Origin of the sequence: Brachyspira pilosicoli (assembly GCF_036997485.1) — a bacterium.
In the GTDB taxonomy this organism is placed as follows: domain Bacteria; phylum Spirochaetota; class Brachyspiria; order Brachyspirales; family Brachyspiraceae; genus Brachyspira; species Brachyspira pilosicoli_C.
This window is the reverse complement of the sequence record NZ_JAWLPU010000003.1, coordinates 57,672-115,342: the sequence shown is the minus strand read 5'-3', so window position 1 is coordinate 115,342 and position 57,671 is coordinate 57,672. Positions and strand designations below refer to the sequence as shown.

56 protein-coding genes and 1 tRNA gene (2 of these 57 cut by a window edge) are annotated in these 57,671 nt (G+C 26.9%); 34 read left to right on the top strand and 23 right to left on the bottom strand.

From position 1 onward, the window contains the following. The 4 genes in view from R4I97_RS08505 to R4I97_RS08490 are tightly spaced (at most 17 nt apart) and all read left to right on the top strand, a layout consistent with a single transcriptional unit that may run on beyond the window. A protein-coding gene (locus tag R4I97_RS08505) for a nucleotide sugar dehydrogenase (protein WP_335784631.1) crosses the window boundary here: on the top strand, positions 1 to 1,178 show its 3' portion. The gene continues 4 nt to the left of window position 1, outside the view; the window shows 1,178 of its 1,182 coding nt (coding positions 5-1,182); its start codon lies off the left edge, out of view; its stop codon occupies positions 1,176 to 1,178. A gap of 3 nt (positions 1,179 to 1,181) precedes the next feature. After that, positions 1,182 to 1,844, top strand: coding sequence for a class I SAM-dependent methyltransferase (locus R4I97_RS08500; RefSeq protein WP_335784630.1), 663 nt, complete (start codon positions 1,182 to 1,184; stop codon positions 1,842 to 1,844). Between the two features lie 17 nt (positions 1,845 to 1,861). Next, positions 1,862 to 2,881 carry an NAD(P)-dependent oxidoreductase gene (locus R4I97_RS08495; RefSeq protein ID WP_335784629.1) on the top strand — a complete coding sequence of 340 codons (1,020 nt, stop codon included), beginning with the start codon at positions 1,862 to 1,864 and terminating at the stop codon, positions 2,879 to 2,881. Between the two features lie 5 nt (positions 2,882 to 2,886). Beyond that, entirely contained in the window at positions 2,887 to 3,588 is a 702-nt protein-coding gene (locus R4I97_RS08490; RefSeq protein WP_335784628.1) for a glycosyltransferase, read from the top strand. Positions 3,589 to 3,666: 78 nt separating this feature from the next. On the opposite strand, the gene gatB is transcribed toward R4I97_RS08490, so the two are convergent. Both gatB and R4I97_RS08480 read right to left on the bottom strand, forming a co-directional pair. Continuing rightward, positions 3,667 to 5,118 (bottom strand): Asp-tRNA(Asn)/Glu-tRNA(Gln) amidotransferase subunit GatB, encoded by a 1,452-nt coding sequence (gene gatB, locus R4I97_RS08485; protein WP_295295504.1) that lies wholly within the window; start codon positions 5,116 to 5,118, stop codon positions 3,667 to 3,669. An 85-nt stretch (positions 5,119 to 5,203) separates the two neighbouring features. After that, a complete protein-coding gene (locus R4I97_RS08480; RefSeq protein ID WP_335784627.1) occupies positions 5,204 to 7,180 on the bottom strand; it encodes a hypothetical protein in 1,977 nt (658 codons plus the stop codon). Positions 7,181 to 7,823: 643 nt separating this feature from the next. On the opposite strand from R4I97_RS08480, the gene R4I97_RS08475 reads away from it, so the two are divergent. The 6 genes from R4I97_RS08475 to R4I97_RS08450 all read left to right on the top strand — a co-directional run bounded on the left by R4I97_RS08475 (position 7,824) and on the right by R4I97_RS08450 (position 12,890). After that, the gene (locus R4I97_RS08475; protein ID WP_335784626.1) at positions 7,824 to 8,723 is read left to right on the top strand and encodes a M23 family metallopeptidase; all 900 of its coding nucleotides are present in this window, start codon (positions 7,824 to 7,826) and stop codon (positions 8,721 to 8,723) included. Next, positions 8,707 to 8,925 carry an AtpZ/AtpI family protein gene (locus tag R4I97_RS08470; protein ID WP_219710033.1) on the top strand — a complete coding sequence of 73 codons (219 nt, stop codon included), beginning with the start codon at positions 8,707 to 8,709 and terminating at the stop codon, positions 8,923 to 8,925. Before R4I97_RS08475 ends, R4I97_RS08470 begins: the two co-directional genes overlap by 17 nt. Positions 8,926 to 8,948: 23 nt before the next feature. Beyond that, on the top strand, positions 8,949 to 10,148 hold the full coding sequence (pncB, locus tag R4I97_RS08465; RefSeq protein WP_335784625.1) for a nicotinate phosphoribosyltransferase: 1,200 nt from the start codon (positions 8,949 to 8,951) through the stop codon (positions 10,146 to 10,148). Between the two features lie 11 nt (positions 10,149 to 10,159). Further along, positions 10,160 to 10,990, top strand: coding sequence for a DNA-binding protein (locus R4I97_RS08460; RefSeq protein ID WP_335784624.1), 831 nt, complete (start codon positions 10,160 to 10,162; stop codon positions 10,988 to 10,990). 68 nt (positions 10,991 to 11,058) lie between these two features. Next, entirely contained in the window at positions 11,059 to 12,060 is a 1,002-nt protein-coding gene (locus R4I97_RS08455) for a hypothetical protein (protein ID WP_335784623.1), read from the top strand. A 5-nt stretch (positions 12,061 to 12,065) separates the two neighbouring features. Beyond that, positions 12,066 to 12,890, top strand: a complete 825-nt coding sequence (locus R4I97_RS08450) for a hypothetical protein (RefSeq protein ID WP_335784622.1) — start codon at positions 12,066 to 12,068, stop codon at positions 12,888 to 12,890. A 16-nt stretch (positions 12,891 to 12,906) separates the two neighbouring features. Here the strand turns inward: R4I97_RS08450 and R4I97_RS08445 are convergent, their stop codons facing one another. Both R4I97_RS08445 and R4I97_RS08440 read right to left on the bottom strand, forming a co-directional pair. After that, positions 12,907 to 13,977 carry a mannose-1-phosphate guanylyltransferase gene (locus tag R4I97_RS08445; RefSeq protein ID WP_335784621.1) on the bottom strand — a complete coding sequence of 357 codons (1,071 nt, stop codon included), beginning with the start codon at positions 13,975 to 13,977 and terminating at the stop codon, positions 12,907 to 12,909. Positions 13,978 to 14,097: 120 nt separating this feature from the next. After that, the gene (locus R4I97_RS08440; RefSeq protein WP_335784620.1) at positions 14,098 to 14,826 is read right to left on the bottom strand and encodes a hypothetical protein; all 729 of its coding nucleotides are present in this window, start codon (positions 14,824 to 14,826) and stop codon (positions 14,098 to 14,100) included. 389 nt (positions 14,827 to 15,215) lie between these two features. On the opposite strand from R4I97_RS08440, the gene hydA reads away from it, so the two are divergent. After that, entirely contained in the window at positions 15,216 to 16,652 is a 1,437-nt protein-coding gene (hydA, locus tag R4I97_RS08435; RefSeq protein ID WP_335784619.1) for a dihydropyrimidinase, read from the top strand. Positions 16,653 to 17,190: 538 nt separating this feature from the next. Here the strand turns inward: hydA and R4I97_RS08430 are convergent. From R4I97_RS08430 to R4I97_RS08410, 5 genes are all read right to left on the bottom strand, one after another. Next, a complete protein-coding gene (locus R4I97_RS08430; protein WP_335784618.1) occupies positions 17,191 to 18,261 on the bottom strand; it encodes an acyl-CoA dehydratase activase in 1,071 nt (356 codons plus the stop codon). Positions 18,262 to 18,326: 65 nt separating this feature from the next. Continuing rightward, positions 18,327 to 19,466, bottom strand: a complete 1,140-nt coding sequence (locus R4I97_RS08425) for an aminotransferase class V-fold PLP-dependent enzyme (protein WP_335784617.1) — start codon at positions 19,464 to 19,466, stop codon at positions 18,327 to 18,329. A gap of 46 nt (positions 19,467 to 19,512) precedes the next feature. After that, positions 19,513 to 20,661 (bottom strand): double-cubane-cluster-containing anaerobic reductase, encoded by a 1,149-nt coding sequence (locus R4I97_RS08420; RefSeq protein WP_335784616.1) that lies wholly within the window; start codon positions 20,659 to 20,661, stop codon positions 19,513 to 19,515. A 446-nt stretch (positions 20,662 to 21,107) separates the two neighbouring features. Next, on the bottom strand, positions 21,108 to 21,719 hold the full coding sequence (locus R4I97_RS08415; RefSeq protein WP_335784615.1) for a rubrerythrin family protein: 612 nt from the start codon (positions 21,717 to 21,719) through the stop codon (positions 21,108 to 21,110). Between the two features lie 96 nt (positions 21,720 to 21,815). Then, positions 21,816 to 22,919, bottom strand: a complete 1,104-nt coding sequence (locus R4I97_RS08410; protein ID WP_335784614.1) for a hypothetical protein — start codon at positions 22,917 to 22,919, stop codon at positions 21,816 to 21,818. 134 nt (positions 22,920 to 23,053) lie between these two features. Here R4I97_RS08410 and galT point away from each other — a divergent pair, with 134 nt between their 5' ends. The 6 genes from galT (at position 23,054) to R4I97_RS08380 (ending at position 29,033) form a co-directional block, all read left to right on the top strand. After that, positions 23,054 to 24,028 carry a galactose-1-phosphate uridylyltransferase gene (gene galT, locus R4I97_RS08405; RefSeq protein ID WP_335784613.1) on the top strand — a complete coding sequence of 325 codons (975 nt, stop codon included), beginning with the start codon at positions 23,054 to 23,056 and terminating at the stop codon, positions 24,026 to 24,028. A 6-nt stretch (positions 24,029 to 24,034) separates the two neighbouring features. Then, positions 24,035 to 25,030, top strand: a complete 996-nt coding sequence (locus R4I97_RS08400; protein ID WP_335784612.1) for a glycosyltransferase — start codon at positions 24,035 to 24,037, stop codon at positions 25,028 to 25,030. 29 nt (positions 25,031 to 25,059) lie between these two features. Further along, positions 25,060 to 25,704 (top strand): TM2 domain-containing protein, encoded by a 645-nt coding sequence (locus tag R4I97_RS08395; RefSeq protein ID WP_335784611.1) that lies wholly within the window; start codon positions 25,060 to 25,062, stop codon positions 25,702 to 25,704. 81 nt (positions 25,705 to 25,785) lie between these two features. After that, a complete protein-coding gene (locus R4I97_RS08390) occupies positions 25,786 to 26,394 on the top strand; it encodes a LemA family protein (protein WP_335784610.1) in 609 nt (202 codons plus the stop codon). A 358-nt stretch (positions 26,395 to 26,752) separates the two neighbouring features. After that, entirely contained in the window at positions 26,753 to 28,291 is a 1,539-nt protein-coding gene (locus R4I97_RS08385) for a flagellar hook-length control protein FliK (protein ID WP_335784609.1), read from the top strand. A gap of 40 nt (positions 28,292 to 28,331) precedes the next feature. Continuing rightward, on the top strand, positions 28,332 to 29,033 hold the full coding sequence (locus R4I97_RS08380) for a flagellar hook assembly protein FlgD (RefSeq protein WP_335784608.1): 702 nt from the start codon (positions 28,332 to 28,334) through the stop codon (positions 29,031 to 29,033). Between the two features lie 165 nt (positions 29,034 to 29,198). Here R4I97_RS08380 and R4I97_RS08375 read toward each other — a convergent pair whose 3' ends face one another. From R4I97_RS08375 to R4I97_RS08360, 4 genes are all read right to left on the bottom strand, one after another. Further along, entirely contained in the window at positions 29,199 to 29,471 is a 273-nt protein-coding gene (locus R4I97_RS08375; RefSeq protein ID WP_335784607.1) for a hypothetical protein, read from the bottom strand. 5 nt (positions 29,472 to 29,476) lie between these two features. Beyond that, on the bottom strand, positions 29,477 to 30,589 hold the full coding sequence (locus tag R4I97_RS08370; protein WP_335784606.1) for a HEAT repeat domain-containing protein: 1,113 nt from the start codon (positions 30,587 to 30,589) through the stop codon (positions 29,477 to 29,479). 91 nt (positions 30,590 to 30,680) lie between these two features. Continuing rightward, on the bottom strand, positions 30,681 to 31,277 hold the full coding sequence (locus R4I97_RS08365; protein WP_335784605.1) for an OmpA family protein: 597 nt from the start codon (positions 31,275 to 31,277) through the stop codon (positions 30,681 to 30,683). Positions 31,278 to 31,300: 23 nt separating this feature from the next. Further along, on the bottom strand, positions 31,301 to 31,885 hold the full coding sequence (locus R4I97_RS08360) for an OmpA family protein (protein WP_335784604.1): 585 nt from the start codon (positions 31,883 to 31,885) through the stop codon (positions 31,301 to 31,303). Positions 31,886 to 32,028: 143 nt separating this feature from the next. On the opposite strand from R4I97_RS08360, the gene R4I97_RS08355 reads away from it, so the two are divergent. Continuing rightward, positions 32,029 to 32,103: transfer RNA gene (locus R4I97_RS08355), tRNA-Gly, on the top strand. Positions 32,104 to 32,112: 9 nt separating this feature from the next. On the opposite strand, the gene R4I97_RS08350 is transcribed toward R4I97_RS08355, so the two are convergent. Next, on the bottom strand, positions 32,113 to 33,099 hold the full coding sequence (locus tag R4I97_RS08350; protein WP_335784603.1) for a radical SAM protein: 987 nt from the start codon (positions 33,097 to 33,099) through the stop codon (positions 32,113 to 32,115). Further along, the gene (gene murB, locus R4I97_RS08345) at positions 33,086 to 33,988 is read right to left on the bottom strand and encodes a UDP-N-acetylmuramate dehydrogenase (protein ID WP_335784602.1); all 903 of its coding nucleotides are present in this window, start codon (positions 33,986 to 33,988) and stop codon (positions 33,086 to 33,088) included. The genes R4I97_RS08350 and murB overlap by 14 nt, the downstream gene beginning before the upstream one ends. 501 nt (positions 33,989 to 34,489) lie before the next feature. Here murB and R4I97_RS08340 point away from each other — a divergent pair. The 8 genes from R4I97_RS08340 to R4I97_RS08305 all read left to right on the top strand — a co-directional run bounded on the left by R4I97_RS08340 (position 34,490) and on the right by R4I97_RS08305 (position 42,166). Beyond that, on the top strand, positions 34,490 to 35,578 hold the full coding sequence (locus R4I97_RS08340) for an NAD(P)-dependent alcohol dehydrogenase (protein WP_335784601.1): 1,089 nt from the start codon (positions 34,490 to 34,492) through the stop codon (positions 35,576 to 35,578). 241 nt (positions 35,579 to 35,819) lie between these two features. Further along, on the top strand, positions 35,820 to 36,350 hold the full coding sequence (locus R4I97_RS08335) for a 5-bromo-4-chloroindolyl phosphate hydrolysis family protein (RefSeq protein ID WP_335784600.1): 531 nt from the start codon (positions 35,820 to 35,822) through the stop codon (positions 36,348 to 36,350). A gap of 21 nt (positions 36,351 to 36,371) precedes the next feature. Further along, positions 36,372 to 37,442, top strand: coding sequence for a toxic anion resistance protein (locus R4I97_RS08330; RefSeq protein ID WP_335784599.1), 1,071 nt, complete (start codon positions 36,372 to 36,374; stop codon positions 37,440 to 37,442). Positions 37,443 to 37,444: 2 nt separating this feature from the next. Next, positions 37,445 to 38,041, top strand: coding sequence for a 4'-phosphopantetheinyl transferase family protein (locus R4I97_RS08325; protein ID WP_335784598.1), 597 nt, complete (start codon positions 37,445 to 37,447; stop codon positions 38,039 to 38,041). A 190-nt stretch (positions 38,042 to 38,231) separates the two neighbouring features. After that, on the top strand, positions 38,232 to 38,984 hold the full coding sequence (locus R4I97_RS08320) for a pyridoxine kinase (protein WP_335784597.1): 753 nt from the start codon (positions 38,232 to 38,234) through the stop codon (positions 38,982 to 38,984). Next, positions 38,972 to 40,009, top strand: coding sequence for a hypothetical protein (locus tag R4I97_RS08315; protein WP_335784596.1), 1,038 nt, complete (start codon positions 38,972 to 38,974; stop codon positions 40,007 to 40,009). The genes R4I97_RS08320 and R4I97_RS08315 overlap by 13 nt, the downstream gene beginning before the upstream one ends. Before the next feature lie 554 nt (positions 40,010 to 40,563). After that, positions 40,564 to 40,974: a hypothetical protein gene (locus tag R4I97_RS08310; protein WP_335784595.1), complete on the top strand. Its 411-nt coding sequence runs from the start codon at positions 40,564 to 40,566 to the stop codon at positions 40,972 to 40,974. A gap of 583 nt (positions 40,975 to 41,557) precedes the next feature. Next, positions 41,558 to 42,166 carry a response regulator gene (locus R4I97_RS08305; protein WP_335784594.1) on the top strand — a complete coding sequence of 203 codons (609 nt, stop codon included), beginning with the start codon at positions 41,558 to 41,560 and terminating at the stop codon, positions 42,164 to 42,166. Here R4I97_RS08305 and priA read toward each other — a convergent pair. The 5 genes from priA to aroF all read right to left on the bottom strand — a co-directional run bounded on the left by priA (position 42,163) and on the right by aroF (position 46,659). Further along, on the bottom strand, positions 42,163 to 44,154 hold the full coding sequence (gene priA / locus R4I97_RS08300; protein ID WP_335784593.1) for a replication restart helicase PriA: 1,992 nt from the start codon (positions 44,152 to 44,154) through the stop codon (positions 42,163 to 42,165). The genes R4I97_RS08305 and priA overlap by 4 nt on opposite strands. After that, on the bottom strand, positions 44,154 to 44,519 hold the full coding sequence (locus R4I97_RS08295; protein WP_335784592.1) for a TraR/DksA family transcriptional regulator: 366 nt from the start codon (positions 44,517 to 44,519) through the stop codon (positions 44,154 to 44,156). Before R4I97_RS08295 ends, priA begins: the two co-directional genes overlap by 1 nt. Before the next feature lie 43 nt (positions 44,520 to 44,562). Further along, positions 44,563 to 44,961 carry a 30S ribosomal protein S9 gene (rpsI, locus tag R4I97_RS08290; protein ID WP_013243774.1) on the bottom strand — a complete coding sequence of 133 codons (399 nt, stop codon included), beginning with the start codon at positions 44,959 to 44,961 and terminating at the stop codon, positions 44,563 to 44,565. 14 nt (positions 44,962 to 44,975) lie between these two features. After that, on the bottom strand, positions 44,976 to 45,431 hold the full coding sequence (gene rplM / locus R4I97_RS08285) for a 50S ribosomal protein L13 (RefSeq protein WP_013243775.1): 456 nt from the start codon (positions 45,429 to 45,431) through the stop codon (positions 44,976 to 44,978). Positions 45,432 to 45,615: 184 nt separating this feature from the next. After that, complete coding sequence (gene aroF, locus R4I97_RS08280; RefSeq protein WP_147732399.1) at positions 45,616 to 46,659, bottom strand: 3-deoxy-7-phosphoheptulonate synthase; 1,044 nt, start codon at positions 46,657 to 46,659, stop codon at positions 45,616 to 45,618. A gap of 209 nt (positions 46,660 to 46,868) precedes the next feature. Between aroF and coaD the strand changes: the two genes are divergently transcribed. From coaD to R4I97_RS08260, 4 genes are all read left to right on the top strand, one after another. Then, the gene (gene coaD / locus R4I97_RS08275) at positions 46,869 to 47,357 is read left to right on the top strand and encodes a pantetheine-phosphate adenylyltransferase (RefSeq protein WP_335784591.1); all 489 of its coding nucleotides are present in this window, start codon (positions 46,869 to 46,871) and stop codon (positions 47,355 to 47,357) included. A 43-nt stretch (positions 47,358 to 47,400) separates the two neighbouring features. Next, positions 47,401 to 48,711: a tRNA (N6-isopentenyl adenosine(37)-C2)-methylthiotransferase MiaB gene (miaB, locus tag R4I97_RS08270; RefSeq protein WP_335784590.1), complete on the top strand. Its 1,311-nt coding sequence runs from the start codon at positions 47,401 to 47,403 to the stop codon at positions 48,709 to 48,711. 110 nt (positions 48,712 to 48,821) lie between these two features. Then, entirely contained in the window at positions 48,822 to 49,379 is a 558-nt protein-coding gene (locus R4I97_RS08265; RefSeq protein ID WP_335784589.1) for an excinuclease ABC subunit B, read from the top strand. Further along, complete coding sequence (locus R4I97_RS08260; RefSeq protein WP_420535692.1) at positions 49,354 to 50,397, top strand: guanido phosphotransferase; 1,044 nt, start codon at positions 49,354 to 49,356, stop codon at positions 50,395 to 50,397. The genes R4I97_RS08265 and R4I97_RS08260 overlap by 26 nt, the downstream gene beginning before the upstream one ends. A gap of 2 nt (positions 50,398 to 50,399) precedes the next feature. Here R4I97_RS08260 and R4I97_RS08255 read toward each other — a convergent pair whose 3' ends face one another. From R4I97_RS08255 to rplS, 3 genes are all read right to left on the bottom strand, one after another. Then, positions 50,400 to 50,810 carry a hypothetical protein gene (locus R4I97_RS08255; RefSeq protein ID WP_335784588.1) on the bottom strand — a complete coding sequence of 137 codons (411 nt, stop codon included), beginning with the start codon at positions 50,808 to 50,810 and terminating at the stop codon, positions 50,400 to 50,402. A gap of 80 nt (positions 50,811 to 50,890) precedes the next feature. Continuing rightward, positions 50,891 to 51,718, bottom strand: coding sequence for a sulfide/dihydroorotate dehydrogenase-like FAD/NAD-binding protein (locus R4I97_RS08250; RefSeq protein WP_335784587.1), 828 nt, complete (start codon positions 51,716 to 51,718; stop codon positions 50,891 to 50,893). 40 nt (positions 51,719 to 51,758) lie between these two features. Next, complete coding sequence (gene rplS / locus R4I97_RS08245) at positions 51,759 to 52,196, bottom strand: 50S ribosomal protein L19 (RefSeq protein WP_335784586.1); 438 nt, start codon at positions 52,194 to 52,196, stop codon at positions 51,759 to 51,761. A 300-nt stretch (positions 52,197 to 52,496) separates the two neighbouring features. Between rplS and R4I97_RS08240 the strand changes: the two genes are divergently transcribed. The 4 genes in view from R4I97_RS08240 to map are tightly spaced (at most 33 nt apart) and all read left to right on the top strand, a layout consistent with a single transcriptional unit that may run on beyond the window. After that, positions 52,497 to 54,503: a hypothetical protein gene (locus tag R4I97_RS08240; RefSeq protein ID WP_335784585.1), complete on the top strand. Its 2,007-nt coding sequence runs from the start codon at positions 52,497 to 52,499 to the stop codon at positions 54,501 to 54,503. A gap of 15 nt (positions 54,504 to 54,518) precedes the next feature. After that, the gene (locus R4I97_RS08235) at positions 54,519 to 57,023 is read left to right on the top strand and encodes an AAA family ATPase (protein ID WP_335784584.1); all 2,505 of its coding nucleotides are present in this window, start codon (positions 54,519 to 54,521) and stop codon (positions 57,021 to 57,023) included. A 33-nt stretch (positions 57,024 to 57,056) separates the two neighbouring features. After that, on the top strand, positions 57,057 to 57,323 hold the full coding sequence (locus R4I97_RS08230) for a hypothetical protein (protein WP_335784583.1): 267 nt from the start codon (positions 57,057 to 57,059) through the stop codon (positions 57,321 to 57,323). A gap of 14 nt (positions 57,324 to 57,337) precedes the next feature. Then, positions 57,338 to 57,671 carry the 5' portion of a type I methionyl aminopeptidase gene (gene map / locus R4I97_RS08225; protein WP_335784582.1) on the top strand. The gene runs 464 nt beyond the window's last position, so the window shows 334 of its 798 coding nt (coding positions 1-334); the start codon lies at positions 57,338 to 57,340; the stop codon falls past the right edge of the window.

Here is a 57,671-nt window from a genome sequence, read left to right as displayed (position 1 = left end):
ATGATGTATCAGTAATAGGAGGTCTTGGACATGTTGGACTTCCATTATCTATAGCATTAGCTAATGCAGGTAAAAAAGTTTGTATTTATGATATTAATGAAAAAGTATATAGAGATGTTTCTAATGGTATTATCCCATTTTATGAAGAAAATATGGAGGATATGCTAAAAAAAGTACTTAAAGATAAAACTTTGAGTTTAAGTTTAAAACCGGATGTTATTAAAAATTCAAAAATAGTAATAATTATAGTTGGTACTCCAGTTGATGAGCATTTGAATCCTACTTTTTCAAATATTAAAAAAATGATAGATCAATTAGTTCCTTATATTAATAATGATCAATTAATAGTACTTCGTTCAACAGTTTATCCTGGTATATCATCAAAAATAAAAGATTGGTTTTTAGAACATAATTTAACTCCTGATATAGCATTCTGTCCTGAAAGAATCCTTGAAGGTAAAGCTATGGAAGAATTATATACGCTTCCTCAAATAATATCTTCATTTACAGATAAAGGTTTAGAAAGATCTAGAGAACTATTTTCTCTATTAACTAAAGATATAATAGTTTTAGATCCGATGGAGGCAGAAGTTACAAAGTTATTTACAAATGTATGGAGATATATAAAGTTTTCAGTTTCTAATCAATTTTATATGATAGCCAATGATTATGGTCTTGATTTTTACAAGATTTATAATGCTATGACTTTTAATTATCCGCGTACTAAGGATTTTACAAAGGCTGGTTTTGCTGCTGGTCCTTGCCTTTTTAAAGATTCTATGCAATTAGGTGCATTTAATAATGGAAATTTTTATTTGGGTCATACTGCTATGCTTATAAATGAGGGATTGCCTAATTATATAGTAAAATCTTTATCATTAAAACATAATTTAAAAGAATTAACTGTAGGTATATTAGGTATGGCATTTAAATCTGAATCTGATGATATAAGAGAATCTTTAAGTTATAAATTAAAAAAGATTTTATCTATTTCAGCAAAAAAAGTATTATGTTCAGATCCTTATGTGAAAGATAATGATTTAATATCTTTAGAAGAAATTATTGAAAAATCAGATATACTTATAATTGGAGCACCGCATAAAATATATAAAGATATAAAAACTGATAAAAAAATAGTAGATGTTTGGAATTTATTAGGTAATGGAGGTATCATATAATAAATGGATAATTTAACCAAGTTATATTCAAATAGATTTAATGATTCTGAAGTTGAATTTAAAAACGATATGTGGAAAGTTCTTTGCAAATCATTTTTTCAGAAATATATCAATACAGAAGATACAGTAATTGATATAGCTGGAGGATACTGCGAGTTTATTAATAATATAAATTGTAAAAGAAAAATAGTAGCAGATTTAAATGAAAATCTCAAACTTTATGCTAACAAAGATGTAGAAGTATATAATGAAAATGTTGTAAAATTAGATTTTTTAGAAGATAATTCTGTAGATAAAGTATTTATAAGTAATTTTTTAGAGCATATTGATAAAGATTCTATTTCAATATTATTTACAAATATCTATAGAAAGCTAAAAACAACCTCGGGGGGGGGGTATACCCTAATTATGGGGCCTAATATAAAATATTGCTATAATGAATATTGGGACTTTTTTGATCATCACACCCCTTTAAGTGAGAAAAGTGTAATAGAGGCACTTGAAATGAATGGATTTAGTATTGTAAAAGTAGTTGATAGATTTTTACCTTTTTCAACTAAAAGCAAGCTGCCTAAAAACACTTTTTTAATATGGCTATACTTAAAACTTCCTATATTTTGGAGATTTTTTGGAAAACAGTTTTTTATTGTAGCTAAAAAAAATTAATTATAAAGGAATAAAATATGAAAATTTTAATTACAGGCTCTGCTGGATTTATATCCGGATATTTAGTTGATCAACTTCTTGAAAGAGGTCATGAAATTGTAGGTATAGATAACTATAGTAAATATGGTTATTTAGAGAAAAGTTATGATAATCATCCTAAATTTACAAAAGTTGATGGGGATGTAAAAGATACAAACTTGATGAAAAATTTGATCGAAGATTGTGATCAAGTCGTAGCAATAGCAGCTATGATAGGAGGCATTACATATTTTCATGAGTATGCTTATGATTTACTTGCTGAAAATGAAAAAATAATAGCCTCTACTTTTGATAGTGCTATATGGGCATTTAAAAATAAGAAATTAAAGAAAATTAATGTTTTATCATCTTCTATGGTATTTGAATCTACTTCTACTTATCCAACAGAAGAAGGAGAACAATTTAAATGTCCTCCTCCATTATCTACTTACGGATTTCAAAAATTAGCTTGTGAATATTTTACTAAAGGAGCTTATGAACAATATAAACTTCCATATACTATAATACGTCCATTTAATTGTGTAGGTATAGGAGAGAGAAGAGCAAAAAATGAAAAAGAAATAAATTCTGGTAACGTAAAATTAGCTATGAGTCATGTTGTTCCTGATTTAGTACAGAAAGTATTAAAAGGACAGGATCCTCTACATATATTAGGAAGCGGAAATCAAATAAGACATTATACTTATGGAGGAGATTTAGCTAGAGGTATAGTTGCTTGTATTGAAAGTGATAAGGCTATTAATGAAGATTTCAACATTTCTACTGCTGAATCTACTACAGTTAAAGAATTAGCAGCTGTAATATGGAAAAAAATTAATGGAGACAAACCTTTGAATTTTGTATCTGATGAACCTTATCAATATGATGTTCAAAAAAGAGTACCATCTGTTGAAAAAGCTAAAAGAGTATTAGGATTTGAGGCTACTACTACTTTATCTGAAATGTTAGATGAAGTTATACCTTGGATTAAAGAGCAAATTAAATATGGAAATATATAATTATTATGCTGAACATTGTTATTCCTGTATATAATGAAAAAGACAATATTAAAAAACTTTTTGATGAAATAAAATCTAATATTAAAGCATCTATATCAATATTTATTATATATGATTTTGATGAAGACAATACTTTAGAAGAAGTTAATAAAATAAAAAATTCATATAATTTTAATATAAATTTAATAAAAAATAAGTATGGTAAAGGTGCTTTAAATGCTATAAAAACAGGTTTATACCTTGATAATGATAACCCTGTCTTAGTAATAATGGCTGATTTATCTGACAGTTTAGAAATAGTTGACAGCATGTATAAAAAAATTACCGAAGAAGGATATGATTTAGTTTGCGGTTCCAGATATATGAAAGGAGGAAAACAAATAGGAGGTCCATTCTTTAAAGGATTAATGTCTAGAACTGCGGGCATAAGTTTACACATACTTACTGGTATAAACACTCATGATATATCAAATAGTTTTAAAATGTATTCTAGACAACTTTTAGATAATATTACTATTGAAAGCAATGGCGGATTTGAGCTTGGAATGGAAATAACAGTAAAAGCATATTCTATGGGTTATAAAATAACAGAAATACCATCTACATGGAAAGATAGAAGCAATGGGGAATCTAGGTTTAAATTATTCTCTTGGCTTCCTAATTATCTGCATTGGTATTTCTATGCTTTAAAAAATAAAAATAAATAAAATTGCTCATCAAAATTAAATAAAAAAGCCTAACTATTATTCAATAGCTAGGCTTTATTTATAAAAATTAAATATTAATTATTCGCTTAAAATTTTTCTCAAAACTTCATTAACAAGTTTAGGGTTACCTTGACCTTTAGTAGCTTTCATTGTTTGACCCACTAAGAAACCGAATGATTTCTCTTTACCTGCTTTGAAGTCTGCTACTGATTTAGGATTTTCTTCTAACACTTTTCTTATAATTGTTTCAAGCTCGCCAGTATCGCTTACTTGTTTGATGCCTTTTTTCTCAACTATGGCAGAAGGAGCTTCTCCTGTTTCGCACATATCTTCAAAAATCTCTTTTGCTATTTTACCGCTTATCACATTTTCATCTATAAGCTTAAAAATTTCAGCAATATGTTCTGGTTTTGGTTTGAAATCTTTTATAGTTTGGAGTTTTTTGTTTAAGTATGCATTAACTTCTACCATTATCCAGTTGCTTATTTTCTTAGGCTGTTTAGGATAAGCTTTTACTGCTGCCTCATAATAATCAGCCAATGCTGCATCTTCTGTTAACACAACTATATCCTGATCAGGCAAATCATAATCTTTTTTAAGTCTCTCTCGTTTTTGCTGAGGAAGTTCTGGAAGCTCTTTTTTAGCCTGTTCAATCTCTTCATCTTTAAGAACTAAAAGAGGTATATCTGGGTCTGGGAAATATCTGTAATCTGCAGCACCCTCTTTTGAACGCATACCTTTAGTAGTGTTTTCTTTAGCATCATAAAGTCTAGTTTCTTGTAAGATTTTCTCGCCGTTATTTAAAGCTTTAATTTGTCTTTTGATTTCATAGTCAATAGCAAGTCTTACATTTCTAAAACTGTTCATGTTTTTTACTTCAGTTTTAGTGCCAAGTTCTGTGCTTCCTTTAGGGCGTATAGAAACGTTAGCATCGCATCTTAAAGAACCTTCTTCCATGTTACAATCAGAAACATCAATATATTTAAATATTTTTTTAAGCTCTGTTAAATATTGATAAGCTTCTTCACCAGTAGAAATATCCGGTTCGCTTACACATTCAATCAAACAACAACCAGCACGATTTAAGTCCACATAACTCAAAGGTCTTCCTGTATCATCATGCACAAGTTTACCAGCATCTTCTTCCATGTGTATTCTGTTTATTCTTATACTTTTATTGTAAGAAGAACCATCTTCATTAAGCACAGTTATATCAAGATGACCTTCAGTACAGATTGGTTCGTCCATTTGAGTAATCTGATAATAAGAAGGCAAATCTGGGTAGAAATAATGTTTTCTAGCGAATCTGCTTTTCTTTTGTATAGTACAGTTAGTAGCAAGTCCTGCTTTTATAGTTTTATGCACCATTTCTTTATTAACTATAGGCAAAGTACCGGGGTGAGCCTGACATCTTGGACAAGTAAGAGTGTTTGCAGGAGCACCGAAAGTGTTTGGGCATGAACAGAATGCTTTAGTTTTAGTATTAAGCTGAACATGCACTTCTAATCCTATGACTGCTTCATATTCCATATTTATTAATCCTAATTTTAAAATTATTATCTACTATATTTTATACGAATTTAAATTTTTTTCAACATAGTAAAAAATTAAAAAATCATTTACCCAAAAACTCCTCGCTTCTAAAATGCTCTAATGATAAAATATTATGATTTATAATTATATCAAATAAACATTTTACTATACTTTGAAAATGCATATCTATAAAGTTAATTGCATCTTTTTTATGCTTTATAAAATTCTCTACTCCTTTATTCTCATTTATTCTATGAGTTAAAGTATTTCTAATTTGACTAATCGCTACATAATTATCAGGCATTTTTTTATTTATCTGATATGATCTGTAATGATAGCATAGAGTATATTCTTTTTCTAAATGATTTACTTTTTCTAATTTAGTATTTTTCCATTTATTTACTTCATTTAAACAATCCTCTGATGATTCTACAAAATCAAATAATTCTCTTATAAGAATATCTTTTCTTAAGATACTCATAATTCTGTATAATTCTATTAATACTTCTTTATTTAATATTTCAATATTATAATTTAATAATTCAGTTTCCGCTCTTTTATTTATCAAGTCTATTAAAATATTTTTGTACACAAAAAAATCTTCCTCTTCAAATATTTTATTTAACTCATTTATATTATCAGTATTCAAATTATGAATTGAGTTAATCATATATTTAGAAAACTCAAAATTATACTGTTCAAATTTTTCTTTATCAGCTAATATTACTTTATTATAAATTTCTGATTTTTTAATATCCAATATTATATCAGCACAAATACTATAATCTTCTATTTCATCGTAAGCAAATTTATATGTTTCCATATATTGAAAATAAATATCCTCTTTTTGACTATAATATAGATGCCTAAGCAAAAATTTAGAATATCCTAATGGAGCATGTCCTTTCTTCTCCATCTCTTTAACATCTTTTATTGCAGACAATATATGAACTATAGCGTATTCTTTGTCATCATAATAATTTATTCTATCTATTGCTGCTCTAAAATACTCACAGGCTAATTTATAATTAACTTCATTATTTTCATCTCTTTTATATATTGCCTTTCCAAATAATACCTTATAATTAACATCATACTTAAAATAAGCATTTTCTCTGTATTTTTCCAATAATTTATATGAATCATTATATCTGCCTGCTTCCATATAATAATATGATAAATCCAATATTATATCTTTTTTAGAGTATAAATCACCATTCATATTTATAATTTTTTCATGGCTTTTTATTTTATCTTCTATATTTTCATCAAAAGTTTTATGATATAAACTATAATATGCTATTAAATTTGATTCTGGGTTTAGATAAAATTCGTATTTCCAAATATATGCATACATTATTTCATCTTCACTATATATACTTTTAAGATAATAAAAATAATTTTCATAAGGTTTCATAGCATTTATTAAAAAATTAAAATATTCTTTTATTTTATCATAATATTTATTTATATCTTTATTTTTTAAATAAATTATTATAGGAGGAACTAGTCTTATTATTTCCATATCATCATTTTTGTGATATTTTATTTGATTGTCTATTATATCAATTGATTTATCTATATGAACCCCTTGAATATTACAATCAAGCAAATATTTTTTATTATTAGGATAAATTTTTAATGCTTCATTTGCTATTGATAAAGTACATTTTACATCGGAAAGCAAAACTGAACAATACAATATCAACTCATATATATTAGCATCAATTTGTTCCTTTTTTTCATCTTTGTATTTTTTCAAATCTAAAAGTTCTGTTAATAACAATTTAAAATAGTCATGGATATTTGCATTATAAAAATCTGTAAAATAAATCCATAATATTTTTAAAACTTGATTAATTATCTGAAGAAAATTTCCCAGAGATAATTCATTATTTATATATTTATCTTTAAGAATTTTAAATCCTTCTTCCCAATCATTAAATCTTTTTTTATCAGAAAATCTTCCATTTACATAATCATAATCTGTATAAAATAAATGCAAATGCTCAAATAATATTTTTTCATCAAATTCATAATATAATTCTTTTTTATTCATATAGTTAGTCTCCTATTATTGTTATGCTCACCCACACTAAGTGTGCCTACTTGGTTCGCCATTATAAGCCAGCAACTAAAGTTACTAGCTACTTCGGCTCGCTTGTTATTGTTATACTCTCTCATTATTGCTAATAAAAATTGTTCGCTAAAAATGTATAGCAAAGTAAACTGCCATACATTAACTTAAAATAGCTATGATTAAAAAATAAAATTACACTTATGTTATAAACAATAATATTATAGATATACTTAAAAGAATTAAGTATTTAATAAGATAAAAAGCAATAATACTTTTATTAATATGATTCAGTTTCATCACAAAACACCTCCTATTTTAACTCGCATAAAATACTGAAGTGTTTATGTAATAAATATATAATATTTTTATATAAATTCAATTAGAATTAGTAAATTTATTATAAAGTTGTAATAACTTTTATTTTCTTTTTCATTATTAATTATAAAATTATTTTATAAGTTTTTAACAATTATTACAAATAAAATCATATATAATTATCAACAATTTATTTATAACTATCAAATGGCATAACAAAAAAATTATAATATATGCAGGTAATAACAAATAACAAATATTCATTTAATATTGATATAATTTTGTATTATTGTTATAATTTTGCAATATGTACAAAAATAAAAAAAAGAAAAAAAACAACTTTTATAAAAAGAATAATTCTAATAATTCTTCATTTTTTTATAAATTACATAAAATATTGTCTCATAGGCTTTATTTTATGTTTATACCGCATTCCAAAAAGAAAACTAAAACTTTATCTATCCCTATATATGGAATTTTAATAATACTTCTATTTATAATAATTGCACTTTTTATAACATTCTCTTCTCTTACAAAAAATACTGTAATTGCAAGCAAAACACTTGTACTTACAGGAAGTTATCAAGAGAGACTTGAAGAGATTAATTCTTTGGAGAATTTGTTTAATACAGTATTTTCTAATGATTATTATAGAGAAGATATGTCTAATATGATGAATAAATTTAAAATAGAAAATACTAATTTAATAACTACAAACAATGTTGATAATATAACACTTTTAAATGCCAGAGCCAAAGAGTTTGAAAATTTAAAAAATTATTTAGAAGAATTGAAAGCTAATATTAATTCTAAAAATAATGCATTAGAATATGTGCCTACAATTACACCAATAGACTCCAGATATGCTGTTATATCAAAACCATATCAAAAGGACTCTTTTTTATCAAAAGGCATAGGTTTTCAAACAATAGCAGGTACACTTGTTAGGGCAACTGCCTCTGGTACAATTAATAGTGTAGTATACAATAAAGATGAGGGAGTAAGTATAGTTATTTATCATAGATACGGTATTATAACTACTTATAAGGGATTAGCCACTACTTCTGTAAAAACAAATGTTGATGTAAAAAAAGGCGATATTATAGGAAATGCCAAAACAGGCGAACTTGAATATGAATTAAAATTAGCTTCTGAATATGTTAATCCTTTAATTTTTACAACGCTTAATTATGAACAGCAAGAATAATATAAAAAATGGAATAAAATACACTGCTTTAGGTATTGAGTTTGGAAGCATAATATTGGGGCTTGCTTTTGTTGGAAATTTAGCCGATAAAAAATTAAACACTTCTCCATTATTTACTATAGCTGGTATATTTTTTGGGTTTATATCTGGTATATACAGACTTTATCAGCTTTCTAAAATTATAGAAAGAAATAAAAAATAGATAAAGTTTTTAAGGATTTATTTATGGATAATATAATAAATAGTTTGCTTGATACTGATTTATATAAATTCACAATGCAGCAATGTGCTTTAAGGCAATTTTCTAATGTTTGGGTAAAATATATTTTTAGAAGCAGAAATATATTAGAATGGACTAAAGAGATGCATGATGAGTTATTAAAGCAGATAAAGCATTTTTGCAATTTAACATTTCAAAAAAAAGAACTTGAATATTTAGCCTCTCTTAGGTTTATAAAGAGAGATTATATAGAGTTTTTAAAATTATACAGACCATTAGAAGAACATATTAATGCCTCTTTTGAAGACAACAAATTAACCGTTTCTATAGAGGGACCTTGGTATCAAACTATTCTTTGGGAAATACCTGTACTTGCTATGATAAGTGAAATATATTATTACTATACTATTTGTAAAACTAATGGAGAAAAAGAAGTTTATAAACAAGGAGAATCAAATCTAATAAAAAAATTAGATGAGAAATTACTTCCTATATATAATGCTGAGAATGGTTTTAAGTTTTCTGAATTTGGAACTAGAAGAAGATTTTCTTTTAAGTGGCAAGATAGAGCTATTTCTATATTAAAAGAAAAAGTTCCATCAGATTGTTTAGTGGGTACTAGTAATGTATATTTTGCTCAGAAGTATAATTTACTTGCGGTTGGCACTAATGCTCATGAATATTATCAAGTGGGGCAGGCTTTAGATAAAGTGAGACTTGCAGAGAGTCAAAAATTTATGCTTCAATCTTGGGTTAATGAATATAGAGGCGATTTAGGTATTGCATTATCTGATACTTTGGGTACTGATAAATTCTTAAAAGATTTTGATTTATATTTTGCAAAGCTCTATGACGGTATAAGGCATGATTCTGGAGACCCTATTGAATGGGGATATAAAGTTATAAAGCATTATAAAGACTTAAGAATTGACCCTAAAACAAAAACTCTGCTATTTTCTGACAGCCTTAATTTTGATAAAGCTTATAATATATATAAAGAGTTCAAAAACGAAACTAAGGTTACTTTTGGAATAGGTACATTTATTATGAATGATTTTGAACCTATTGCTAAACCTTTAAATATTGTAATGAAACTTCAAATGGTTAATGGAAAACCTGTTGCTAAGTTGTCTGATGATGAAGGCAAAACCATGTGCGATGATAAAGAGTTTTTACATTATTTAAAAATTGTTGCTATGGAATGATTAATTATTTTATGATTAAAAATATTATATTAATTTTTATGCTTATATTATTAATTTCTTGCAATAGGAATAATAATACAAACACAGTTAATGAAATAGAGCCTAATGATAATGAAGAGTATGCTCAGTTTATAGAGTCTGATATTAGCTTAAAAGGAAGCATTAAAATTGATGATATAGACTATTATCATATTAAGCCTACTAATGGTTTTATAATGAACTTTGGGCTTTATGCTAATAATAACTCTGATATTGTATTAGAATTTTATAATAAAGAAAATAAAGATATTGTTTTCAAATTAGAAACTCATAATGCAAAAAATTATTTTGGAAATATAGAATTAAAAGATATAGTATTAAACCAAAATGAATATTTATTAAAATTAACCTCTCAAGGAGAGATTGACTACAACATAAAATTAAATTTTTCTGAGGATTACAAATATAAAAATGGAAACGAATATAATGATAATATTTTATATGCTGAAGAGATAGAATATCCAAATCAAAAAATAAATGGCTTTTTTATTAAGAAAGATTTAGTTTTAGATGAAAAGATTAAGCCATATTTAAAAAATTATAATATAATAGATATAGACTTTTATAGAATAAAAAACAAAACAGATATAGATTCTTATATAAATATTATTTTAGAATATAAAGAAGATATAGATATTATACTTTTTGATGAGAATCATAATTATATAAGAAAAGCCGTAAACAGAATTGACAATATAAACTTTAGCAAAAACAGAGAATATTATATAGCATTGGTTTATTATGGAGAAAAATATTTAATAGAGCAATATATTTTGTATTATGAGTTTAGCAATAATAATTAATAGTTAATTTATTGTATTAAGATTTCTTATATGTTATAATTACAAAAATTATTGATTAGAGTTATATCGTGATAAAAAAGTTAAGTTTTATTTTTATTATTCTTTTTGTATTTAGCTTTTTATTATCTGCTAATACATTATCTTCAAGACATTCTTTATCTATTTTAAATTATACAAGCACAAGAAGCAGAGGAATGATGAACAGCACTTTTCTAATAGGAAATGACTCTTCTGCATTATTTGTAAACTCAGCTTCATTAATGGGACTTATTAGAGACAGCATTAATATAAATTATACCTTATCACCAGATTTTAAAAACGAGTATATATTTAATGCCTCATATTCTCATACAGGTAATTCTTATGCAATAGGTTTGGGTTTTGCTTCAGAGATAAACAAAATACAAAGTTATGATGCACTTGGAAACAAAAAAGATAATATATATAACGGAGTTTATTTAGCAAATATTGCCTTTGCATATTCCATAAATGATAAGTCTTTTATAGGCGGAAACATTAAAGGAGTATTAAATAATTCTTTAAATAAAAACATTTTTGGAGGATTTTTAGATTTATATTATATGCAGTCTATTTTTACTCCTGTGTTTAAAATTGGTGCTGGTATTAGAAATTTTGGTTTTTATAATAACGTATTTGCTAACATAGACACAGACATTGTAGCCTCTATTGCTTATGCTAAAGAAGATTCTACAGTATCTATTTCGCTTAATTATTCTGTAGGTGTTCCTTCTATCACTCATAATATATCTTTAGGTCTTGAAGCTATGATAATAGATTTTAATAAATTAGGATTATTTAATAAATCTTCTTCATCTTCTTGGTTTGATGATTTACCTGAGAGTGTATTAGATGAGCCTACTGCTATGCAAAAAAGACGTTCTGCTAAATTGCCAAGCGGTATTTTAGCAAGACTTGGTATTGGAAATAATGGAGTTTCTTTGGGGCTTTCATTATATATTGATTTGTTTAGACTTGATTATGCTATAATATTTGATGAGTTTAATAAAAACAATATTTCGCATGATTTTGGTTTAAGCTTTATGTTTTAATAATTATGCCTAGTATATGTAAACAATTAATATCAAACACAGAGAAATGCGACAGAGAAGTTTATAAAGATGATTTATGTATCATACACTATAAATCAGAAAATAAGCCTTCTAATCTATTTAGAAACATTATAAGAGATGATATATATAGAGGCTATTATAATTTTTCTCATATGATTAGCTATGAAGGATTTAATTTTGAAAGTTTAAAAATAGAAAAAGATTCAAATTTTAATTTTTCTGATGCTTCATTTTATGCCCCATTTAATATTAGTAATTTAAAATTAGATATATCTCTTGATTTTACTAATGCTTTATTTGATTCTGGTTTATTTATAAGAATGTCTAATATAAGCAAAGAAATTATAATGAAAAACTCTACTATAAATATGGATTTAAACTTCTCAATGTCTAATTTTGAATCTATTAATTTATATAATGCCAAAATTAACTGCAATGCCAATTTTACTAATTCTGACTTTATAAAAAAATCTGTTTTTAATCATGTTCATTTTAGCAATAATTTAAGTCTATTAAATGTAAACTTAAAAGATGATTTTTCGTTAGAGAATATAATAGTTGAAAAGGATGCAGATTTTAGAAACCTTATTTTTCATAAAAGTTTAAAATTTGAAAATGTTGAAATAAAAGGCACAACTTTGCCTCATGAATTAATTAAAAATGAAAATATAATCTTAAAAAATGTACTAATAAATGGTACACTTATAGAAGACAATCAAAAAAGCAAAAAAGAAAAAGAAAGCCAAGAAAAAATAAAACAAGCAAAAGAAAAAATATATAAAGAAACTATTCTTAATAAAAAGATATAAAATTATAGATATAAAATTATAATAATTCTTTATATTTATTTAATTCATTTTTTTCTCTAATATCTTTTAATATCTCTTTTATTTTAGAATCTTCATTATTAGGATACATCAAAACAACACCATTAGATTTAACAATTGTTGTATTATTAATTCCATTTAAAGTAAGCAAATCATCATCATCATTTATTATTATATTATTATTAGAATTTTTAACATAAACTTGACCTATTACAACATTATTATTTTCATCTTTATCATGTATTCTTCCAAGTGCAGAAAAAGCCCCTAAATCGTCCCAGAAAAATGATGACTTTATGCATATAATATTTTCTATCTTTTCCATTACACCAAAGTCGAAAGAAATTTTATCAATACTATTAAATATTTCTAATGCCTTATCTTCATCATCAATGTTTTTTAATGTATCACTTACTTTATTAAATGTATCAGGCATAAATTTCTTTATACTGTTTAATATGCTTTCACTGTCCCATATAAACATACCGCTATTCCATAAATAACTTCCATCTTCCAGAAACTTCTTTGCATTTTCAAAATCCGGCTTTTCTACAAATCTATGAACAATATATTCATTGCCTTTTATGTTTTTATCTAATTTTATATATCCATATCCAGTTTCAGCTCTTGTAGGTTTTATTCCTACAACAACTATATTTTTAGTTTCTGATGTTGATTTAATAGCCTCTTTTATAGTATTTATAAATAAGTCTTCTTCTTTTATTATAGGGTCAGCAGGAATTATTACCACATTTGAATTGCCTATTTTTTCTTTTACGGTTAATACTCCTAAAGCCACAGCAGCAGCCGTATCTCTCCCAATAGGTTCATATATAATATTATCTTTTTTAAAGTTTGGTATATAAGTAGAAAAAGCCTCTTTATATCTTTTACCTGTTATTATAAAAATATTTTCTTCTTCTGTAATTTGTAAAGCTCTATCTATTGTCTGTTCTATAAGCGATTTATTATCAATTATTTTTAAAAATTGTTTTGGCTTTTTTTCCCTGCTTAAAGGCCATAACCTCTCGCCTATTCCGCCAGCCATAATAATTACAGAAGTTTTCATTATACCTTTACTCCTTTTCTACTAATTTTTTTATTATATTTTATTATAAATAAATATCAATAGAAATAAAAACCTATATATGATTATAAGTTCTTATTTCTAAATTTACAAAAAATATATTTAATATTTAGTATCATTAAATAAATCTAAATCTAAAGATATTTGCACTCCCAAATCTACAGAAGATAGTTTACCGCTTACAGATGAATAAGTTTGTGAATCTACAGTAAGCTCTCCTCTTGTCTCTACATAAGGTAAATCAAAATTAAGATAAGCACTTATATTTATTATACCTATATCAAGACCTGCAAATATTTTTGTATATGGTATAAATATAAATGCATTTTTATAAGCTCCATACAAAAGACCTAAACTTAATCTCTTTTCTGTCTCTTCATACCAATAAGCGCCAGCTAAAGGAATTTTAAATCCAACTCCAATACCGCAAAAGAAATTCAAATATTGATACTCAAAAGTACCGCCTATATTGAAGCTATCAAATACATGTACTATTTGACTATTAAGTTTTGTAGTGCCGGAAGTATCTGTAATATTATTATAATCATAATCAAATTGAAAAGTATCTCTGTAATACCCTAATTCGATTCCAGCAGATATTATATGATTATTCGTAATTTCAAAATTAAATTTAGGTTTTAATAATAAACCTATTTCTATAGCAGCCTCTGGACGATAGTTTATACCATTATTTAGATTTTTATCATTATTTTGAAAACTAGGAAAGCTTGCCCCAACTGGAAGAGATAATGATAAGTCAAAAGAACTTAAAGGAAATAAACAAGAAGAAAAAGAAATGATAGAGATAACTGTAATTAGTATTTTTTTCATATATAACTCCGCAATATCAAAATTTTATATTAATTTATCATATTTTAGCATTGTATGAAAATAAAACAAGATAAGTTTACAAATTTTTGTTAATAATGTTCATTTTATTTTAATTTTTTTTACTATAAAAAACTATTTATCTCTTATAATTTCAAATAACACAAATAAATATGAATATAAGTTTACATAATAAGATAAAAAACACATAAAACTTAAATATAAATCATAAAATATTTTTTTATATATAAATATAGTAATATTAATTGTATATAATATTTATGCTTATTATTAGTATTAGCTACAAAATAAAATTATATAAATTTATAAATTGATATTAATAAAATTTTTAGTATAATTAAATTGTCATTTTACTAATATAGGGAAGTGCTATGAAAATTATTATAAAAAATGGTACTATAGTTAATGCTTCAGAAACTTATAAGGCTGACATATTAATAGAAGATGAAAAAATATCTAAGATAGGTGCTGATTTAAAATGTGACGGAGCAGAAATAATTGATGCTTCTGGCAAATATGTAATGCCTGGAGGAATTGATGTTCATACACATATGGATATAGATGTTGGAATTGGGAGAGCTGTTGATGATTTTTATACTGGTACTATAGCTGCTGCTTGCGGAGGTACTACTACTATAGTTGATCATATGGGATTTGGACCTAAAGACTGCGATGTGTTTCATCAATTAAAATATTATCATACTCTTGCTGACAAAAAAGCTGTAATTGATTATAGTTTTCACGGAGTTTTACAGCATGTTGATGAAGATGTTCTTAATGGGCTTGAAGTATTAGCAAAAGAGGAAGGTTTACAAAGTACAAAATTGTATTTAACTTACAACTATAAAATAGAAGATGATAATGTTGTGCGTGTACTTAAAAAAATGAAAGAGCTTAATGGAGTTTCTGCTTTTCATGCTGAGAACCATTATGTAGTAGAATATTTAAAAAAGAAATTTGTTGAAGAAGGAAAAACTTCTGCACATTATCACCCTATAAGCAGACCTCCTGAAGCAGAAGCAGAGGCAGTTAATAGGATTATACATTTATCTGTTATAGCGGGAAATGCTCCTGTATATATAGTTCATACTTCTGCAGCAAAAAGTGTTGATGAAATAGTTAATGCGAGGGCTTTGGGGCACAAAAATATTTTTTCAGAAACCTGTCCTCAATATTTAGTTTTAACTGATAAAGAATATGATAGAGAAGACGGACTTAAATTTGTAATGTCTCCTCCATTAAGAAAACAGGAAGACTCAGACAGACTATGGAAAGCTATTTCAGATGGACATATTCAGGTAATAGCAACAGACCATTGTCCTTTTAATTATGAAACAGATAAAATAAAAGGAAAAGATAATTTCACTAAATGCCCTAATGGTGCAGGCGGAGTTGAGGAAAGATATCCTTTGATATTCTCTGAAGGCGTTATGAAAGGAAAAATAAGTATAAATAAATTTGTTGAAACTTTATGCTATAACCCTGCTTTAATATATGGTCTTTATCCAGAGAAAGGTGCTATTATTCCAAATGCTGATGCTGATATTACTATAATAGACCCTAATAAAAAATCAGTAATCACAAAATCTAATATGCATGGAGCTTGTGATTATACTGCTTATGAAGGAATTGAGCTTTTATGTTCTATTGATACAGTTATATCAAGAGGAAAAATTGTATGCAAAGACAATAAGTTTGTAGGCACTAAAGGGCATGGAAAATTTATAAAAAGAAAAACTTTAGATAAATATGCAGATTTTACTAATCATTTTAAATTAGGTGATTATATAGATATTGACTGTAACTAAAAAATTGTAAATTAATAGCAGTTATTATTTTTTAATAGCTGCTTTTTTATATAAAAAAATGCAGTTCTTCACGAAGCGTATCCGAAGGATATAAGCTTCTTTTATACCAATACCGAAAGGTACCTTGCCTACGGCACGCAGAGCGTCGGTAAAAGAAGTGGAGTGCTACCCTACGGGCACGCTTCGCAGGGGGTAAAGCCCTGAAAATAATTAAAAAATTCAGTATATATTAAAACTATTATTTTACATCAATTTTTATTCAACTTTTTCCCGCCTTACACGCTGTGGACTTCGTCAAAGTTGCAAAAAGTGCAAGTATTTAAACTTTATATGTTAGTAATATATAATCCAAAATAATATTTGTTATATTTGAATAAAAGTGCAGTTCTTCGCGAAGCGTATCCGAAAGATATAAGGTTCTATTATATCAATACCGAAAGGTACCTACTTGGTAAAAGAACTGGTGTGCTACCCTACGGGCACGCTTCACAGGGGGCAAAGCCCTGCAAACAATTAAAAAATTTAGTATATATTAAAGCTATTTTTCTATCTTATAGCAATTATCATATTCTATATCATTTTCTTTTAATATATCAATTAACTTCTCTTCAAAAACAACTTCACTCTCCCAGCACATTCCGCAGCCTGCCGATATTTCACTTGGTATAGATATAATATTTCCTAATACTTCATTAGTTTGAGCCATGATATTTTTAAAAGCTTTTTCTGCTCTCATAACATCTGTTGTGGTATTGAATGTTATTATTAATCTTTTTTCTTTATTATGTTCATTGTTTTCTGCTATATTATTTTTTGTATTGTTAATTACTTTATTATTAGATTTTTTTTCAAAGCCTATTATGGCAGCTCCAATAGCACCAGCATACTGTCCTCTCTTATCGGTTATCACTTTTCCGCCTAAGGCTTTTTCTAACACTTTAACTAAATAATCAAATATGCATAAGCCGCCCGTTAAAAAATAAGTATCATCTTTAAACTTTCCGCATAATGAAGAGACTTTATTTGCAACAGAGTTTACTATAGCATAAGCAATCTCTTTTTTTTCTTTTCCGCTAGCCTTAAGACCTATAACCTCCGTTTCAGCAAATACAGTACACATAGAACTTATTACAACATCAGTGCTTTCACATTTTTGAGCCTCTTCAAGAAGCGTAGATATAGAACAACCCAAAGAATTAGCCATTAACTCTATAAATCTACCAGTGCCGGCAGAACATTTATCATTCATAATAAAATTGTCAACTTTGCCGTTTTTTATGCTTATTATTTTTGTATCCTGACCTCCTATGTCAATCAATGTGCCGTCTAAATTTGAAAATAAAAAATTAGCCCCCTTAGCATGACAAGTAATCTCTGTTATGGTTTTATCAGCATATTCTATAGCAACTCTCCCATAACCAGTACCAATAAAATATGAATCTTCTTTTTTTATGTTTTTCTCTTCAAGCATTTTTAATATTTGTGAAGAAGCTTCCACTCCAGACCAGCCAGTAGGAATCATAAACAGTTCTACAAAATCATTTTTTTCATCATCATAAACAGCAACCTTAGAAGCCGTTGAACCTATATCTATGCCAACATAATACATTTTTATTTTTCCTTTAATTAATTTCTCTTTTTAATTTTTTTAATTTTATTTAATAGTTTTATAACTTATAAACTTTTACTTATCTCCCTCACAGCGTCAATTCCCTTTTCTATCTCTTCAAATGTATTAAAATAGGAAAAGCTAAACCTCACAATACCCTGTTTAATAGTGCCTAAAGCCTCATGCATAAGAGGTGCACAATGCCCTCCTGCCCTCGTTGCTATATTATATTTGCTTGATAATATATCAGACACTTTTGCAGAATCTGTATCTCCAATATTTAAAGACACTATAGAAGTTCTTTTTTTTGTATTATAATTTCCATAAAGCTTAATGTTTTCTATATTTTTAACTCCATTATAAAAGCAATCAGCTAACTCTCTTTCTTTATCTCTAATTTTTTCTACAGTTTCATTTTCTATAAACTCTAAAGCAGCATTAAGCCCGGCTATAGAATGGCTATTTAATGTACCCGCTTCAAGTCTTGTAGGCATATTTTCTGGGTGTGTTTTTGAATAGGTTTTTATTCCAGAGCCTCCTGTTTTTAATGGCTTAATATCTACACCTTTTTTTATGCATAATCCGCCCGTACCTTGAGGAGCCATCAAACCTTTATGACCAGTAAAACATACCATATCTATATTGTTTTTCTTCATATCTACATCAATACTTCCTGCTGTTTGAGAAGCATCGAGTATAAATAATATATTATGTTTAGTGCATAAATCACCAATAAACTCAATATCCAAAACATCACCTATAACATTAGAAGCATGCGTACATATAATTGCTTTAGTATTTGGTTTTATGTTTTTTTCTATATCATTATAATTCAACTCGCCTTTGTTATTTGCTTTTATTATTGTAAGCTCTGTTCCAAGTTCTTGCATTTCATAAAGAGGTCTTAAAACGCTGTTATGTTCAAGTGACGTAGTTATAACATGGCTATCTTTATTAATTATGCCTTTTATTACTGTGTTTAATGCTTCTGTAGAATTGCTTGTAAATGCAACATAATTTGGGCTATATCCATTAAAAAGTTTAACTATTTTCTCTCTTGTATCAAGTATAACTCTCTCGCTATTTAATGATAATTCATAAGAGCCTCTTGAAGCATTTGCAAAGCTGTTTATTGCCTCAAAAACTGCCTTAGCAACTGTGTCTGGTTTTTTTAATGTAGTAGCTGCATTGTCAAAATATATCATTTTTTAATTCCATAACTTAAAATTTATTAATAAAAAAATAATATATTTATAGCATCTCAACAAAAGCTTCTAATCTCGTTCTAAGCTGAGCAGTATCACTATTAGAATAATTAGTCTCTATTTGTAAATAAGACTTTCCGCATTCCTCTACAGTGCGTCTAATCTTTTCACCTTCTACAGCATAAGTATGACAAGAGCTTAAAATAACGTCCACTACACCATCTATTTTATATTCATCAATATATCTTTTTATAATATCCATTCTTTCATTGTTAGGACTCATAACAGAACAAGGTATATTTAAATATCTCTCAGCAATAGCCTCTATAGGCTCTTTATTCTCATCAACAAGCATCTCAAAATTCTTTGTCCCCACACAGCTTTCAAAGCATACAACATTTCCTCCCACCTCTTCAAGCTGTTTTACTATCTTTTCTACAAGCCCACCTGTAGGACAGCCTGTAATAAGTATCCTCGGAGTATTTTTATTAAATGGAGATTCACCTTTTTTATATTTATCATTAAAAGTATCAACTAAATTTTTTATCTCTTCTATATAGAGCTTCCTGTCAAATTTATAATTAGATGATTGTAAAGCTTCATGCATATCACTTCCCTTTATAGGAGAAGGCACTAATTTACCTAAATTAAAAAACTTTCTTATTACTTTTCTCTCTTCATTGCATAATTTTATAGCTTCTTTCAATTTTTCTTCTGTAATTTTTACGTTAAATTTTTCTTCTAATTTTTTTATAAGTTCTTTAATCTCATTTTTCCAAAGAGCAACAGCAAATTCATTCTTTGAATATGGAAGCTGCATAACATGTGTATCTTTTATCTCTCCCAAAAGCTCATACATCTTCTTCTTACCATCGCAAGTGGTTTCCCCTACTATAATATCTGAAAAATACATATAAGGACATTTATCTGTAACAGCAAAACCATAACTTGATTTTATTAGAGGACATAAATTCTTAGGCAAATACTTCTCAGCCTCTGGTATAGTTTCATCACTGGTAGAACATAATGACACCGCTATAGCATCAGCTGCATATATCACCTCTCTTGGCGTATATGTGCAAAAAGTACCAACTACTTTTTTCCCTTTATCCTTCTCTTCTTTCATTGTAATAAAGCCTTTTTTACGGGCATCATTAAAAGTTTCAAAAATTTCAGGTAAATAATTATTAGACATAGCATACACTCCTAATGTTTTTTAATATAAAAAATAGAAATGGATTCTATAACCTATAGAATTTAAAAGATTATATTATATGTCTTGTATATTTTTTGGATAAGTATGAAAAGACTACTATCAATTTGTTTACAGCAAAATCAATAATCATAGGCTATGATTATAATAAAATATGATAATTTGTCAATTGAAAATCATATATAATTCTTAATTGTTTAGTAATTTTTGCATTATACATTAAAAAATAAATTAAAGTTTTATATTTTATTATTTTTATAAATATAATATTATTAATATACATTAATTTTATAATAATTATTTTATTTATTTTTTAAAAAACTAATATACTTACTCATTTCATATTTAATAGAATAAATCATATAAATATAAAAAAAGGCATCAATAACAATAACGTTATCAATGCCGCTTTACAAAAATCTATAATTTTAGCTCAAAAAAGCTTGGAAAGTACTTCCAGAAGCACTACAAATAGGACATTCATCAGGAGAGCTTCCTCTTTCTATATATCCGCAAACAGGACATACATAATAACCTTCAGGTAATCCCTGTCCAGCAGCCAAATCTTTCATAGTTTTATCATATAACTGAGCATGTGTTTTTTCAACGCTTGCTATCATATTCATTAAATTAGCAACATCTTTATTACCCTCAGCCATAGCTACCTTACTAAAAGCAGGATACATTTTAGTATATTCATAAGTTTCACCTTTAATACCAGCTTGTAAATGAGCATTATCTGTAGATGTTTTAACAGGATTAATTTTAGCAGTTAAAGGTTTAGCAGTTAATTTGTTAGATATAGCCATATCATTTAAAAGTTTAGCATGTATAGCCTCAGCAGCAGAAGCAGCTTTGAACATAGTTGATACACTCTTATTTTGTGATTTTTTAGCAAATTCTGCGTACATAGCAGAAGCATTCATCTCTCCATTATAAGACTGCATCATGCCGTCTAATGTAGACTTCGCTGTTTGCGCATTGGCAAAGCTAAAAAAGATAAACATTAGTGAAATTAACAAAGATAATTTTTTTAACATAGTTATTCCTTATATAAAAAATTATTGTATTACAAAAAATATATGCATTTTAAAACATGAAACATAAAAAATAGTTAAATAATAAATATAAAATATTTATTGCTTTATAGGAACTAAATATGTAAAATCAAATTTCAATGTTTGGTCATACCTTATACCAACTTTATTTTCTTCTGTTAAGAATAATCCATTAACAAACCCCAAACTCAATACTATACCATTATCGAATACAAAATCTTTAGTAATGTTCAAGCCAAAATAAAATGGTACTCTATAAAATGGGTCACCTTCTACACTTATAAATTTATGATTTTTATTGATATACCAACCAGAAACAAATACTATAGGCTCTATCTTAAACCAAGTCATAACATCTATATTACCCCTTAGGAATAAAGCATGACCAAATTGTCCTGCAATATTATCTCTATCAACCAAATTATAAGAAGCCATATAAAGTATTGATAAATATTCACTATTAATACCGATTGCACCTACATAGTTTTCTGTTATAGCAGGACTTCCTTCTACAAAAGGATATTCATGCCCTCCATTATGCCAATAATGAACACCCAAATATGGAGTTGCTATATCATGAAGAAAATCTAAAGCATAAGTAAGCCCAACATCAAACCTTTCCCTATGTTTAGCATTGTGCTGTATCTGCCAATTCATATATATTTCGCCTCTTCCCCCCTTAAACCATTCAAAAGATGCTCCATATTCATAAAAACCATGCGTAAAAGGTTCATTATATTTATACTCTTCTGGTCCTTTAGCTATCAAAGTATTATCTGGAGTAGAACGAACAACTGGAGTCATATCCATTAAAGGGTCTCTTATAGGAGAAGGTAAATTATGCCCTCCCTTCATTGTGCCTATCCTTAATGCAATATATTCATTCGATAGTTGGGTGGTAACTATAGGAAAAACTCTTATACCCTGAGGAAACTCGAATGTAAATGGAAAAAATACAGAAGCCCCAACACTTAAAGTAATAAGCTCATTAAACTTTATATCAAAAGCTCCCTCTGTAAAATTTTCAAAATAAGTTAAAGTTGTTCTGGTTTCTTGCCAATAGGTATTTTCTCCATTATATGCATAGGAACTTGTAAAAAGCCTAAAATCAACAGTAGTATCAGCATAAATAACAAAAAACATTTGTAAAAATAATAAAACAGATATTATTATAATTCTCATAATTAACCCTCAATATTTATAGCCGACATTATAACATAATGATTATAAAAAATAAATTACAAAATATTTGATTATTATACAAAATAGGTATATAATTATTGCGAAATATAAAAATCATCAGGAGTATATTAATTATGGCAGAATTACGTTATAATCCTTTACTTGGAGATTATGTTATGATAGCAAGTCATAGGCAAGCACGTCCGCAAATGCCTAAAGATTATTGTCCTTTTTGCCCGGGAAGCGGCAAAGTACCAGACAGCTATGATGTTCTCTGTTATGATAATGACTTTCCTGCACTATCTTTTGAACCGCCTTATCCAGATGATGTAGACAATGGTAAACTATTTAGAACTGCGCCTTCCATAGGAAAATGTGAGGTAATACTATATTCTTCAGATCACAATACTACGCTTCCAGAATTGCCTGTTGAGCATATATTAAAGCTCGTAAAATTATGGCAGGAAAGAATGATTAAAATAGCTGAAAATAAAAAAATAAAATATATTATGCCTTTTGAAAATAAAGGTGAAGTAGTTGGGGTTACTATGCCGCATCCTCATGGTCAGATATATGGCTATAGCTGGATACCATTGAGAATTAAAAGAAAAATAGATATGGCTTCAAGCTACTATAATTTAAAAAATAGAAACCTATTTGCTGATATGCTCGATCAAGAAATTGAAGACGGAAGAAGAATCATATTTGAAAATGAAGACTTTGTATGTTTCCTTCCATTTGCTTCTGAATATCCTTATGGTATTATGATTATGCCTAAGAGGAATGTTATAGCAATAAATGATTTTAATGAAAAAGAATCTTTATCTTTAGCTGATACTTTGAAAAAAGCTACTACTACATTAGACACATTATTTGATATGAAATTCCCTTATATGATGTGTATGTATAGTGCTCCTGTAAATGATGGATTTAATTATAATGATATTTGGCGTTATCATATAGAGTTCTTCCCTCCTATGAGAAGTAAAGAAAAACAAAAATTTAATGCTTCATCAGAAACAGGTGCTTGGGCTCCTTGCAATCCTACCAGCCCTGAGGAGATGGCTGCTAATTTAAGAACTGCTTATTTTAGAAATATTGGGATGTAAATATAAGTGTCATTAAAAGTAAGTGTGATTATTCCTCATAGAATAGGTGAAAATATAGAAAGTACATTAGTAGGAATTTATCTATCTGATTATAATAAAAATAATATAGAAATATTTCAAGCTGAAGGTACTCACCCTACAGTGCAAAGAAATGAATGTTTAAAAAAAGCATCAGGAGATATCATATATTTTATAGATAATGATTCACTTATAGATCCGCTTAATATAAAAAGAGCAGCAGAAATATTTGAAAGCAATGAGAAAATAGCAATTGTTGGAGGACCTGCTATTCATATTATTTCAAATGCAAAAGAAAGATATATTGATTCTTGTATGCGTTCCTATTATGCAGTTGGCCCAATAGCAAATAGATATAGTAAAAACTCTTCTACTTATAGAGAAGGAACCGACAGAGATGTGATACTTTGCAATTTATTTATACGAAGAGATGTGATATTTGAAGCGGGGCTTTTTGATGAAAGTTTATATCCGAATGAAGAAAATGCATTAATTGATAAAATACTTTCTTTAGGGTATAAACTAATGTATGACCCTGAGATAATAGTAAGAAGACCTCCAAGAGGAAATTTAAAATCATATATAAAAATGTTACTTAACTATGGAAGGGGAAGATTTGAACAGCTTTATAAAAACTTCAATAAAAAAAACCTAATATTTACATTGCCTGCTTTCTTTAGTATTTATATATTATTACTGCCAATCATATTAGCCATTTATCTATGCAGCAAAATTAATTATATAGCTATATATTTTATTCCTGCTATAATATACTTGACAGCTACTATTTTAGCAGGAATAATAAAATCTATAAAAGAAAAAGGAATTATAAATAAAATATTAGGTATGTTTATATACCCATTTATGTTTTTTATAACGCATCTGTTTTATGGATTAGGTTTTTTTTATGCTATTTTTAGAATTATAACTGGTTATAAAAGAGTAACCAAATTTAGTATAAATAAATATAAATCATTTTCTTAAAAAATTATAAATTATGGTAAAAGACTAAAATGAAAAAAAGAGCTTATGCTATAATATATTCTGCATTGTCTATAATGCTTGGCGGTATTGGCATACAAAAATTCTACCTCGGCCAAACAAAGAGAGGCGTATTGCATGTTTTGTTTTTTTGGACTTTTATACCTACTATTCTTTGTGTAATAGATTTATTAAAGTTTACATTTATGACAGAAGAAGAATTTGATGATAAATATAATAAAATAGAATTAACTAATAGAAATAATAAAGGATATGATATAATTAATAATTCTCTAAAATATAATAAACTTATAAATAATATGTCAATCAAAATTAAAGATAATGAATTAAAAGAAAATATTAAAGAATTAAATGAGCTCTATAAAAATATAATAGAAATATCTGCAAAAAGTACTAACAATAATAAAATAGCAATAAAAGAATTAGAAAAACTTCTTGAATATAATATACCTACAATAATAAAAATAATAAACACATATATAGATTTAGAAAAATCAAAAATAGAACAAGATAATACAAAATTAAAAAATGATATAATGGATTCTATTATAGCAATGAAAGAAAACTTAAAAACAACATTAAATACAATATATAATAATAACATAATGGATATATCCAGCGATATAGAAGTGATAAAATCAACTTTAAAAAAATAGTATATGTATATTCTTTTGACAATTTACTTTTATTTATATATAATTGTTTTATTGTTTGAACAAAATATTTAAGGAAAGCTAATGAAGGGTTCTATTGTAGCTATAATATTTATAATAGTTAATGTTGTAGCTATTAGCATATTTATGATAGTAACTACTACTTCTATAAAAAAATCTATTCTCACTGAAGAGAAATTATCAAGAGAATATTTAAATAATATATTAGATATTTATTCTAAAAAAAGAGAAGCCTCTATACAATATTATAATGCAGTATCAAAAATACCAAGATTAGATACATACACAATAACTTCATTGAGTAATTATATAACAAGATTAAGTAAAATAGATATAGATGATAAATTAATAGAAAAACCGCTAACCTTTCAAGAATTTCAATATATTCAAGCAAGAATACAAGAAAATATAAATAAAATAGATTATACGGCAAGGAATTATCCTGTTTTAAGAACAAATCAATTTTATATGGAAGCTTTAAGAACAATAAGACCCATCATACAAGAAGAAAAAAAAGCGATAGAAACATATAATACACATGTAAATGAATATAATAGATTATCAACAATGCCGCCTTCAAATATAGTAGCAGGTATTATGGGAAAATTTCCTTTCTTACCATTTGAAACAGGCACAAATATCATTTCTCAAACAGCACATATATTTCAATAGTATTAAATTAATTTTATTTAATTATTTGCGGGGACTAGCCCCCCTGCGAAGCGTGGCCCTTAGGGTACACACCCCCAGTTCTTTTGCGACTGAAGGGAGTGCCCTTGTGGCGTGACACAAAAAACCAAAAAGACTGCATTTTTAAACTAAAATTAAGTTTTATTCTACATTATTTGATACATATTTTTTAGTATAAGGCTAAATAAATTGTACTTTTTGCAACTTTTTGCTATGGGAAAAAGTTGAAGAAAAAATTATAAAATATAATTATATAAGCAATATATTTTTTATAAAGTAAAATTCTATATTTCCGAGCATAAAAGTGATATGATTTTTATTTTTTAAGAGGATTATGTTTATGATAAACTCAGTTAGCAATGTATTATCTTTTAATGACAGCAATATATCTGCTAATAACAATAATACAATTTATAATCTATATGATGATAATAATAATAGTTTCGCTAAAATGTTAGATGAAGCAAAAAATAGTGAAGACATTTATTCTCAAAGTGTTACAAATAAATCTATAGAAAAAGAAGAAGATTATCAAAATAGTTTATCTTCTCAAAAAAATAATATAACAGATGAAAATCCTCAAAACAATGTTGAAAATACTGAAAATATAAGAAAAGAAAGTATTGAAAATAATACTGATGAAGATAAAAACACTGAATTAAAAGAAAGTGTAAATGAAGAAAAAACAGAAATATCAGAAAACAATAGCAAAGAAAATAAACATATAGAAAACGCTGAAAATACAGATAACAATGAAATTAAAAAAAATATAATAACTTCTAAAGAAAAAGCAAAAAAATTAATTGATAAAGCAGGACTCATAATAGAAAATTATAAGGCTGATAAAAAAGCACAAATAGATAAAAACACTAATATAGATAATAAAGTTAACGAAGAAAAATTATCTTCATTGCTTAAAGATATTGAAGATATAAAAGAAGAGTTAAAAAATATTAATTTAGAAGAATTAGATGAAAAAGATAAAAAAGAAATTATTGATTTAATAATAGCTTTAGAAAGTTTAGAGGATATTGCTATATCTTATCAAAATGATGATGAGAGTATTGAAAAATTATCAGATATATTTGAGTTGGTAGAAGTTCAAGACAATAACATAGAAGAAAATGCTAAAAATAATAATATAGAAAAAGCAGATGTAAAAGATGCAAAAGACATAAGAGATACAAAAATAACAGAAAATACAAATGACGAAATAGTTAATAATTCTACAGAAACTCTTATAAGCAATGATGATAATAATGTTGCTGATAAAAGAGAGATGAGATTGCAGGAAGCCAAAGAAAATGCAAATAACAACAGCAATTTAAATAACACTATATCCGATGAAAAAGGAAGCGAACTTACAATTATAAACATGAAAGATTCTTCTTCCAGTTTGAAAGGATATAATCATTATAACAATGTATCTAAAACACAAAATACTAACAACCTTGCCGAAAACATAATTAGATTTCAAGATTTGATGTCAAAATTGGTAGAGAAGGCACAAGTTGCTGTTAATAATGGTAAGAGTGAAGTTTTAATGTCGCTTAATCCTGAATATTTGGGCAAGGTGAGATTAAAAATAAGTATGGACGCTGATAACAATTTAGTTGGAAAAATATTTGTGGATAATGCTGAAATAAAAGACATATTTACAAAAAACTTAGACACTGTCATTAGTTCTTTAAATGAGATTGGAATAAACATAGAAGGTTTTGATGTAATGCTTAGACAGGATATGCCAAATGAAAATGGAGAGTTTGAGTTTGGAGGCAATAATTTAAATGGATTTGGAGCAGACAATATAGAAGAAGAAGTTGTAAGCGTACAAAATTATAATATAGTTCCAGAGAGAAAATTGAATTTATTAATATAAAAAATAATTAAATAAAAAATAACTTAGGAGATAAAAAATTATGATATCAGCAGAAGCATTAAGAATGAGTGATAAGGAGATAAGAATATTAAAGCAAGAAGTTGGAGCTTTTAACTTGCAGCATAATTTTGAAAGAGACCCTGCTAAAAACTCTTTAGGTAAAGATGACTTTTTAAAACTCTTAACAGTACAAATGAGCCATCAAGACCCATTGTCTCCTATGGATAACAGAGATATGATAGCACAGCTTGCACAGTTTTCTTCTGTAGAGCAAATGACTGAAGTTAATAAGAACTTAGAATCTATGAAAACATTTTACTCTAGTCAAAGTGGTTATTCTATGCTTGGCAAAAGTGTTGAGGTAATGGACGAGGCTGGAAATAGATTCTTAGGACCTGTTGAGATGGTTATGGAAAATGACACTGGAGTTGCTTTGGCAGTTAGAACAGCTAACGGACTTATAACTGTTAGACCTGAAGATGTTATGATAGTACACTCAAGTGGAGATTTAATGGCTTCAGAATCTGCAGCAACTACTGCAATTATGGAAAATCAAAGCGAAGATGAAGCTACAAAAATATTCAAATCATCATTAGCAGATAAAGCTCAAATAGTAAGACCTTCAGAAGATGACGGAAATGGTGATGAGGTTGTTAATAATTCTGTTATGATGACAGCGAAAGAAGATAATAAACAAAACGAAGAAAAAGCTAGTATAGGAAACAAAACTATTAAGAAATAATAATTAATATAATACAATATATATCTAATGTATTAAGCAATATTTATATTTGAGCTTAAAAAATGCAGTCCTTTTGCTTCTTTGGGTCACCACCGAGTAGGTGCCTATTCGGCAAAAGAAGTGGGGGCTGGGGCAAAGCCCCAGAATAATAAATTTAAATAGTTTTTAATATGATGCATTCTTTATATAAAAATCTAATTTAGAAACATTTATAAAAACTCTTTGTAAATTCTCTCTTGAATCTTCTAATTTATAATCTTTAATTGAGTTTATAAAATCATCTAATAAATTACTAAGATTAGTTATTTTATTTTCCATAGCTTTTTTTTCAAGAAGCTCTATTTTTCCTACAAATGAACTGTCAACATTATCTATACCAGAAAATGCAATATCCGATAAAATAATTTCTAATTCTTTAACAATTTCTTTCAAAATCATAAACATTAATAAGCAGTAGCTGTAGTTGTCTCTGTTGTTGTATTATTAGAACCTTCTACTATTGATTTTGCTTTGTCTTTAATTTTCTTGTTTGCAGAAGAGTCGGCTAATTTTTTAATGGCATCAAACATCTCTCCAGTAGGCATAGAATCACTATAAAGATTTAATACCTCAAGAGTAATATTTTCAGAATTATCATTTTGAAGTCTATAAAGCAAAAGCTCCTGAATCTCTGGCTCTGTCTTATAATTATTTAAAGCTTTAATAGCATATATTCTCACAGATTCGCTATCATTTTTGCAAGCTTCAACAATATCTTTTTTAATATCCCCATAAGCGCTATACTCTGGAAGTATATAAATAACCCTCGCAGTAACTTCAGGTAAATCCTCTTTTAATATCTTCTGTAATATCTCATAATTTTCAGCACTCGGATAAGCACCCATTGCAACTATTCCCATATAGCGAACTAAAGCAGCTTCCCCTGCATTTTGTGCCGCATTCCTGCAAATAACTTCGCCTTTAATATCTTTTGTCTCAGAAAAATATCTTAATATCTCTATCTTTGTACTGGAGCCAATAACATCATTAGTATATTTCTCTGCCAAATAATCTGAAGCTAAAGTAGATTTAATAGCTCCCAAAGCATTTATCATACTGTCTAATATAAGACCAGATTCATTGCTGATAGAAGACATAATACTTGACTCGTATTTTATATCAGGATAAATAGAACATAAATAATAAGCCTCTTTTCTCACACTATCATCTTCATCTACTATAGCATAATCTATTATAGTTTTTCCTTTATCATTAACATTTTGTTTAAAGAAATTTATTATCTCTATTTTTATTTTGTTATTTTTTTCATTTGGATAATATTCCACCATAGCAGATATATCATTTTCATTTTTAGTCTTTTTTATTCTTGAAATAGCCGATATTTTTTGAGAAGTAGTTCCATATTTAAAAGTGTTCATTAATTCATCATTTACTTTATATTCTTCATTTAAAACAGCTGATGTAGTTTCATTAGTAGATGAAGAAATTTCATTAGTATTTTGGGCAGTCAAACTAAAAGAGATAATTAATAAAAACAAAATAACAAATTGTTTCATAAAACATAATACCTTTAATTTAAAAAACCTCCTCATTTCTTGTTAAAGAAAGAAGGAGGTTAAAGTTTCTAATAATATACATAAAAATTAATTAATTTCCAGTATATACAGTTTCCTTTCTCACATCAAGAGTAGATACAAAACTATTATATTTATCCATATCTGCTTGATTTTCAATAATTATAAACTCATATCTTCTAAGATTAGCTTGAACATTAGACTCAGGCAATGCTTCGCCGAGCGGTTTTTCAATTAATCTATTAGCATCAACCCCATTATTAACCAAATAAGCCTTAGCATTTTTTACCCTATTAACAGATAAGTTGTAATTATAGGGATAAGCTATTCCCTTATTGCTGGTATGTCCTTCTATTACTAATCTAACATTAGGATTCTTATCTAAAAACTCCATTACTTGAGCAAAAGCAACATTAGCATTTGCAGGCATAGCAGTCTTAGCAAATCCAAATATTATTTTAGGATTAGTTTCAAATACTCTTCCCCTTTGAGAATCTCTTATAGAAGTACCTTGAGGCAAATAGAGCTCACTAGTATTAGTAACAGCTTGAGGTTCTTCTTGTACAGCCAAAGCAACAGGTTCTGCATTTTCTGCAGGTGCCATTTCTGGAGTAGTACCGCAAGATATTACAAAAATAAATAAAGCAAAAACAAATAATAATTTTTTCATAGCCTTTACCAAAACCTTAGATATTAATTTTCTTTATTAACATCGACAGTTTTTGCAAAGTCATTATACTTTTTTAAATCTGCTTCATTCATTATTACTATAAATTCAGTTCTTCTATTAGCTTCTAAAGTAGGATATTCTGGAAGAGCCTCACCAAAAGCATTTTTAAGAAGTCTGTTATTTTTAGTACCTAATTTTATTAAATAATTGTAACTAGTATCAGATCTTCTTACAGATAAATTGTAGTTGTAAGGAGCTTTACCTTCTTTACTAGAATTACCTTCTACCATAATTCTTATTTCTGGATTGTTGTTTAATATAGTATAAACTAAATTATAAGCCTGTTTATACTCTCCTATTTCTACAGCTTTATCGAATTGGAATTTTACTTCATATATTCCAGACTGCTTGCCGACATCGCTTTTAGCTTTAGGGTCATAAAGCTCTAATACCTTTCCCCTAGGAGTTTCTCTCACTCTAACACCATCTGGAAGGTTTAATTGAGTATTAAATCCAGATGTATTTTCTGGAGTAGTCGCCTTAGGTGTGCTGGAACAAGCAACTACTGTAGTTAAAATAAATGATAGAATTAATATTATCTTTTTCATTTTTTCCCCAATTATTTAAAATTATTCTTAAACAGTAAAACCATATTATTATGAATTAGTAAAATTATCAAGAAAATATTAGTAAAATAATATAAATAGCTTGCTTTTTTTTATCTGCATGTTATAATAATTAAACTTTAATTGCGGGCGTCGTATAATGGTTATTACCTTAGACTTCCAATCTAAAGATGACGGTTCGATTCCGTTCGCCCGCTCCATTTTTTAATTCACTCAAACGGCTTGTCTTTTCTAAAATCTGGTAAATAATTCTCACTGCTTTCCATCTCTTGACCTAGTATATTTTCAAAACCTAAATCTAATGCAAAGTTTAATACTTCATTATATTCTTTAACATATAGTTTTCTGTTAATATTATCATAATCTTTTGCCATAAACTCTGGGCTATATTGAGACATTAAAGAAATATAGCTATTTAAAAATCCTCTCTCTTTTAATTCTATTAATATATCATAAGAATCAGATTCATTATTTGGCAAAATTAAATGCCTTATTATTATGCCGCTTTTGGCAATATCATTTTCATCTATAATTAAATCACCAACCTGATTTTTCATTACAGTTATAGCATTAATTGCAACATCAAAATAATTCTCTGCTCTGGAATATTTTATAGACTTCTCATTATTAAAATATTTTAAATCAGGCAAATAAATATCAACTATACCGTTTAAGCAATCTAATAATTCATTAGTGTCATAACCATTTGTATTATAAACTATAGGCAAATTCAAACCATTTAATAATGCTATTTTTAAAGCCTTTAATACAGGATAAATTACATGCGTTGCACTTACAAGATTAATATTATTAGCACCTTCTCTCTCTAAATCTAAAAAATAAGATGACAATATATCTAAATCTATAACTTCTCCAATGCCTTCTGAGCTTATTTGATAATTCTGACAAAACACGCAAGATAAATTGCAATTAGAAAAAAATACTGTTCCGCTTCCGCTCTTTCCAACAAGCATAGGCTCTTCACCAAAATGCAAAGTATGAGAGGCTACTTTTATATGATTAGTGTCTTCAAAAATCTTACATCTTCCTATTTTGTTACTATTTCTGTCTGTTTTGCATAAATGCCCGCAGCATATACAGCTGTCATAAAGTGAATGAGCTTTTTCTATAGCACTGTCAATATAATATAAATGTTTTTCAGTATAACTATTAAAATTTTTATCAAAAAACTTCATTTTCATCATTTCCTATAATACGCACTTCAGCATTTAACTTTATACCTGTTTTAGTGTAAACTTCTTCTCTCACCTTTTTCATTAGTTCAAAAATATCTCTTCCCGTAGCATTATTATAATTAACAATAAAATTAGCATGATACGGCGAAACCATAGCTCCCCCTACCCTTGTGTTTCTCATATTAAGTGAATCTATTACCTTACCCGCTATCATATTAGTTTCATAATCATTCAAAAAAGTACTTCCCGCAGACGGATATTTATATTGATTTTTGTTTTTTCTGTCTCTTATATATTTATTCATATCTTTTTTAATTATTTTTTTTAAGCCCTTATTTAATTTTAGCCTCACATCTATTATAATGTATTTCTTATCTTGGAACACACTTTTTTTATAACCATAATTACATTCATCTGCCTTTATATGCATATATTCAATATTGTCATCTATAATTCCAACACTATCTACAAACTCTGATATAGAATGTTCATAACATCGAGCATTCATATACGCTGCTCCGCCAATACTGCCAGGAAGACCATACAAAAACTCTAAACCTGTAAAACTATTTCTATAAGCGTATTTTACAACATCTATAACATTAGCCCCAGAATAAGCTAAAATATTATTGCTAGTCTGCTCTATTCTTGTAAAAAATCCTGTATGTATTATAGGAACTTCTATTACCTTATCCAAAAAAAGCACATTGCTTCCGCCGCCTAAAATAATATATCTTTTATCAGCATCATTTAAATATTTAATTAAATCTATAAAACCATTAATAGTTTCAGGCATATAAAAATGAAGTGCTTTAGCATTTACTCTAAAAGTATTATATTTTTTTAATGAACAATTTTGTTTATATAGAACACCGTTAATTTTATGCATATATTTATCCTAAAAAATTATTAAAAATAATATACTTGAATAAACACAAATTGTCAAAATATTTTTAAATATGCTTAAAATTTTTAACTTTGTAAAAATTTATATTTTTTAATTTAAAATATTTGTGGGGCTTTGCCCCACACCCCCAGTTCTTTTTGTGACCAAAAGAACCAAAAAGACTGCATTTTTAAGCTACAATTAGGGTATTACCCTATATATTTAATACATTAGCAATATATAAAGTTATAATAATTGCACTTTCGCGAAGCGTGCCCGAAGGGCGAAAACTTTGACGAAGTCCGCACCGCGACCGTAGGAAGTGCCTGCGACTGAAAGGAGTACCTTTAGGTATGGGTGCGAAGGCGGGAAAAAGTTGAAAAAAAAACTCTATAAAAAATATAGTTGTTTCAGTATATATAAAAAATCTTGACATTAGAGTGCACTTCAATGTTATAATAAATGCTATAATAAAACATATTTAATAATGAGGAGTATATATACATGTTATTAGAAAAAAACTTGGAAGAAGCTAATTCTGGAAAGAGAATAAATGCTAAAGGATATGCTGTTCATAGCAAAACTGACACATTTAAGCCTTTTGAGTTTTCAAGGCACTCTATGGGGGACAATGACATTTTAATAGAGATAATGTATGCAGGAATATGTCATAGTGATATACACTCTGCAAGAAGTGAGTGGCATGAGGGAATATACCCAATGGTACCTGGTCACGAAATTGCTGGAAAGGTTGTAGCTGTTGGAAAGAATGTTACAAAATTTAAAGTTGGTGATTATGCAGGTGTGGGCTGTATGGTAAACTCTTGCGGAGAATGCGAGGCTTGCAAAAGAAGTCATGAACAATTTTGCGAAAGAGGTCAAACTGTGCTTACTTATGACTGTAAAGACCATTTTCACAATGATGAGCCTACTTACGGCGGATATTCAAACAATATAGTAGTAAGTGAAAAGTTTGCTATCACAGTGCCAAAAGATGCACCAATGGAAAAAGTTGCTCCGCTTTTATGTGCTGGTATTACAACATACTCACCTCTTAAATTCTCTGGTGTTAAAAAAGGTGATGTAGTAGGTGTTGCTGGTTTCGGCGGACTTGGTTCTATGGCTGTAAAATATGCTGTTAATATGGGGGCAGATGTTTATGTATTTGCTCGTAATGATAAAAAGAAAAAAGAAGCTTTAGAGATGGGAGCAAAAGATTTATTTACTTCTACAAAAGATATTCCTATCCGTTTTGATTTAATAATATCAACTATTCCTACAGGATATGATGTTAATAATTATGTTGACTTATTAAAATATGGCGGAGAGATGGCTATTGTAGGGCTTCCTCCTGCTGAATTAAAACAGAGTATAGATTTGGCAAGATTAATATTCTCAGGTGGTAAAAAAGTTTATGGTTCTATGATAGGCGGTATTAAAGAAACTCAAGAAATGCTTGATTTTTCTCTTAAACACAAAATATACCCAGAAACTGAGATTATTGCTGCTAACCAAATAGATGAAGCTTATCAAAAACTTACAAGCGGTCAAGCTAAATTCAGATATGTAATAGATATGAAAACATTACAGTAATTTTTAATTATTATATAGATAAATATTTTTTTAATTTCTTTTTATTTTATAATATATTAATAGGTGTATTTAACTTTAATACGCCTATTAATGTTTTTAAATATAAAATTTTTAATAACTATAATAAATATATCTCAAAACAAAAATTGAGGAAATATTTTATTTTTATATAATTTTACACATATTGCAATAATCATCTTATTGTTTATAATACAGTTAACATATTTTAACGGTTTGTAAAATGGAAGAAGATAAATATATTTTTGAAAAATTAAAATTAAATTTAGACAGAAACTTTCCTGTAGAAAATGATAATCATATAGATAATAATAAAGAATATTCTAATAATAATTCTAATGATGAAAGTTTAGTGATATTAGAAACAAAAAGAAATATATCAAAAATAAAAGAGTATTCAAAAGATATTAATGATGCTGATATTAATCCTGCTTTAGAAGAAATGATTTCTATACTTGATAATATGGTTGCTTATTCTAAGGCCAACAAAGAAGGAGAGAAAAAACTGCAAAAGATAAATGAATATCATCTTCCTACTGCTATAAAAATGCTTAAATATTATATTGATTTTTGTAATTTGCCTGTAAAAAATGCTAATATAGAAAAAACTTCTTTAGAAATAGAAGATGCTATAATAAAATTAAATGAGGCTTTAAAAAAAATGCTTCTTGAAATGAATGAAAACAAATTAATTGATATAAATAGCGATATAGATGTATTAAAAAATATGCTTGAAAAAGATGGATTAATATAATTTTTTTGGAGGTTTTGATTTATGCAAGAAAATAATTCTTTAAGTTTGGATATTCAAAAAAGTATAGATTCTAAAATAAATGAGAATGATAATAACAAAATAAAAGAGCTGTCTAATAGTATAAACTTAGAAGATTCTCTTTCTATAATGTCTTATGGTTCTGCTGCACAAAGTAAAATGGTGCAGTTTTCTGAAAACACTTTAAGCAGTGTAATGAATAAAGATTTAGGAGATATAGGAAACACTATTAGCGATTTAATAGTAGAACTTAAAGGTTTTGACATAGAAAAAGAGTCTAAAGGTATATTTGGATTTTTTAAGAAAGGTATTAATAATTTGAGCAAATTAAAAACTAAATATTCTAAAGTAGAAGTTAATATTGACGGCATAATCAAGATATTAGAAAATCATCAAAGAACATTATTAAAAGATATTAGTATATTAGACCAAATGTATGATTATAATTTAGACTATTTAAAAGAACTTGAACTATATATTAAAGCTGGAAAAGATAAATTAAATAATGAAATAAACAAAAAAATATTAGAACTTGAAGAGAAAGCAAAACAAACAAACACACCAGAAGATGTTCAAGCTGCAAGAGATTATAAAGATTTAGCTAATAGATTTGAAAAAAGAATACATGATTTAGAATTAACCAAAACAGTATCAATACAAACTATACCACAAATAAGAATGGTTCAAAACAATAATGTAGTGATGAGTGAAAAGATACAATCTACACTTGTTAATACTATACCTTTGTGGAAGAATCAGATGGTATTAGCTATAGGGCTTTATCATTCTAATGAAGCTGCCAAAGCACAAAGAGCAGTTACAGACACCACTAATGAGCTTCTTAGAAAAAATGCCGATATGCTAAAAACTTCTACTATAGAAACAGCAAAAGAATCTGAAAGAGCTATAGTAGACATTGAAACATTAAAACATACAAATGAACAATTAATTTCTACATTGGACGAAGTAATAAAAATACAAAATGAAGGCAGAGAAAAAAGAAAAAATGCTGAAATGGAATTGTTAAACATTGAAAACGAACTTAAAAACAAGATATTGAATACAAAAGAGTGATTATGATTTATTTAAAATATGTTTTTAATAATGAGTATAATGGCAATATAGAAAACTTATCAAAAGAGATGGCTTATAACCATTATAACAAAAATAACTTAACAATAAAAAGAAATGATAATGGTAAGCCTTATTTTGAAAATGAAGATAATATATTTTTTAATGGTTCCCATAGCAATGATTTAATTTGTGTTGGAATGTCTGATAGACTTATAGGGGTTGATGCCGAGTTTATTAAAGAGAGAAAATTTTTGGATATTGCAAGTGAATATTTTTCTTTTAAAGAATGCAAGTTCTTAAAGGCTTCAAAGAAATTAGAAATAGATTTTTTTACTTTGTGGACATTAAAAGAGGCTTATGTTAAAAAACTTGGTAAAGTGATTTTTGATATAAAAGATTCTATAGAAATAGATTTAGATGAAAGAGTGATATATAATACAGATAATTCATTTTTTGTCACATTTATTCTCGATGATTCTTATATAATAAGTTTATGCTCTGATATGAAAGATAAAGATGTTATAATAACAACTGATGACTTTAATCTTAATATGCTATTTGCTTATCCTGTACTCCCTCAAATAGATATTTCTATATAAAATTTTTTATTGTGTAAAAATATATTTATCTACAAGTATTTCATAATTTTATAAAAAATAATATATAAAATAAAATTATACAAATTATTTACGACATAAAAATATTACAAAAAATAATTATCTTATATATATATAAATTTTACCGAATATAATAAACAAAATTATATTAAAATATTACAGGATTGATTTTGTGCTTTTAGGACATGATGCTTACAACAGTTTTATTGAATATGTAGAAAATAATATAGATTTTGAGTTTCTATCACATATACCAGGTTATGATAAAAATTATGAAGTTCAAAGAGAATCTATTATTAAACTAATCAAAAAATCTAATAATAATGAATCTTTTATAGATTATGTTTCATATACCTATCAAACTCTAAAAAGTAATATAATAAAACAAATTGTACTAACTCGTTTAAAAAATGAAAATGGAGAAGAATATTCTTTTATTAATGATGATAAATTTAATCTCACAAGTGATGAATTAGTTAATTATTTATCTGTACTCTTAATATTAAAAGATATAATGCATACTAGTTATATAGCATATCTTCCTATTTACAATGAATATAAATATGATGTTAAAGAATTTAGAGATAAAGCAAAAGAAATGATAGATAATTCTATCGATAATATATCTACTTTAGAAAACATTAATCCAATATTTATAGCAATAGCCGCAAAAAGTATATTACCATATTCAATAAAAAACGATGAATTGTCTTCTTCATCAAGGCTCATCGCCATTTTGTTTAATATATCTAGGATAATATCATCATATCCATATATCGAAAACAACATCATATATACTCAGCCTATATTTGTGAGTGCTATATATAATTTGGTAAATAATGCTTCATTTTTGGGATTAGATTATATTATGATTAAAAAATTATATGATATAGTAAAAACAGGGGAAATAGAGTGGAAAAACTAATTAAACATAATATTAACTTTATAGCAGCGGCAGTATCTTCTTTAACTATTATATCTATGTGTGCATATATGATACTCAATATTAACATATATATAATGAATATATTAATTTGCATAGAGTTTTTATGTTCTTTTTATTTTGTATGTGTATTTTTTTATAATGTTAAGAAATATTCGAGAATAGAATTATTTTTTTATCTGGTTATTTATTTAATGCCTTTTATATTATCTATATTAGGATTATTTTATGCTTTTAATTTCTTCTCACTTGATAGGATATTTTTAAGAGAAAGTATAATTGCTTCTTTTTTAACTAGGATTTATCATGTAATATTTATTTTTTACATTGGTCATATAATATATTTTTTCTATTTATTTAGCATTGAAAATAATAATACTTTTTTCTCCACATTATCATCAAATTTTATAGTGTGCATATCTATAGTTGTAGCTTTGATATTTATAATATTATACAGTATTTTGAATTGGGCATTTGATGGAAAAATATCTAATTCTTATATAGATATAAGAGATAATATTATATATGAGGCACAAACCACATTCTCTTTGGAATCTGATAATATAGACTACGAAGGATTTGCAAATAGTTACGATATAGCTTTAATATATTATGACAACGAACTTAAATACCAAATAGAAGATTGGAATAATTTTAAAAAGAAACATTTATTATTTGAGACAGCAATATACCAGGGCGAAGGTTTTTTTATATTAAGCAGCGGCAAGAGATTTATATATTCTTATTATATTTTTATTTTGGCGTATGTTATAGTTAATTCTTTAATTTTAGTATTTTCTATATTTTTCTTTAAAATATTTTTTGAGAAAAAATTTAATTGTTATGTAAATATTATGATAAAAGGTTTTAAAGAAGATAGTTATATTTATGCAATAGATACAGATAAAATGGATAATACAGAAATAAAAGAACTTTCTGAACTATACAATAAAAAACTATTAAGTTATAAATATAGAGAAAGATACGTTAAGATGTTTACGAGATAATTTCTCCGCACGTTGAATTGGTTTTAAAATATAAGTTTATTAATAACAACATTTTTATTTTATGTATAAATTAATTCATCGTGCGGTTTTTAATTCTTAATTTAATAAATTTTTTTAAATAATTTCAATTAAAATCATATAAAAAAATTGACAAAACAATTATGTAAAGTATAATATTTTTATATGAAAAACTTTACTTTATTAACAAGACAAGACAAGACAAGACAAGACAAGACAAGACAAGACAAGACAAGACAAGACAAGACAAGACAAGTTTAAATTTTTAAATAATTTATATTTCTTAGAAAATTTAAAACCTGTATTTTCATTGCATAATTTTTTTAATCATATATTTTTTAATAGCATTTCAATAATTTCAACTATTAATCAAAGTATTTTAAAAGGGCTTGAAACCCTTGTTTTTAAGGTAGTATGGTATTATGATAATAATACGAATATAGACTTTATTTTACGCGAGCTTGAAACCCTTGCTTTTGAGAGTAAACATTTTTTAAGAATATTTATAATAAAATTAATTTTAAGGAGAGTTCATTATGAACAAAAAAATCTTATCAATCATTTTTAGTTTATTTTTAGTAGGTGTATTTAGTATAAGCTGTTCCAATGCTGAGCAGCAAACAGATCCAAAAGGCATAGAGCAGTATAATGGTAATAGTTATGTATCAGAAAACAGTTTTAATTATCAAAGTAGCCAAGTATATTTATGGCTAACAGTGAAAGATGGTAAAGTTGGTATTATTAACGGTAATGACCAAACATCAGAACCTACATATTTAGGATATATGGATGTAACAGGTTCAGGTACTGATTATACTTTTGATTCTGGTGATAATACTGTATCAGGTACTTTAAAATTTACTGATACTTCTGTAACAGTTAATTTTACAAAAAATGCAGCAATGCCTAGTATTGAAGGTCAGAATATAGTTTGTAATAAAAAATAATTAATCATATTTCTACTTAAAAGGCTTTGCTTGAAAGTTTAAAAAATTTTCAGGTGAAGTCTTTATTTTGGCAAAATGTAAAAAACTCTAAAATACTCTATAAAAGCAATGATTCTTTTATAAGTCTTCAAATGGAATTAAACAAAGATTGCCCTAAAAACTCAAAGATAATATTGTATAAAAAACTATAATATTATGTCGCAAAAAAAATAGCTTCATTTTACGAACAATTATAAAAGGCTATAAAAATAAATGATATTGTTAGTATTAATCACAGAACAACTGCTATATTAGCATCATATTTTGATATATTATTTTCTATAAATGAAGAACTTCATGTTGGTGAGAAAAAAGTTATAAGTTATGCTAAAAAATTATGTAGTAAACTGCCTGATAATTTTAATAAATACATAGAAGATATTATAAATAAGAATAATATTTTAGAAAAAATAAAAAATCTTATTGGAAATATTAAAAAATTTTTTTAAATTTAAAATATAGCCATATATTTTCTTTATTGACAAATATATAGCTATATATTATTCTATTTTTTTTATTATTTATTAAAAATAAAGGAAATTTAATGGATTTAGAAAAAAATGTTATATATGAAGATGATGATTTACTCTCTCCAATAGACGTTTCAAAAATATTAGGCGTGTCGAGAACTACTGTAAATTATTGGGTAAGACATTATGGACTTAAAGCTGATCTCACGCCAGGTAAAAGATATAAAATTAGATATGCCGATTTAAAAGTGTTTTTAGCATTCAATAAAAGAGAGAAGAGAGTAAAATTAAAGAGAAAAGTCTCTAAATATAAAATAGCAGTTATAGAGCCTATAGAAATTACAAGAAAAAACTATTTACAATGGCTTAAAAATGATTATGAAGTTTCTATAGTATCTAATTTAACTAATCCATTAAATGAATTAAAAAAAATACTTCCAGATATTATTCTAATGGATATTAATTTATCTGATGATAAGGATTATTTCTATTTATTAGATGAAATAAAAAAAGAAATAAGTTTGAGAATGGCACTCATTATTATAATCACAAAAAAATATAATGAAGATGATGTAGTTAATGGGCTTGAAAAAGGTGCTTGCGATTATGTACAAAAACCTGTTGGTCAAAATGAATTAAATGCAAGAATAAGAAATGCTTTAAGATTTTATGTAGATATTTAAAGCATATTAACTGGATCTATATCTATTTCTATATAATTATCTTTTTGTGCTATAAAGGATTTGTTTAAACTTTCAAAGAATTCTTTTAGAAGCGAATGAGAAGCTGTTTTGATTAAAATATTCCATCTATAGTATTTATTTAATTTGCTCATAGTACAAGGAGCAGCACCTAATATTTCTACTTTTTCTGTGTATTTATAAGTGAGAGTTCTAACTAAATCTGCTATAATATTGGCATCACTTTCTACTTTTTTTTCATCTATTCCGCGTACAACAATTCTCACCAATCTCAAAAAAGGAGGATAAGGTAAACCTGCAGTATGTTTTCTATTTTCTATTTCTCTATTGTAAAAAGAAATATAGTCATGCTCTTTAGCATAAAGTATTGAATAATGATTTGTATTAAATGCCTGAATATAAACAATTCCTTTTTTGTCTCCTCTTCCGCTTCTTCCAGCAACTTGAGTTATTAGATTAAATGTTCTCTCAGCACTTCTAAAATCTGGTATATGAAGCGACATATCGGCAAGCAAAACTCCAACCAAAGTAACATTAGGAAAATCAAGCCCTTTAGCTATCATCTGTGTGCCAATTAAAATATCTATTTCTCTATCAGCAAACCTTTTAAATATATCTTCATATTTTTTTGTGCCTCCAACAGTTTCTTGGTCCATTCTCTCTATAACAGCATTTGGAAATAAAGTATTAAGATTCTCCTCAACTTTTTCTGTACCAGTTCCAATTCTCTCAAAATGCCCAATATTGCATTTGTCGCATAACTCTTCTACAAACTGTGTATATCCACAGTAATGACACATAACAACATTCTTTTTTTTATGATAAGTAAGCGAAACAGAACAATTTGGGCATTCCAACACCACCCCGCAATGAGAACAACTCACCACTGGGGCATATCCTTTTCTGTTTAGAAACAATATTATTTGCTCTTTTAATTCCAATTTTTTATTAATTTCTTTAACCAGTGTTTGGGTAAGCATTGGAAAAGAATCAGCCCTCTTTTCTTTTTTTAAATCCAAAATCTTAACTTCAGGCATATTAATTGATGATGCCCTTTTAGTGAGAGTGAGAAGTTCTATAGTACCATTTAAAGCATGATAATAGCTTTCAATAGAAGGAGTAGCACTTCCTAAAATAAGAGTAGCATTTTCTCTTTCTTTTCTATAGAAAGCAATTTGCCTAGCATGATACCTCGGAGTTTCATTAGACTTATAACTAGTTTCATGCTCTTCATCTATCACTATAATACCAAGATTAGGAGTAGGAGAAAATATAGCACTTCTTGCTCCTATAACAATTTTTATATCATTATTTCTTATCATCTGCCAATATCTATATTTAGAAGTAGGAGATAATTTACTATGAAGCACAGCAATTTTTCCTTCAAACCTTTCAGCAAATCTTTTTATAGTTTGAGGAGTGAGAGATATTTCTGGAAGTATTACTATAGCCTGTTTGCCTAAATCCACTACCCTTTTAATAGCCTGTAAATAAACTTCTGTCTTACCGCTTCCAGTAACACCATGAAGCAAAAAACTTTTAGCTTTTTTTTCTTCTATAGTTTTTAATATTGTATTTAAAACATTTTCTTGTTCATCATTAAGTTTTAAATATTGCTGTTGTTTAACTTTTATAGGTTTAGGAGTATTTTTCTTTTTTGAAGGATTTCCAGCAGGCAAAGCAGCAAATAATGCCTCACCATAAGAAGAATGATAATATCTGCTCATCCATTTAGCTAAATTAAATTCGTTTTCAGAGCATATAGGTTCAAGGTCTATTCTAGTTGTGATAGGCAGTACTTTATAATCTCCGTCAAGGTTATCTGTTTCTTCTATTACAATACCCTTAACACCTCTATTTCTTATAGGAGCTATAACTCTACAACCTATCAAACTATCATTTATATCATCAGGTTTTTTATATGTAAGTATCTTATCTATAGGAAGATTAAAAACAACTTTAACATACATTACATTTTTTCACGGCGCTTTTTATCTTCGTATTTAGACATACAATTAATGCATCTTAAAGTATATGGTATAGCAGTTAATCTCTCTTCATTAATTTCTTCTTTGCAATCTATACATTTACCGTAAGTACCATCTTCAATTCTTTTAAGAGCATTGTTAAGCATATCTAATTTATCTCTTTCTTTTTGCGAAAAAGATACTAAACTTTGTTTTTCATAAGCTTGGAAAGCTATATCAGCCAAATCTCCATGAGCATCTTCTTTAAGTGTTTCGTAAGATTCATTACCGCTTAATAATTCATCTAAAGTTTTTCTTTTTTCTTCCAGTATTAAATCTTTAAATTTCTTTAATTTTTTAGCATTCATTTCTTAAACACCTTATATAATATTTTAAGAGAATAATATATAATTAACGTTTTGAGAATTGGAATAGCTTTCTAGCACCAGATCTACCATATTTTTTACGTTCAACCACACGAGAGTCTCTTGTAAGGAAACCGTTACGCTTTAGAGTAGTTCTAAAGTCTTGGCTTTCACCTATTAAAGCTTTAGCTATACCATGTCTAACAGCATCAGCTTGAGCAGAAACTCCGCCGCCGCGTACATTAGCATATACATCATATTTACCTAAATTTCCTGTTACTTTTAGAGCGTCTTCTACAACTTTAAGTAAAGCTGCTCTATTGCAGAAATATTCAGCATAGTTTTTACCATTTATTAAAATTTTACCACTGCCTAAAGCTATACGAACTCTAGCATTAGCAGTTTTTCTTTTGCCTGTGAATATAGTTAATTGTTTAGATGCCATTTTTTAACTCCTAATTATATATTTACAACTGTAGGTTTATTAGCTTCATGCTGATGTTCGCTGCCAGCATATACTTTTAATTTTTTAAGATGCTGTCTGCCTAATGGATTATGTGAAAGCATACCCTTAACAGCTATTTTAACCATTCTTTCAGGATTTCTTTCTAATAGCTCACCATAGCTTACAGATTTTATACCGCCAGGATAACCTGTATGTCTATAATGTATTTTGCCTTTCTTTTTGTTTCCTGTTAATACTATATCTTTAGCATTGATAATAATAACATAATCACCATTATCTAAGTTGTAAGCATAATCAACTTTATGTTTTCCTTTTAATAAATAAGCTGCTCTGCTTGCAACTCTTCCTAAAGATTTACCTTTAGCATCTATAATAAGCCAGTTTTGTTTTATATCTTTTTGGGATAAAACATAAGTACTATCTTTTGTTTTTAATGTTTTCTTATCCATAATACACCTTCTAAACGTTTTTAAATATTGTGGTTTTATTCTAAAATGTAACGAGTGATTAATTATAACACAAATAACTAATGAAGTCAAATTTTTTTACAGTTTACTTCACACAAATTACATAAATTCTATACTTTTTATTAAAAAACAACATATTAAGTATTTTATCATATTTTTATGTTAATTATTTAGTATAAATTTTACCATTATGTTTTTCTTTTATTTTTGCAACAGTATCAGATATCATATTAACAGACTGCATAATATCATCAAACACATCAGGTTTTATAGACTGCGCCCCATCACACAAAGCATGTTCAGGGTCATTATGCACTTCTATAATCATACCATCAGCACCGGCAGAAATTGCAGCAAGTGTTAAAGGAAGTGCCATCCAAGATTTACCGCTTGCATGCGAAGGGTCGCCTATTACAGGTAAATGGCTCAAACGCTTTATTGCTGGTATTGCTGATACATCGAAAGTATTTCTTGTGTATGTTTCAAATGTTCTCACCCCTCTCTCGCATAATACCACATTATCATTGCCCTGATTAAGTATATACTCAGCACTCATAAGCCATTCTTCTATAGTATTAGCTAAGCCTCTTTTTAAAAGTATTGGCTTTTTTAATTTTCCAACTTCTTTTAAAAGCTCAAAATTCTGCATATTCCTTGCCCCTATTTGAATCATATCAACAGTGTTTTCAAAATCTTCTAAATGTCTAATAGATACTATCTCACTTACAATAGGTATACCAACCTCCTCTCTTGCAAGTTTTAATATTTTAAGTCCGTCAAGTGCTAAACCCTGAAAAGCATAAGGAGAGGTTCTTGGCTTAAAAGCTCCTCCTCTAAGCATTGAAGCTCCTGAAGCTTTTACACTTTTTGCTATGCTTATTAATTGCTCCTCGCTTTCTACAGAACAAGGTCCTGCTATTATTACGGGCTTCTCTCCACCTATTTTTACTCCAGACACTTCTACTATAGTATCTTCTTTTTTAAATACCCTATTTGCTCTTTTAAATGGCTCTTGTACTTTTAAAACTTTTGACACCCCAGGTAAGGAAGCTATCAAATCTCTGTCTATCTTAGACGTATCGCCTACCATTCCTATTACTGTATAATCCACACCCACACTTTTATGTATTCCTAAACCTGCATTTTTTAATCTTTCTATAATACTTTCTATATGTTCTTCTTTGGCATTTGGCTTCATTACTACTATCATAATAAAATCTCCTTAAATACAAAAAATAATTATTATGAATTAGTATACATTAAAAAATTATATTTTGTGTAAAAAAAATATTTATTAATGGTACTGAAACAAATTTAATATAATTAGATTTAAAAATTACATAACTTGCTATTTATGAATAACTTAAAAATAACTCTTTTATATTGATATTATATGTTTTTTGTATATAATTTATTATTATGAAAAATGGAAAAGTAATATTTCCGGGTACTTTTGACCCTTTTACTTTGGGACACCTCGATGTTCTCTATAGACTTGCTGATATATTTGAAGAAGTATATATATCTGTGGCTGTAAACTTAGAAAAATCTCCAACTTTCACTATAGAAGAGAGAAAAGCTATGATTGAAAAGGTGGTTGGTAAAAATGATACAATAAAAATTGTATCTATATCTGGGCTTGTTACAGAATATATGAAGCAAAATGATATAAAAGTATTAGCAAGGGGAATCAGAGACAGCGAAGATTTATATTATGAACTAAAAATGTCAAGAATGAATAAATTATTATACCCAGAAATGGATACTATATTTTTACATACATCTGAGCATTATGCATATATAAGTTCATCGCTCATTAAAGAGATACTAAAATTTAATGGTCCTATAGATGGCTTAGTTCCAGAAGTTTTAATAGATGATATTAAATCCAAATTCATAAAAAAATAAAATAATTAAAAAATATATCAAAAAAACGAATAAAGAATAGAATATGAAAAATTTTTACTTAGAAAATTACGGCTGCCAAATGAATAAGGCAGATTCAAATAGTTTAATAAACTCGCTTATGCAAGAAGGTTTTATACAAACAGAAAATTTTGAAAATGCTGATAATATTATAATAAATACATGCAGTGTAAGAGCACATGCTGAAGAGAGGGTTTTTTCAAGAGTAAAGCTATTTAATGCCAATAGAAAGAAAAATAAAAAAGACACAAAAATCATCATTATGGGATGTATGGCTCAAACTTCTAAAGAACATCTTGAAAGTTTAGGAGTTGATAAGATATTTGATGTATATAATGAGGTTAATATTATAGACTATTTGAAAGATGAAGAGGTTTTTGTAAGAAAGTTTAATGATAATTACATATTTAATAAGTCTTATGTTGATGAAGACAAGCCGCATAAAGCATTCATACCAATTACGCATGGATGCAACAACTGGTGTACATACTGCATAGTACCTCACACAAGAGGAAAGATGATTAGCAGAAAATCTAATGAGATATTAGATGAAGTAAAAAGGCTTATTGATGAAGGTGCTAAAGAGATTACGCTTCTTGGGCAGAATGTTAATTCTTATGGTCTTGATATTGATAATGAAATAAACTTTACAGGATTATTATACAAAATAGATAGAGTTGTAGAAGAAAAAGCAAAAGATAAGGTGTGGATAAGATTTTTAACTTCCCACCCTAAAGATTTTGATAAAGAACTTGCTGATGCTATATGGAGTTTAAACAGTTTATGTAAGCATATACATCTGCCTTTTCAAAGCGGTTCGGATAGAATATTAACTTTAATGAATAGAAAATACACGAAAGAAGAATATATTAAAAAAGTGTCATATTTAAGAGAACATGCCGATGACTTCCCTATTTCTACAGATATTATAGTCGGATATGCTGATGAAACTGAGGAAGAATATCAAGAAACATTAGATTTACTTGAAAGCATTGGCTTTGAAGAGGCTTATTTATATAAATATTCTGAGAGAGAAGGCTCTATTGCATACAAAAAGAAAGTGCAATATGATAAAGCGGCGGGAGCAAGAAGACTTACTCAAATAGTTAATTTTCAAAGAGAATTAGCACAAAAATTGTTATCAAAACAAGTTGGGAAAAAAGCTTATATAATGATAGATGATATCGCTAAAGATAATATGCACTATTTATGCAGAAGCAAAGAAAATAGAATAATATTAATAAAAAAAGAAGATGAGCTTAATATAGGCGATGTTTATTACTGTGAAATTACAGAGATAAAAAATCATACTTTAATTGGAAATTTAATAAAATAAAAAAAATATTCAAATAATTTGAAAAAAAAAAATTCATTTTATGTTTATATATTTGCAATTTTTTTTGTTAAATGGTAAAATTTTATCATAACAATTTTAGGGGTAGTATCTTGAGTTGTAATATTTGTGGCAAAAATCTTGCCGTTTTACATATAAAAGAATCTATAGGTAATAAAAAATATGAAATGCATATCTGTGAAGAATGCGAAAAAAAAATGAATATAATGGAAAAATGTATAGAGCTTGAATTTAATAACTTGCATACAATATTTCCAGAATCTAAACCAGTTGCAAATTTAAAAAAGAAAAATACAAAAAAACGCAAAATAAAAGATAAAATATGTCCATCTTGCGGTTATTCTTTAAGAGATTTTAAAAAAACAGGAATAATGTCTTGTCCTAAATGTTATGAGAACTTTTCAGAAAATATAGCTAAATATTTAAGAAAAATACATATTTACAATAATCACCTAGGAAGAGTTGCAAACAAAAATCTCACTAATAGAGATATAGAAGAAAAAATTAAACAATATGAAGCTACTATGGATATGCTCATAAAAATAGAAAACTATGAAGAAGCTTCTATTATTAAAAATAAAATAGAAAACCTTAAACAAACCTTGAATATAAAAGAAACTTTAAGTGAAAATAAAGATGTCCACAGATAATATCGCTAAATGGATATATAAAAAGGGCTTGGAAGATAATATTATATTATATTCCAAAGTATCTATATATAGAAATATAGACAATATTAGATTCTATAATCATATAGATAAAGATGATATAGAAAAAATTGACAGCATTCTAACTAAAGAAATAGAAGAACTTAGAAAATTAGATATTCATCTTGAAAAAATAAAGTTAATAGAGCTGCCGTCATTAGATATTAAGCTTTTAAAAGAAAACCTTACAATACCAAATAAAAGAAATCTCCTAAATGCTTCACTATATATGGATGAAGATGAAGAAACATCTATCTTAATAAATTCTAATGAACATTGTGAGATACAAACTATAGCAAGAGGCTTAGAAATAGAAGAATGTTTTAATAGAGCTTATAAAATAGAAAGCATCTTAGATAAAAAAATAGATTTCGCTTTTAATAAAAAATTCGGATATTTAACCAGCTCGCCAGAAAAAATAGGTATTGCAATGAATTTAACTGTGTCTATGGCAATACCTGCTTTAATATGGAAAACCCCGGATAATATAGAATACTTCATTAACAAAGCATCAAAAAAAGGGCTTGATATATCCATTAGAGCAGGAAGAACTATGCCTGTACTTAATATAACAAACAGAACTATGATGGGTGTTTCAGAAAGAGATGTTTTAAATAATATGCTTGAGATTGTAAATTATATTCTAGACAAAGAAAAAAAGATGAGAGCAAAAATAAAAAATATAGATAGATTAAATATAGAAGATAAAGTTTACAGAAGCAGAGCAATATTGTCAAGTGCAAGAGTTATGAATTATATGGAGTTTATAAAGCATAATTTGTGGCTTAGAGTTGGCTTAGATTGCAATATTATTGATGATATAGATTTAGATACTTTATCTTATATGATATTTATTTCCAAAAATAATCATTTAAAATCAATGTTTAATAATAAAAAAAAGTATAAAAAAGCTTCTGAGATGAGAGCGGCTGTATTAAGAAATATAATGAACCCACAATAAATTTATTTCATCAGTAATTTTATAATATCTAATATATTAAAAGACTTAATTTTATTAGAAAGATTAATTGGAAGCAGAGAAAACAATTTTAATTTACCATTAACAACATGTATTTTAAATTCTGATTTTTTTAAATTAATAAAATCTGATATTAAATTAGAGGTTTCTTTATTGTAAAAAACAACATTAATATTAACATTTAATGACGAATGAGATCTAATAGATATGTTGTCTAAAACACAATAGGCAAATTTTTCATTTCTGTTGTTAATAAGATTACACTCAAAATCATTTAAAATCATTTTTATTGGCGCATTATTTTTTATATTAACAACAATATTTACATTTGTAGAGTCCCATTCAAATTTTTTTAATTCAATGCCATCAAAATTATAGTCTATAGGTATTTTCAAATTGTACTCCTTAAAATTAAAAAAGAGCTATAATCCTTAGATTATAACTCTTATTTTTTTAATAAATAATTAAAATGCTATTAATTAGCCAATTTCAAATTACATTCATGCTCTTCTTTTTTATACATAGCCTGTCTTTTCATAAGCAAATCAAAATCAACCAAATGTCCGTCAAATTCAGGCCCCTCAACGCAAGCAAATTTAGTTTGAGTACCAACTAATACTCTGCAGCATCCGCACATTCCAGTACCGTCAATCATAATAGGGTTCAAACTAACAGTAGTAGGAAGATTATATTCTTTAGTAAGCTTACAAACAAATTTCATCATAATAGCAGGACCAATAGCTATAACCTCAGAAATTTTTTCACCCCTATCATATATCTTTTTAATCATATCTGTAACTAAACCCTTCTCACCATAACTTCCATTATCAGTACAAACTAATAGTTCATCAGATACTTTTCTCATCATATCTTCCATAATGATAAGTGATTTATCTCTAGCACCTAATATAGATATCACTTTATTACCAGCATTATGATGAGCCTGTACTATAGGATGTAAAGGAGCTATACCAACACCGCCTCCAACACCAAGTATAATACCATCTTTCTTTTCAATATGAGTAGGCTGTCCCAATGGTCCTATAACGTCCATTATTTCATCGCCAACTTTAAGCTCCATCAATTTAGCTGTAGAATAACCAATACTTTGAGTTACTATAGTAATTGTTCCCGCTTCAGGGTCAGCATCAGCTATAGTAAGAGGTACTCTCTCCCCTAACTCATCTAATCTAAAAATAATAAAATTACCTGCTTTACGATGTTTAGCTATATCTGGAGCTACAACTTTCATCATAAAAACCTTATCTGACCATTGTTCTTTAGCAACAATTTTATAGCCCATAAAGATTTCTCCTTAAATAATATAAAATTTATTTTTTAAATTATTGATTATTTTCTGTTGTTGTTTCTTCTACAGATTCCTCTTTAGAAGGTTCTTCAGACTTTATTAAATCGGAATGTTTAGGTATTTTAACGCCAAGTCTTTCAACTAAGCGAGCTTTTTTACCAACTTTATCTCTTAAATAGTAAAGTTTAGCTCTTCTTACTTTAGCTTTTCTTATAATATCAATATGATCTATTCTAGGAGAGTTTACTAAAAATATCCTCTCAACACCAACACCATAAGATATTTTTCTAACTATAAAACTTTTATTAATGCCTTTACCGCGCATTGAAATAACAACACCTTCAAATGCTTGTAATCTTTCTCTATCACCTTCTATAATTTTTACCCATACTTTTACGGTATCACCTATTTCAAAAGGCAAAATAGCTTCTTTTTTATGCTTTGCTTCTACTAATCTAATCTGTTGCTCCATTGATTTTTCTCCTAAAAATTTATATTAATTTAATTAAATACACTTTATAGAAATTACATTTTATCACAATATACTAATTTAATCAAGTAGAATATATAGATTTTTTTGTTTAGCTAAGCATATATTTTCTAAACATTTTAATAATATTTTAGTTTTATATTAAAAGTAAAAATCAATAACAAAAACACATAAAACAACCTATCTTGCCTTTTTAAATAAATTTTTCAAGTAAAATACTCTTTAGCCGATAAAATATAATAATAAAAAAGATATAGCTATAGTTGATAAGGGTATAGAGTTATGAATAATGACAAAAAGCAAAAAATTATTAAAACATTTCTTAGTCTGATGATATCATTCTTAATGATTTTTATAGTGGCTATGTTTGCAAGAGTAGCAAGTAATACAGTATTGCCTCAAAATAGCAAAGTATCTGTATTGATTAATGATTATTTAGATATGATGATGGAAATGATGGATAAATTTGCTACAAACTTAAAAATAAAAAGAAATACTGTTTCAGAATATCAAGTAAACTTAATAACACAATCTATATCCGATTATGTAGGATATAGTATGTATCAAACTGCTGATATATTAAAAGATTACAACCCATACAAAAATTATTCTAAAGCAGAATTAGAGAAATATAAAAATGATTATTATAAAATGACTTTAGAAAACCCTTATTTAAGAAGTATGACTGTTTTTTCTATGGACGGTAAAATGAGGCTGAATTTATATTCGGCAAATCACAAATCATGGCCTATAGAATTGCAAGATAATCTATTAAAAGAGGTAAAGAATAAAGGCTCTTTAGTATTAAATGCTGAAAATGAAAATGCTTTCTATATAATGGAATATATCAAAAATAAAAATGGTGAAATTATCGTTACTACAAGAAATGATTACTCTTATGTTTCTGATATAGCGATGTATTATCAGGTGGCAGACAAAAGGCTTTACATAAGTGATTCCAGAGATTTAGTTTATAATGTAAGAGAATCTGTGGGAGAAAAATCTATAGAAAAAGTATCAAGCGTTATTAATAGATTTGCTTACTATAAAAAACAGCCGAGTTTCATAGTTAATGATTCATTATCTGTATCTATGATAGGAAAAGAGTACCCTAATTATTTTGAATTGATAGTATTAGCCGTTACAGCTTTACTTATATTGTTATTCCAATTAATATTAACAGGGATAATTAATTTCTTTAAATACCTAATGCAAATTAAAAGTAATAGAGATTTTTTAGAAAGTGTGAAAGCTGAAAATGAATTATTTATAGATGAAAGCATAGTAAAGGCAGATATACCTAAATCTACAACAATAGATGATATGCCGCCTATAATAGAAAAATTACATTATAAAATACCAGAAGAATATTTTGAAAATAATAAAGAAGATAAATTTAGTATTACAAAAGATATATCAAATATTGTAAATATGATAAAATTTAATAGTTATGACCCTAATAAAAAGGAAGATATAAATAATAACAACGATTATAATGAAATAAATGACAATATAAAAAAAGAAATAAAAGATAACAGCGCAGAAAATGAAGAGAATCTAAATAATATTTATTCATTAAGCTATATAGAAAATGAAGTTGATAGAGAATTAGAAAACAACAAAAATGCAGATTTGAGAGAATTTATAGAAGTTGAAGATAAGCCATTAGAAGAAAATAATATATTAGAATATAATGAGGCGGAAGAAATTCATAAAACAGATTATGAGTATGATGATGGATACAAAATAGAAAGCATTGAAAAAGATGATATTAATTTATATAATAATGAGGAAATAACTAATTTAAATAAAGAAATTGAAAACACAGAAGAATATCAAGAAACCGAAAATGATGAATACAATAGAAATGAATATTATTCTTTAAATGATGAATATTCTAATAATGATTATTTTAACAATATTGATGAAGATATAAGAGATAGAAAAATTATTAAAAGTGATTTATCATTATCGTATGAAGACAAATACAGCAGTGAAAACGTTTTTAATCCAAAAGAAGAAATAGAAGAAATAAGAGAAGTAGAAGAATTAGAAAAAATAGAAGAGGCAAAAGAAGCAATAGAAGAAGAAATAGCAATAGAAGAAAACAATAACGTTAACATGGAAATATATAATTCATATAGCATAGAAAATAATACTAAAGAAAAAATAAAAAATAATATAGATACTAAAAAAACAGAAGATGTATTTGCTGCTTTTGATAAGATGCTATCTTCAATAATAAGCAAAGCAGAAGAAGATGCTAAAAAAAGTATAACTAAAAAATAATATAGGTGGTTTTTTATGTTTGATAGACATAATAATATTTCTATTTTTGTATATATAGCTATTTTGCTTAATGCTATAATCATTGCTTTATTTATTACTTTTGTATTTGGATTAAAAAAAGATGCTTTTGACATAGATACAAAAAAACTTGATAGAACATCTCTTATATGTCAAAATAATATATTAAGCCTTATAAATGATTATGATAATAGATTAGATAAAATAATAGAAAGTTACAATTTCCCTTCACTTCTTCAAAATGTGGTATTAAATGGAATGAATGAAGATGAAAAAAATAGAATTATATCTATTTTTAGAAGCGGTAATTATGCTTTTGATACTGTGGGACTTTATTTTTCTGATGGTCAGGCTGTATTCTCTTCTCCCGACAATAGAAAAAGCATTAATTTAAATGCATTGAAAGTAAATAATAAAAAGGCTTTCTTCGACCAAGATTTTGATGGAGTTTATTTTATAAAACCTATAAAAAATGAAAAAGGTTTAGAAGTTGGATATATTGTAGCAAGTGTATTTAAAAAGATTTTTGAAAACACTTCATATAATTTAAACTTTTTGCTTATACCTAATGGTGTAGTATATTATAACCCTTCTATAAACATTAATAGCATTTCTAGAGATGCATTATATCAATATATGAATAATCCAGGAGTAATAAATATAGGTGCCTATTCATATATATTGCATTCCAGCAATGTTAAAGATATATATAATTTTAATGTAGGTATATTAGAGTTAGATGTCCCTATAATACAAAAATATTTAAAATATATTTTACTTATTATACTTAGTTCTTCTTTAATTTTCTTAGTAGCAAGCACCCTATATGAAAGAAAAAAATTACAAATGCAAAACGCCTCTGATATAGAAGATGACAATATATATTTAGATGATAATAATTTAGAATATGAACAATATAACGATTTTAATGATGATGATAATAATCTTGATGATTTTAATTATGACTTAGATACATTAAATGAAGATATAGAATATTTAAATAGAATAGAATCAAAAAATAAAAAACATATTGATAAAAAAAGCAAATTAGAGCTGCCTAATTTAGATGAAATAGATAAAGCAGAAAACAATATTAACAAAGAAGATTCATTGAATATAAAAGATTTAGAAGATATAGAAGATAATATAAATGATGAGGCTATTAAAGTTGATGATATTAATGATGTTGATGATACTGATGAGCATTTAAACATAGATAATATTGAAGACTTAGAAAACATAGAAGATAATATTGAAGATGAAGCTATTAAAGTTGATGATGTTAATGATGTTGATGATACTGATGAGCATTTGAACATAGATAATATTGAAGACTTAGAAAACATAGAAGACAATATTGAAGATGAAGCTATTAAAGTTGATGATGTTAATAATGTTGATGATACTGATGAACATTTAAACATAGATAATATTGAAGGCTTAGAAAACATAGAAGACAATATTGAAGATGAAGCTATTAAAGTTGATGATGTTAATAATGTTGATGATACTAATGAACATTTAAACATAGATAATATTGAAGACTTAGAAAACATAGAAGACAATATTGAAGATGAAGCTATTAAGATAGATAATATTGATGAAGATTTAGAAGAAGAGGATAATTTAATACCAAATATAAACAATTTAGATAATAATATAAATAATATATCTGAAGAAGATAAAGAATTAGATTATGTACCTACATTAGATAATGTATTAGAAGAAAATAATGAGGAATATGATGAAAAAAATATTTTAAGAGGTATAGATGATATTATTTCTGATAATGAGGAGGATATTTTGATAAGTCATGGCTCTATAATTGATGATGAAATTAGTAAAAAAGAAGATGATTATTTCTCTTCTTTAGATTCTTTTAATCTTGCTCTTAATAAAGATTTTCTGCTTGATGATGATAAAAATGAATTTAATAAATCCCAAGACTATGATAGCGGAGAAATAATAAAAAAAGCAAGTGAAGACGATGTATTTGATACAGAAGACTTAATAGACAGCGAATTATATGACCCTGAAGAAAAAAGACCGCCTATGCCGGAAGATTATAAAGACGCTGAAGAGAAAGTAAAAGATAATATGACTTCTAATTGGAAAAATATTCTTAAAGCAATTAAAGGCGAGAAGTTTATAAACAAAAATTTAGATGAAATGCTTGATTGGATAAAAGAAAAATCCGGACTTAATATATTGCATTCTGCGATGCTTACTAAAGATGAGAATGGTATATACAAAATATCAGATTCTAAAAACCTTACAGAAGATACTAAAAATAAGTTAGAAATAGATGAAAATGAAGCTTTATTTAAAAAGATTTTATCATCTAAGAAAACATTATACGTATCAGATCCTTTCTCATCATTATCATTAAAAATTAAATTTGATGAAAAGGATAGGGAAAATATCTCTCATATGATATTTATACCAGTACAAAATGAAGAAAGTGATTTAAAATCTTTCTTTATAGGACTTTCTTCAAACTGATATTAATAATCAAAATAAGCGATAGAGGTGAAAATGGAATATTTGATAGTAGTGGCTGCTTTTATATTAATAGGTGTAGTAATAAGTTTAATTTTTTATAATGTTTTGCATATAAAAGTATTCGGCGGTTGGGTTATGATGTTTATAATAGCTACTATTGGAGCTTTGCTTGGCTCATATTATTTGCCAAGATTAACTGAAATAGTAAGTTATATTAACATTAACTTATCGTCTGCAATTTTAGGTGCTATTATTTTGGTTATACTCTTAAGAATATTCACACCTAAATCATTAAAATAGTAAGGCAAAAAATAATGTTTATTAAAAGCAATACAATAGATATTGTGAAGCCTTCTATTAAAGATGAGAAAGCTATAGAAAATATTAGAAAAGCAGCTCAAATAGCACAGGAGGCTATAGATTTAGCATTTAAATATTCCCTATCTGGAACAAGAGCTTCAAAAATAGATAAAGATGTTGAGAAGTTTATTATATCCAAAGGAGCATACCCTGCCAATTTGGAAGTGCCGGAATATGGTTTTTCTACAAGCATATCTATAGGAAATGAAATAGCACATGGCAGACCAACCAATAAAAAGATATTAGTACAAGGCGACATTATATGCATTGATATAGGAGTTAAATATA

What these genes read in the sequence shown, in the direction of transcription:
- R4I97_RS08500 (WP_335784630.1), top strand. Translation starts at nt 1,182, where the DNA reads ATGGATAATTTAACCAAGTTATATTCAAATAGATTTAATGATTCTGAA.
- R4I97_RS08495 (WP_335784629.1), top strand. Translation starts at nt 1,862, where the DNA reads ATGAAAATTTTAATTACAGGCTCTGCTGGATTTATATCCGGATATTTA.
- R4I97_RS08490 (WP_335784628.1), top strand. Translation starts at nt 2,887, where the DNA reads ATGCTGAACATTGTTATTCCTGTATATAATGAAAAAGACAATATTAAA.
- gatB (WP_295295504.1), bottom strand. Translation starts at nt 5,118, where the DNA reads ATGGAATATGAAGCAGTCATAGGATTAGAAGTGCATGTTCAGCTTAAT.
- R4I97_RS08480 (WP_335784627.1), bottom strand. Translation starts at nt 7,180, where the DNA reads ATGAATAAAAAAGAATTATATTATGAATTTGATGAAAAAATATTATTT.
- R4I97_RS08475 (WP_335784626.1), top strand. Translation starts at nt 7,824, where the DNA reads ATGTACAAAAATAAAAAAAAGAAAAAAAACAACTTTTATAAAAAGAAT.
- R4I97_RS08470 (WP_219710033.1), top strand. Translation starts at nt 8,707, where the DNA reads ATGAACAGCAAGAATAATATAAAAAATGGAATAAAATACACTGCTTTA.
- pncB (WP_335784625.1), top strand. Translation starts at nt 8,949, where the DNA reads ATGGATAATATAATAAATAGTTTGCTTGATACTGATTTATATAAATTC.
- R4I97_RS08460 (WP_335784624.1), top strand. Translation starts at nt 10,160, where the DNA reads ATGATTAAAAATATTATATTAATTTTTATGCTTATATTATTAATTTCT.
- R4I97_RS08450 (WP_335784622.1), top strand. Translation starts at nt 12,066, where the DNA reads ATGCCTAGTATATGTAAACAATTAATATCAAACACAGAGAAATGCGAC.
- R4I97_RS08445 (WP_335784621.1), bottom strand. Translation starts at nt 13,977, where the DNA reads ATGAAAACTTCTGTAATTATTATGGCTGGCGGAATAGGCGAGAGGTTA.
- R4I97_RS08440 (WP_335784620.1), bottom strand. Translation starts at nt 14,826, where the DNA reads ATGAAAAAAATACTAATTACAGTTATCTCTATCATTTCTTTTTCTTCT.
- hydA (WP_335784619.1), top strand. Translation starts at nt 15,216, where the DNA reads ATGAAAATTATTATAAAAAATGGTACTATAGTTAATGCTTCAGAAACT.
- R4I97_RS08430 (WP_335784618.1), bottom strand. Translation starts at nt 18,261, where the DNA reads ATGTATTATGTTGGCATAGATATAGGTTCAACGGCTTCTAAGGTTGCT.
- R4I97_RS08425 (WP_335784617.1), bottom strand. Translation starts at nt 19,466, where the DNA reads ATGATATATTTTGACAATGCAGCTACTACATTAAAAAAACCAGACACA.
- R4I97_RS08420 (WP_335784616.1), bottom strand. Translation starts at nt 20,661, where the DNA reads ATGTCTAATAATTATTTACCTGAAATTTTTGAAACTTTTAATGATGCC.
- R4I97_RS08415 (WP_335784615.1), bottom strand. Translation starts at nt 21,719, where the DNA reads ATGTTAAAAAAATTATCTTTGTTAATTTCACTAATGTTTATCTTTTTT.
- R4I97_RS08410 (WP_335784614.1), bottom strand. Translation starts at nt 22,919, where the DNA reads ATGAGAATTATAATAATATCTGTTTTATTATTTTTACAAATGTTTTTT.
- galT (WP_335784613.1), top strand. Translation starts at nt 23,054, where the DNA reads ATGGCAGAATTACGTTATAATCCTTTACTTGGAGATTATGTTATGATA.
- R4I97_RS08395 (WP_335784611.1), top strand. Translation starts at nt 25,060, where the DNA reads ATGAAAAAAAGAGCTTATGCTATAATATATTCTGCATTGTCTATAATG.
- R4I97_RS08390 (WP_335784610.1), top strand. Translation starts at nt 25,786, where the DNA reads ATGAAGGGTTCTATTGTAGCTATAATATTTATAATAGTTAATGTTGTA.
- R4I97_RS08385 (WP_335784609.1), top strand. Translation starts at nt 26,753, where the DNA reads ATGATAAACTCAGTTAGCAATGTATTATCTTTTAATGACAGCAATATA.
- R4I97_RS08380 (WP_335784608.1), top strand. Translation starts at nt 28,332, where the DNA reads ATGATATCAGCAGAAGCATTAAGAATGAGTGATAAGGAGATAAGAATA.
- R4I97_RS08375 (WP_335784607.1), bottom strand. Translation starts at nt 29,471, where the DNA reads ATGATTTTGAAAGAAATTGTTAAAGAATTAGAAATTATTTTATCGGAT.
- R4I97_RS08370 (WP_335784606.1), bottom strand. Translation starts at nt 30,589, where the DNA reads ATGAAACAATTTGTTATTTTGTTTTTATTAATTATCTCTTTTAGTTTG.
- R4I97_RS08365 (WP_335784605.1), bottom strand. Translation starts at nt 31,277, where the DNA reads ATGAAAAAATTATTATTTGTTTTTGCTTTATTTATTTTTGTAATATCT.
- R4I97_RS08360 (WP_335784604.1), bottom strand. Translation starts at nt 31,885, where the DNA reads ATGAAAAAGATAATATTAATTCTATCATTTATTTTAACTACAGTAGTT.
- R4I97_RS08350 (WP_335784603.1), bottom strand. Translation starts at nt 33,099, where the DNA reads ATGAAGTTTTTTGATAAAAATTTTAATAGTTATACTGAAAAACATTTA.
- murB (WP_335784602.1), bottom strand. Translation starts at nt 33,988, where the DNA reads ATGCATAAAATTAACGGTGTTCTATATAAACAAAATTGTTCATTAAAA.
- R4I97_RS08340 (WP_335784601.1), top strand. Translation starts at nt 34,490, where the DNA reads ATGTTATTAGAAAAAAACTTGGAAGAAGCTAATTCTGGAAAGAGAATA.
- R4I97_RS08335 (WP_335784600.1), top strand. Translation starts at nt 35,820, where the DNA reads ATGGAAGAAGATAAATATATTTTTGAAAAATTAAAATTAAATTTAGAC.
- R4I97_RS08330 (WP_335784599.1), top strand. Translation starts at nt 36,372, where the DNA reads ATGCAAGAAAATAATTCTTTAAGTTTGGATATTCAAAAAAGTATAGAT.
- R4I97_RS08325 (WP_335784598.1), top strand. Translation starts at nt 37,445, where the DNA reads ATGATTTATTTAAAATATGTTTTTAATAATGAGTATAATGGCAATATA.
- R4I97_RS08310 (WP_335784595.1), top strand. Translation starts at nt 40,564, where the DNA reads ATGAACAAAAAAATCTTATCAATCATTTTTAGTTTATTTTTAGTAGGT.
- R4I97_RS08305 (WP_335784594.1), top strand. Translation starts at nt 41,558, where the DNA reads ATGGATTTAGAAAAAAATGTTATATATGAAGATGATGATTTACTCTCT.
- priA (WP_335784593.1), bottom strand. Translation starts at nt 44,154, where the DNA reads ATGTATGTTAAAGTTGTTTTTAATCTTCCTATAGATAAGATACTTACA.
- R4I97_RS08295 (WP_335784592.1), bottom strand. Translation starts at nt 44,519, where the DNA reads ATGAATGCTAAAAAATTAAAGAAATTTAAAGATTTAATACTGGAAGAA.
- rpsI (WP_013243774.1), bottom strand. Translation starts at nt 44,961, where the DNA reads ATGGCATCTAAACAATTAACTATATTCACAGGCAAAAGAAAAACTGCT.
- rplM (WP_013243775.1), bottom strand. Translation starts at nt 45,431, where the DNA reads ATGGATAAGAAAACATTAAAAACAAAAGATAGTACTTATGTTTTATCC.
- aroF (WP_147732399.1), bottom strand. Translation starts at nt 46,659, where the DNA reads ATGATAGTAGTAATGAAGCCAAATGCCAAAGAAGAACATATAGAAAGT.
- coaD (WP_335784591.1), top strand. Translation starts at nt 46,869, where the DNA reads ATGAAAAATGGAAAAGTAATATTTCCGGGTACTTTTGACCCTTTTACT.
- miaB (WP_335784590.1), top strand. Translation starts at nt 47,401, where the DNA reads ATGAAAAATTTTTACTTAGAAAATTACGGCTGCCAAATGAATAAGGCA.
- R4I97_RS08250 (WP_335784587.1), bottom strand. Translation starts at nt 51,718, where the DNA reads ATGGGCTATAAAATTGTTGCTAAAGAACAATGGTCAGATAAGGTTTTT.
- rplS (WP_335784586.1), bottom strand. Translation starts at nt 52,196, where the DNA reads ATGGAGCAACAGATTAGATTAGTAGAAGCAAAGCATAAAAAAGAAGCT.
- R4I97_RS08240 (WP_335784585.1), top strand. Translation starts at nt 52,497, where the DNA reads ATGAATAATGACAAAAAGCAAAAAATTATTAAAACATTTCTTAGTCTG.
- R4I97_RS08235 (WP_335784584.1), top strand. Translation starts at nt 54,519, where the DNA reads ATGTTTGATAGACATAATAATATTTCTATTTTTGTATATATAGCTATT.
- R4I97_RS08230 (WP_335784583.1), top strand. Translation starts at nt 57,057, where the DNA reads ATGGAATATTTGATAGTAGTGGCTGCTTTTATATTAATAGGTGTAGTA.